The 54,751-nt window shown below is 43.8% G+C and carries 38 protein-coding genes; 3 read left to right on the top strand and 35 right to left on the bottom strand.

Annotated features, from left to right (window positions below; all coding sequences use genetic code 11):
* Together Q8R38_03335 and Q8R38_03330 are read right to left on the bottom strand one after the other, a co-directional pair.
* On the bottom strand, positions 1-9,871 hold a 9,871-nt coding region (locus tag Q8R38_03335; GenBank protein ID MDP3791060.1), incomplete at its 3' end, for a sigma-70 family RNA polymerase sigma factor.
* A 127-nt stretch (positions 9,872-9,998) separates the two neighbouring features.
* Positions 9,999-19,610, bottom strand: coding sequence for an ATP-binding protein (locus Q8R38_03330; GenBank protein MDP3791059.1), 9,612 nt, complete (start codon positions 19,608-19,610; stop codon positions 9,999-10,001).
* 349 nt (positions 19,611-19,959) lie between these two features.
* Between Q8R38_03330 and Q8R38_03325 the strand changes: the two genes are divergently transcribed.
* A complete protein-coding gene (locus Q8R38_03325) occupies positions 19,960-20,967 on the top strand; it encodes an integrase core domain-containing protein (GenBank protein MDP3791058.1) in 1,008 nt (335 codons plus the stop codon).
* A gap of 44 nt (positions 20,968-21,011) precedes the next feature.
* On the opposite strand, the gene plsY is transcribed toward Q8R38_03325, so the two are convergent.
* From plsY to Q8R38_03175, 30 genes are all read right to left on the bottom strand, one after another.
* Positions 21,012-21,668 (bottom strand): glycerol-3-phosphate 1-O-acyltransferase PlsY, encoded by a 657-nt coding sequence (gene plsY / locus Q8R38_03320; protein MDP3791057.1) that lies wholly within the window; start codon positions 21,666-21,668, stop codon positions 21,012-21,014.
* The gene (locus Q8R38_03315; GenBank protein MDP3791056.1) at positions 21,665-22,228 is read right to left on the bottom strand and encodes a CDP-alcohol phosphatidyltransferase family protein; all 564 of its coding nucleotides are present in this window, start codon (positions 22,226-22,228) and stop codon (positions 21,665-21,667) included. Before Q8R38_03315 ends, plsY begins: the two co-directional genes overlap by 4 nt.
* Positions 22,225-22,806: a signal peptidase I gene (gene lepB / locus Q8R38_03310; GenBank protein ID MDP3791055.1), complete on the bottom strand. Its 582-nt coding sequence runs from the start codon at positions 22,804-22,806 to the stop codon at positions 22,225-22,227. The genes Q8R38_03315 and lepB overlap by 4 nt, the downstream gene beginning before the upstream one ends.
* Positions 22,807-22,872: 66 nt before the next feature.
* Entirely contained in the window at positions 22,873-24,669 is a 1,797-nt protein-coding gene (lepA, locus tag Q8R38_03305; GenBank protein MDP3791054.1) for a translation elongation factor 4, read from the bottom strand.
* Between the two features lie 2 nt (positions 24,670-24,671).
* Positions 24,672-26,096 carry a phosphoglucomutase/phosphomannomutase family protein gene (locus Q8R38_03300; GenBank protein ID MDP3791053.1) on the bottom strand — a complete coding sequence of 475 codons (1,425 nt, stop codon included), beginning with the start codon at positions 26,094-26,096 and terminating at the stop codon, positions 24,672-24,674.
* Between the two features lie 9 nt (positions 26,097-26,105).
* The gene (gene rpe / locus Q8R38_03295; protein MDP3791052.1) at positions 26,106-26,741 is read right to left on the bottom strand and encodes a ribulose-phosphate 3-epimerase; all 636 of its coding nucleotides are present in this window, start codon (positions 26,739-26,741) and stop codon (positions 26,106-26,108) included.
* Positions 26,742-26,759: 18 nt separating this feature from the next.
* Entirely contained in the window at positions 26,760-27,818 is a 1,059-nt protein-coding gene (locus tag Q8R38_03290; protein MDP3791051.1) for a site-2 protease family protein, read from the bottom strand.
* Entirely contained in the window at positions 27,818-29,083 is a 1,266-nt protein-coding gene (locus tag Q8R38_03285) for a pitrilysin family protein (protein MDP3791050.1), read from the bottom strand. Before Q8R38_03285 ends, Q8R38_03290 begins: the two co-directional genes overlap by 1 nt.
* A gap of 5 nt (positions 29,084-29,088) precedes the next feature.
* On the bottom strand, positions 29,089-29,505 hold the full coding sequence (gene ruvX / locus Q8R38_03280; GenBank protein ID MDP3791049.1) for a Holliday junction resolvase RuvX: 417 nt from the start codon (positions 29,503-29,505) through the stop codon (positions 29,089-29,091).
* Complete coding sequence (locus tag Q8R38_03275; protein ID MDP3791048.1) at positions 29,502-30,416, bottom strand: mannose-1-phosphate guanylyltransferase; 915 nt, start codon at positions 30,414-30,416, stop codon at positions 29,502-29,504. Before Q8R38_03275 ends, ruvX begins: the two co-directional genes overlap by 4 nt.
* Positions 30,409-31,212 carry a tryptophan synthase subunit alpha gene (gene trpA, locus Q8R38_03270; protein MDP3791047.1) on the bottom strand — a complete coding sequence of 268 codons (804 nt, stop codon included), beginning with the start codon at positions 31,210-31,212 and terminating at the stop codon, positions 30,409-30,411. Before trpA ends, Q8R38_03275 begins: the two co-directional genes overlap by 8 nt.
* Positions 31,196-31,609: a hypothetical protein gene (locus Q8R38_03265; GenBank protein ID MDP3791046.1), complete on the bottom strand. Its 414-nt coding sequence runs from the start codon at positions 31,607-31,609 to the stop codon at positions 31,196-31,198. The genes trpA and Q8R38_03265 overlap by 17 nt, the downstream gene beginning before the upstream one ends.
* 27 nt (positions 31,610-31,636) lie before the next feature.
* Positions 31,637-32,470 (bottom strand): radical SAM protein, encoded by an 834-nt coding sequence (locus Q8R38_03260; GenBank protein ID MDP3791045.1) that lies wholly within the window; start codon positions 32,468-32,470, stop codon positions 31,637-31,639.
* Position 32,471: 1 nt separating this feature from the next.
* A complete protein-coding gene (gene tcmP, locus Q8R38_03255; GenBank protein MDP3791044.1) occupies positions 32,472-33,350 on the bottom strand; it encodes a three-Cys-motif partner protein TcmP in 879 nt (292 codons plus the stop codon).
* Between the two features lie 89 nt (positions 33,351-33,439).
* Complete coding sequence (gene trpB / locus Q8R38_03250) at positions 33,440-34,615, bottom strand: tryptophan synthase subunit beta (GenBank protein ID MDP3791043.1); 1,176 nt, start codon at positions 34,613-34,615, stop codon at positions 33,440-33,442.
* Positions 34,612-35,232: a phosphoribosylanthranilate isomerase gene (locus tag Q8R38_03245; GenBank protein ID MDP3791042.1), complete on the bottom strand. Its 621-nt coding sequence runs from the start codon at positions 35,230-35,232 to the stop codon at positions 34,612-34,614. The genes trpB and Q8R38_03245 overlap by 4 nt, the downstream gene beginning before the upstream one ends.
* Entirely contained in the window at positions 35,233-36,009 is a 777-nt protein-coding gene (gene trpC / locus Q8R38_03240; GenBank protein ID MDP3791041.1) for an indole-3-glycerol phosphate synthase TrpC, read from the bottom strand.
* A complete protein-coding gene (gene trpD / locus Q8R38_03235; protein MDP3791040.1) occupies positions 36,006-37,016 on the bottom strand; it encodes an anthranilate phosphoribosyltransferase in 1,011 nt (336 codons plus the stop codon). Before trpD ends, trpC begins: the two co-directional genes overlap by 4 nt.
* Positions 37,013-37,582 (bottom strand): aminodeoxychorismate/anthranilate synthase component II, encoded by a 570-nt coding sequence (locus tag Q8R38_03230; protein MDP3791039.1) that lies wholly within the window; start codon positions 37,580-37,582, stop codon positions 37,013-37,015. Before Q8R38_03230 ends, trpD begins: the two co-directional genes overlap by 4 nt.
* Positions 37,579-39,060: an anthranilate synthase component I gene (gene trpE / locus Q8R38_03225; protein MDP3791038.1), complete on the bottom strand. Its 1,482-nt coding sequence runs from the start codon at positions 39,058-39,060 to the stop codon at positions 37,579-37,581. The genes Q8R38_03230 and trpE overlap by 4 nt, the downstream gene beginning before the upstream one ends.
* Positions 39,061-39,065: 5 nt before the next feature.
* The gene (locus Q8R38_03220) at positions 39,066-39,458 is read right to left on the bottom strand and encodes a phosphoribosyl-AMP cyclohydrolase (GenBank protein MDP3791037.1); all 393 of its coding nucleotides are present in this window, start codon (positions 39,456-39,458) and stop codon (positions 39,066-39,068) included.
* Positions 39,455-40,225 (bottom strand): imidazole glycerol phosphate synthase subunit HisF, encoded by a 771-nt coding sequence (gene hisF, locus Q8R38_03215; protein MDP3791036.1) that lies wholly within the window; start codon positions 40,223-40,225, stop codon positions 39,455-39,457. Before hisF ends, Q8R38_03220 begins: the two co-directional genes overlap by 4 nt.
* Positions 40,207-40,938: a 1-(5-phosphoribosyl)-5-[(5-phosphoribosylamino)methylideneamino]imidazole-4-carboxamide isomerase gene (gene hisA, locus Q8R38_03210; GenBank protein ID MDP3791035.1), complete on the bottom strand. Its 732-nt coding sequence runs from the start codon at positions 40,936-40,938 to the stop codon at positions 40,207-40,209. Before hisA ends, hisF begins: the two co-directional genes overlap by 19 nt.
* Positions 40,935-41,534, bottom strand: a complete 600-nt coding sequence (gene hisH / locus Q8R38_03205; protein ID MDP3791034.1) for an imidazole glycerol phosphate synthase subunit HisH — start codon at positions 41,532-41,534, stop codon at positions 40,935-40,937. Before hisH ends, hisA begins: the two co-directional genes overlap by 4 nt.
* A 3-nt stretch (positions 41,535-41,537) precedes the next feature.
* Positions 41,538-42,146 (bottom strand): imidazoleglycerol-phosphate dehydratase HisB, encoded by a 609-nt coding sequence (gene hisB, locus Q8R38_03200; protein ID MDP3791033.1) that lies wholly within the window; start codon positions 42,144-42,146, stop codon positions 41,538-41,540.
* A gap of 45 nt (positions 42,147-42,191) precedes the next feature.
* The gene (gene hisD, locus Q8R38_03195; GenBank protein MDP3791032.1) at positions 42,192-43,412 is read right to left on the bottom strand and encodes a histidinol dehydrogenase; all 1,221 of its coding nucleotides are present in this window, start codon (positions 43,410-43,412) and stop codon (positions 42,192-42,194) included.
* Complete coding sequence (alaS, locus tag Q8R38_03190; GenBank protein MDP3791031.1) at positions 43,409-45,955, bottom strand: alanine--tRNA ligase; 2,547 nt, start codon at positions 45,953-45,955, stop codon at positions 43,409-43,411. The genes hisD and alaS overlap by 4 nt, the downstream gene beginning before the upstream one ends.
* Positions 45,952-46,416: a regulatory protein RecX gene (locus Q8R38_03185; GenBank protein ID MDP3791030.1), complete on the bottom strand. Its 465-nt coding sequence runs from the start codon at positions 46,414-46,416 to the stop codon at positions 45,952-45,954. The genes alaS and Q8R38_03185 overlap by 4 nt, the downstream gene beginning before the upstream one ends.
* A gap of 1 nt (position 46,417) precedes the next feature.
* Complete coding sequence (recA, locus tag Q8R38_03180; GenBank protein ID MDP3791029.1) at positions 46,418-47,470, bottom strand: recombinase RecA; 1,053 nt, start codon at positions 47,468-47,470, stop codon at positions 46,418-46,420.
* Positions 47,471-47,600: 130 nt separating this feature from the next.
* A complete protein-coding gene (locus Q8R38_03175; GenBank protein ID MDP3791028.1) occupies positions 47,601-47,969 on the bottom strand; it encodes a four helix bundle protein in 369 nt (122 codons plus the stop codon).
* Between the two features lie 123 nt (positions 47,970-48,092).
* On the opposite strand from Q8R38_03175, the gene Q8R38_03170 reads away from it, so the two are divergent.
* Both Q8R38_03170 and thpR read left to right on the top strand, forming a co-directional pair.
* On the top strand, positions 48,093-48,605 hold the full coding sequence (locus Q8R38_03170; protein ID MDP3791027.1) for a CinA family protein: 513 nt from the start codon (positions 48,093-48,095) through the stop codon (positions 48,603-48,605).
* On the top strand, positions 48,590-49,153 hold the full coding sequence (gene thpR, locus Q8R38_03165; GenBank protein ID MDP3791026.1) for an RNA 2',3'-cyclic phosphodiesterase: 564 nt from the start codon (positions 48,590-48,592) through the stop codon (positions 49,151-49,153). The genes Q8R38_03170 and thpR overlap by 16 nt, the downstream gene beginning before the upstream one ends.
* On the opposite strand, the gene Q8R38_03160 is transcribed toward thpR, so the two are convergent.
* The 3 genes from Q8R38_03160 to Q8R38_03150 all read right to left on the bottom strand — a co-directional run.
* On the bottom strand, positions 49,144-49,401 hold the full coding sequence (locus Q8R38_03160) for a type II toxin-antitoxin system RelE/ParE family toxin (protein ID MDP3791025.1): 258 nt from the start codon (positions 49,399-49,401) through the stop codon (positions 49,144-49,146). The two genes, thpR and Q8R38_03160, sit on opposite strands and share 10 nt — an antisense overlap.
* Positions 49,398-49,688 carry a type II toxin-antitoxin system Phd/YefM family antitoxin gene (locus tag Q8R38_03155; GenBank protein ID MDP3791024.1) on the bottom strand — a complete coding sequence of 97 codons (291 nt, stop codon included), beginning with the start codon at positions 49,686-49,688 and terminating at the stop codon, positions 49,398-49,400. The genes Q8R38_03160 and Q8R38_03155 overlap by 4 nt, the downstream gene beginning before the upstream one ends.
* A 54-nt stretch (positions 49,689-49,742) precedes the next feature.
* Positions 49,743-54,751, bottom strand: a 5,009-nt coding sequence (locus Q8R38_03150) for a GNAT family N-acetyltransferase (GenBank protein MDP3791023.1), incomplete at its 5' end; no start/stop codon positions are given.

The raw sequence follows: 54,751 nt of genomic DNA, 5'->3' as shown, positions 1-54,751 counted from the left end.
CTGAAGGCAGTAGGTCCTTAAACTCAGGTTCTTTCGATATCTCAGCTTGCGCTTTGATCAGGTTTCTTAAGAATGCGCGAGGGTCTTTGGGATTGTTTGTGCAAGCATGCAGAATGACTGAAGGCAGTAGGTCCTTAAACTCAAGCTCTTTCGATATCTCATCTTGCGTCTTGATCAGGTTTCTCAAGAATGCGCGAGGGTCTTTGGGATTGTGTGTGCAAGCATGCAGAATGATTGAAGGCTGTAGATCAGGAAAATCATGCTTCAATCTGTCGATCTCTTCTATTGTAAAGAAATGGGCAAGGAGCTTATCTTTGGCTCTATCAGTTAGGGATGCCTTTCTATAGGCGTCTATTATTGTTATAACCTTTTTGACCAGGCCGGCTGTATCAAAAGATACGCGCTCTGTTATCATATTTATTTCATCTGTGGTCAATATGTCTCTTTCCACAAGGCTTTGTAGCGACTCGGCATCATATCTTACAAGGGTATTTGATACAATATCCGAATATCTTTTTATATCTTTTTCCAATAGTTGTGCTCCGGCCTTTACAAAGGACCTATAGATAGACTCGCAAAGCTGATCTCGATATTTCTTATCTTTATCTGAAAGGATTCCGCGCTTTTTATGACGTATCTCAACCACACCGGCCCGGCGTGACTCCGAGACCTGCTCCTCCGTGTTATTTTGGGATGTGTCATTCTGAGATACTCCGCTTTTGGCTTGCGCTGAGGTCGGGCCACCGACGGGTGGCGATTCTTGGAAACGGCCGCTGTCTCTATTTTCACCAGCAATACGCCATAAACTTAGGGAAGTTTGATGAAACAATTCACTTCCAGATTTCTTCAGCAATCTTTCTAATGAACGCTTGATTCTAAACAGGCTCTTTCTAGATTCTTTGCTATTACTAAATCTGGAAAAAATTTTAAAAAAACTGGATTTAAAAGGACTGTTGAGAAGAGTATCGGCATATTCGATTTTATCCTGAACTCCTTTTTGAGCAATCTGTAAGTCTCTTTTTCCCATAAGACTTGCAAATCTTAGCTCACCTTCTAGCACCATCAGATTGTCGTCATTAAAATAGCGGAACATATCGGAAGTCAGTCCTGCTTTCAAACTTGCCTGCTCTAGTAATTCATGAACAAACAAAGGTTTACCAGCGGAAAAGCTTTCTCGTTCTAACCATTTTTCGATCCTTGCTTTATCATAATAAAATCCATGCCCATCAATTCTGAACTGAGAAAAAGAGATCTCTCTATCATCTTTCACTCTTCCCTGTTTGACATTCTTTCTCAATCTTTTAAATTCAATCCAGTCTTTCTCGGAAATGTAGGTTAGGAAACCTCTGAACGGCCGAGCACTCGTATCGCCAAGATTCTTAAATCCTAGCCGTTCAGCAAATTCAGAACGATCCATAGCACGTATTTCTTCCAACGTTCCAATTTGGTTAACGTTACGGAAAACTTCTAATAGCGCTTCTCTTGATTTTTTAATAGCCGGGGACAGAGGCGGTACATTCTGGGATGTCCTATCTTCATCACCAGGCTTTATCGGCCCGACGGCGCCGATACCATTGAGCGGCTGGTCCGGCCACGGCCCGGTCTGGCTAGAATCGATTTTTGCGCTTTTAGTAAGGATAATCCCGTATGCTTCCGGAACTTCGACATAACCATCTCCGTCATAATCTTTCGTTTCTTTCAATAATAAAACCTCGACTTCATAACCTTCTTCGGAAAAAAATCTTTTAACATCCCGCTTACTCGTGAACAGATTGGATAACAAGCGGTCCCCGGACATAATCTCGGCTTTGACAATATCGATGGTCTTCCTAATCTCGCCGATCAGCTTTGCCCTAGCCTGTTCATTCTCTTCTCCTCTCATATAATCGTCGATCTGGGATACGATTTGAGTGATGTGAGACTGGTAAATGTAAGTTGAATTTACAACCCTACCCAGCTCGAACCTTATGCTGTATATAGGTATCTCTCCTGTATTATTGGTCAAAAATTCTAATACTTGATTTAAATTTTTGTATGCATTCTTGATATCATTTAAATAGCTGCGGACATGTTCAATAGAATCCGACTCGGGATGATGAACAACTAAAAACGCACGTCCATCATCAGAAAGCATACGGTTAATCTGTTTTAATGATGCGGGCATGTCCGTGTAGTCCAGCGCAAAAGCTGAAACGGCGATATCCATAGAGTTTGGTTCTATCCCTGCGGGATTTTCCATTTGTCCGGAGTGATAAATTACACTTTGTAATGTTGATAACCGCTCTACATCTTCTTTCCTGGCAGGATCCAAAGCGTGGATTTCAGCGTCAAGACTTTCGCTTGTAAATTCCTCATGAATTTTTCTGGCAATGTAGAGATTCGCACCCGCCCCCAAGTCAATAATTCTGACTTTTCTTTTCTGTCTTTTTGCTTCCAGCTCGCTCTGTCCGATAATAAAATTGCGCACAACTAAAGGATACGCCGCAACGCCAAACCACCCATTTGAATCGACTAAATGTGACGAAACGCGGGACCATTGACCTTGCCAGAAATCCGGTACCTCATCCCCCGGCTTTATCGGCCCGACGGCGCCGAACCCGTTGAGCGGCTGGTCCGGCCACGGGCCTTCCTGGATTTCACTAATTTTATCCAGATCCTGAAACCAGCATCGGTTAGCCGAGCCCTGGTTTGCATGCCGGGCTAATAATGTCCTCAAGCCCGGGTCATTTATTTGGTCTTGTCCTATGGAATAGCATGCAAAGTCCAATTTCGTAAGAATATGCGTTAGCGCTTCCAATTTTGTATCATCACTTTTTCCTGTGTAGGTATAATAAACAAGCGCCCATTTAGGCTGTAACCTCCTATTGCGCGCTTCTCGCTTGGCCAGTTCCAAGCCCCTAAGTAATAGCTTTTCTCCCAGGCCATTGCCTTTTAAAATAACATTAAGGCCGGTGCAACTATACACACTGATGCCTTCTTTTTCAATTTGTAATGTTATGTAACCCAGCTCTTTTTCGCCTGAAGAAAAACTTAATTTTCCTATTATGGTACCTGTCCCGGATCCTTCTACGCTGGCTTCCCATTTCTCCTGCACAGGTGATTGCTTAAAATCCCCCTGATACGATACACCTTCGGGCTCGGGATGGAGTTTCGCATTCGGCGGCGGCAGCGCTCCTGGCAAAACCGGATCATCAGTCACGCGCATAGCAACTGCCTTTTTGGCAACCTTTTTTTCGATAGCTTTGTTTATTCGCTCACGCAATACCGCATCAAACCCTTCTGTTTCAATTTGCTCTTTAAGCGCGGCTAATATCTTAGCGTATTGGTTAGAAAAAACAGGTTGCGTTGGTCCCAGAACCTTTGAAAGCGCCAGCGGACCCGGCAAATTTATACACGTTGGATCATTTTTGAAACAACCAATAATATATTCAACTGTTCCAGCAAGATCAAGCCGATGGTACTTCTTACGCGGACTCGTTTCATTTTGAGGCGCTTTAACTGCATTATTTCCCTCTTCCCGCTTTACCGCGATCCGATTAATATCATTGGCGAGTCTTGATTCAAGCATCATTCTTCTTATCTTCCATAACGCCTTAGCCTCAATCCGACGGACCCATTCTCTCGTTACGCCTATAGCTTTCCCTATCTCTTCCAATGTATGAGAAACTCCCCTGTCCGGACCTACCCCTAAACCGTAACGCATTCGAATAACTTTTTCCTCAAGGGGAGCAAGCTTGCCTAAATAGTCTTCGAGATTCTCCAGCGATCCTTCTGTTAATATGGCTTCCTCCCTTGCCGGCACAAGGTTCCTGCGCATAGTTGCTCTTTTTTTCTGGCCGGTAGTGGAAATATTTAAAGATCTTATTCTTGGCAAGTCAGATTCAATCTCCTGCACTTTTTCTGTCGATATCCTCATCTCGCGCGCAATTTCATCCAATGTCGGATTACGCTCCAGTTCTTGCCATAATTTTTGCTTTGCATACCTATATCTCGTCATCTTCTCTTCTGCATATTCCGACGTAGGAATTAATTGTCTTAAGAGAGGGGATCTTTGGATTGCGTTACGTATCCAATTATCAGCGTAGCTGGAAAACCTATTGCCTCTTTCGGGCTCAAACGTGACCATTGCGCGCAAGATCCCTAAATCCCCTTCATCCCGGGCATCAGCGACTCTTTGCTCATCATAGAAGTGCATTCCATATTTCATGATAACTGTATCGATCAACCATCGGTATTTCTCAATAATAAAATAGCGAATTTCGTTCCTTTGATCCAGGGTAAGATTCTTAGCATGAAGGGCATGAAAAACGATTCTTTCCTGTTCCGGTGTAATATATTCCCCTGTTTCCTCCATGGTCCTTTTAATATCAGGCCATTGCACCTCGAAGTTCTCTATCCCGATCTCGGGAATACTGATATTATATTTTATCCCACCAGAACCATCGCCATCATTATTAAAATCTCCCTGATACGATGTACCTTCTGGCTCGGGATGGAGTTTCGCATTCGGCGGCGGCAGCGCTCCGGCGAAACTTTGCAGCGCGGGAACCTTAAGTTTTTCGTTTATAAGCCCGACATCAGCATAAGGAATGTTATGTCTGCGCAAGACCCCTGTTACGGTGCTATATCGCAGTTGCCCTCCGGATAATTTAATAATATTTCTTACAGTAGGTTTTTCACCTTCGGGTAGAAAATTTGCCATCTTTTTTAGTAATGTTATCCAATCATCGCGAGTTTTTTGCGGTTTTCGCAAAAGAGTCGGTATATCAGGCTGATTTCCTATGTCCGGACTTGGCGACTCCACCACCTCACCTTTTTCTCCTTTTTTAAGTCTTTTGTTTAAAACTATCTTCAAGTTTTCAAAATACTGTCTGGCCCTGCGCATTTTGACCATCGTTCCGCGTTTAACATTGGCAATCTCTATCTGCATTTTGGTCGGAAATATATTTTCTGCCTGGATAATCAGACTTAGTATCTTTGTAAGCTCATCCGAATATTTATCGCATAATTTAGAAGCTCCTTCAAGAAGGTCCAAACATATATCTCTATTATAGATAGGCAGCGGTATAATCAATTCGATAAGCTCTTCTATCTTTTCTTCCAGCTTTGTCGGGCTGGGGCCGGAGGCGAAACGGACCCAACGGTCCGGCGCATTTGCAAAACTCATATCTTCACGAGCCGGAATCCTGCCATCGGCTAAATCATCGAACCTTTGTTGCTGGCGCGCAAATCTTTGCTGTGCGGCTATCACCCCTGACTTTATAGCTGGCACAGCGCTTTCTGGATTTTGTCTTATTAATGCTGCCTTTACGACACTCATAAATCTTAACTCTAATATCAAACTAACTATTGCCATTGCCCATGCCCTAATTGCCTCATTGTATTTTCCTTGTTTATAGTAAACCTTTCCTAGATTATAGCAGGCTCCGGCATAGCCCGAATTAAGCTCAATGGTTTTTTGGAATTCTGCGATGGCCCCGGTATAGTTGCCTAATTTAGCATAGGCATCCCCCAGATTATTGTGAAACATTACCTCCCCTGGATTAATACTAATGGCATCTTTGTATGCTTTGACAGCCTTATCGTAGCTACCAAATGAATAATGAATATTCCCCAGGTTATTGCGGGCTTTGGCATGTTTTGGATTAAGATCAGCGGCTTTTTCGTATTCTACAGTTGCCTCATAGTAGTTACCTAATTTATAATAAACGATTCCCAGGTCATAGTGTATTTCTGCGTCCTTCGGATTAAGTTTAATGGCTTCTTTATATTTTTTAATAGCTTTGGCATATTTACCCAATTTATAATAAACACTTCCCAGATTCATTAATAAAGAAGGTATTAAGATATAACCATTGGTTATTTGAATAGAGAAATAGAACGAATGCAATAATTCGTTTTGCCTTATAGATATTCTTTGTTTAAGCCGTTCTTGAACATAAGCTTCATTCTCGGGAGAAATTCTAAACTCCGGTTTTAAGACTAAGTACGCGCCTTCTTCCTGGTAATGAGATAAATCCACCACGGTTACTATGCCAAGGGTAAAATCGGCAAATAAGGCATGATTTTTATCCAAAGGTATAAAAATAAATGCGTGGTCAGGCGCGATAGCGACTCTGGCATTAACTCCCGCTAAGCTTAGAATAATCAAAGCTAACTGAGATATTGAAACACAGGAGGAGAGGATCCTTTTTAGGCCTGCTTTTCGTCTTCCAAAAATCATTGAACGGTCTATTTCGGCAAAAATATCTCCCTTATTGATACCGTTTACCAATGCCTTAATGAGCGAATGCGGATTCCCGGGATCATAATAGCCTTCGCTCATAAATAGATTCATTAATTCGGTCAGCGCTGAAATGTGCCGAGTAATATCTTTTGCTGTTAATTTCTGCCGCAAATTGGCTTGAGCTATTTTATCCTGTAACTGAGTTAGCCCGCTGGCAATAGCAGGTATAGCTGCTTCAGGATAGCCTAATCGCCTGAGCAAAGAATAAACAGGGTGAAGATTATTTTCTGCCGCATTATTCGGCCGGTCAACTATTGCAGATGAAGAACTGGCGCCTGTCGTGTTCTCAGGAGATAATTCGTTTATCTTATTTCTGATAAGATATAACGCTGCCAGGATAGCCTCTTCGCACTTATCAAGTTCTTTCAGCGCGCGTAACTTTTGCGTTTCCTCACCATGCAACGGATATTCAAAATCTAAATTATTTAATCTTTGTATTTCTTTAGCAATCCCTGCCCGGGCCCATTTACAATATCCTATTTCTATACCAACACGCCTTCTTATATTGTTCAGGTCTTCCCGGTAAGCACTTCTACGATATAGTTTTTTCAAAGATGCAAGACGCCACTTAAGGTGTGATATGTAGGAGATATCCAATCTGTCCGCTTTGCGGATAGATTCTGCCAGATCTATTATCACCCGGCCTTTATTTCGTCTGGCATCCTGTTGCTTCGACTCAAGATCCGCTAAGCTTTCCTTGCTTGTGAGTCTATTTTCCTTGAGAAAGGCCGCGATCTGAGGCAGGGCTTCGACTGTAGTCTCACGAAAAACTAAGAAATCAATAAACCGACTATTGAGAATGTAGACCTTGTTAAAACAATCGATCGAATTCTGCAATTTTCTACAAACATCTATATCTAAATCAAAAAGCGCTTCAAACCATATCCTGATTTCCGCGAACAAAGCCTTCAACATCTTTGCTACCGGCGGCAGATACACAAAACCGTTCATCCTGGGATTCGAGACTGTCTTTGTTGCCTGTACCGGCTGTTCCAGGCTCACTTCAAGTACCTCTTTTAGCTCTTTTAAAATATCTATTGCCCCACGGATCAAGCCTTGATCTCCAATAAAAAGCTGGCGTTGAGAAGTAGACATCTTATTTTCGTTTACTATAAGTTTCGGCAATTCCTCCAAATCCTTTATGTGGTTTTCGATGAAATAGTGATATTTTCTTCTCATCATCTCATCAAGAGTCATAATGCCTGCAGGATTTACTGCAGCCTCTTTTTCGAGTTGTGCGATAAACTTATACGCGCGGGTCAGCCGATCTTCAATTGCTTCGGTAGCAGGGCCTTCTATATTTACAAGCCCCTTCCTGTCCTTGATCACGAGTATGGCAAGAATCTGGTTACCTACCACTTCAAATGCTTCTCTTGCAGCAAATGCATTTTCTTTTAACGACATACCCTTGACAATAACGCTCTTCTTCAGCCTTACCCCATGGTTCAAATCTATCTCTTTTATCAACTGCGTGAGGAGACCATCGTCCCTAGGCCACATCTCGCGCTGGAACAATCTTAACGCATAATGCTGCAGCATAGCCGGGTCTTGCCTGTATTTCTTATCGACACGATTTATATAAGCATCGAGATCGCCCCTTCTAAGGTATCCGGACACATCCAAATCAGCCGCTTCAGCTACTTCATGGAACAACGCTATATCGTCATTTTTAAGCGGATACGCTATGGCAATACAGTTACTTGTGCCTATACCGTTTATATGGTAACGATTGGGGCTTAAAAGAAAGGTTTGGCCGCGGAACTTATCCAGGAAATCTTCGAGAGGCCAGTCTATTCTCCTTAGTTTTGTCCTCCGGAAAAGCCTGAAGAGTCCCGGTGGCGCCCTCTGGGCATCAATACTAATAGAGATTTTCTGCCTTGTAGGATCTTCTATATTTATACCTGTAAACACAATCTGCCCATTGTCGACATCTTTTTCATTGTGCGGGATAAAGGAAATATCCGAAACAACCCGATACTTCCCGATTAGTCCTGCGCTTGTGGAATCAGGCGCTTCCAGCTCCGCGATAGCCTTTTCAATCAGTTCTTTTTCTTTTTTCCCTCTTGCTATTGCAGGGGGAAGTTTTATTCCTCCGGCCTGCGCCACAATGCTCTTCAATCCTTCAAAAGACCTGTTGATACGATTTATCGTTCTCACCATCTCCGGATTAGTATATACAGCGCCTACCTGACTCATTGTCGGAGAATTATGTTGTGCCTGAATAATCAAACTGAGTATCTGTGCATAGTTGGGTGATTTTATTTTAAATAACTTAATGGCCGCCGTAAGAAGATCCAGACATGCCTCACTCCTGATAGGCAAAGATATGATCGTATCGATTAAACGCCCTATCATGTTCTTTATATCCGGATCCGTGCCATTTTGGAGTGGTATAGGCAGGCTTATAGCTTTCCCTATCTCCTGGCGGAGAGCCGGGTCAAATCCTTCCTCTTCAATTTGCCTCGCAAGTTCAGCCAATATTTCTGGCATATGTTTAGAAAAAAGCGGCTGAGTAGGGCCAAGAGCTTTGGAAAGTTCTGTTTCGGCCGGTAACTTATTATGTTCTTTAAAATAAGGAATGATATAGCTGACCGTTGCCTTAAGATCGAAATTGTGGCGATTCCTGCGATTGGTAATAAGCCGCGGCAATGATAATTCACCCCGCTCATCGCGCCAGAAGCGCTTGAAGAAAGAAAGGGTTTTGTTAGGCACAGTTTTCAGAGATTTTATCCTGGAATCCCCTCCCTGTGCGGCTGCCTTTAACCGCTCTATGGTATCCGAATCGAAAATACCCTGGGATTCAAGGGCCCATAATAAGTGTTTTCGTAAGTTTTTTCTTACAAATATCCCTTTATGTTTGCGCAACTTGTCATCCAGAGGTTTGATAATAGCGTTAAAGTTTAATTTTTCGCCGTGCCTGTCTAAAACTACTTTTGTAAGGGCAACCGCATAAGAACTTACATACCCCGCCTTTGTTTCTCTGTTAAAATCCAGGATCATTTTATCGAGCGATCTCTGTGCCATTGCTTTACCGCCGATAAAATGAGTTCCGGCAAGAGCAATAATATTCATGGCTCTTTCATTTACGATGTCAAAAAACTCGGCTTTTGTAGGGATTTTCACAGAAGGTTCTGCGGGCTTTGGGGTTGGCAGCTCTTTAATTGGATTTACCGCGGCGCTAACTTTGCCTTTATCTGCAGCATTATCACTTCTGTCTTTTTTGGCTTGCCGCAACTCTTTGATCGAATTATCGGACCCTATAACCGCCTCATATAGACGGGTTGAGCGGTCGCTTGCGGCACCGCAGGGGATTATCGTGTCCTCATCCTCTCTGCGCGCCTTATCAAACTCGAAGTCCAGCATTACACCGGCAACTTTAGGCGTAAGGTGATATTTAAACTGCTCTGTATCGCCGACCGTCTTCAGTATATATTGCAATGTCATTTCGAGAACATTCTTATCGGTCCGCGCGTCCATGGGGCTGAAGAAAGACGGGATCTGCAGAGTAGTCGTCGAAGCCCGATGCTCAAAAACTTCCGGATTCGCCCACGCCACATCCTGCGCGGCAAACGCCGCTATCAGCATCACTGATATTATTTTTATTATAAAAGCCCGGGTTGGGATGAGGGTCACTACTCGGGGGGAAGTTTCCCCCACCCCATTTAGCCCGGGCCTTAAATTTTGCCTTCTGTCTCTTGTAATTTTTTGTTGATTATGCATTTATGAGAGCGCTTTCGATCGTTATTCTATAACTATTAAATTCTTCTTCACTCATCTTCTCTGTAGGCTTGAACTTCAATATGGCCCGCAATGCAAATGCCACAGTATTATCACGGCCATCGTCGAGAAGCTTTAATACCGCATCATCTATGGCCGCGCCTGACAATATCCGGTAATAAGCGCTTATCGCCCGTTTATTATTGGACATAAGGGCGTACGCGAGCCCTATCACCCCTTCTATATAGAGATAGTTGGCGCCGGTCAGCCTATCATCCAGGATAATAAGGCTCGCCTTAAGCGAAGTCTCTTTTTCAGAACCATTCCATATAGCTTTGTTTTCAAAATCTTCGCGGCTCAATACAATGGCTAATTTTGACTTGTCTTCTCTGCGGTTTATGGCATGTCTTCGTATCTCATCAGGCTTTAATATCGCCACCTTGCCGCTCCCCAGTAACGGCTTTAGGGCCAGCCTGGCTTCATCCAACTCATTAGTATTTCCGTCACTTATAAGTAAATTCTCTGATATTAATACTCGCGAGGCTTGAGATATATTAGCTTCCTGAAAAAGCTTGTGCAGGACCGCAATATTATTCGAGCGTTCTTCTGCGGGCTTTGTCTCTGCCTGCCGGTGCTTGGCATGATCTATGAACATTTTGAAAACAAATTCGCGCGCCTTCGCCAGGCCATTGCCTTCGAGTCCGCCGTTTGACTTGTAGACTATAGCCACCAATGACTCAAAAAGATTCTGCCCATGCTCAATGTCTTCCGCGGTTAATTCATCTTTCGTCTTACCCAATATCGTCATCATAATACTTCCGATAAAATCTCCTTTAACCAGATTACTGTGAGCATTTTGATAAAAAATAACCTTTTCTTTAAAACCGAACTTCTCCCACGTTTCAGTTGTCACAACAAAATCCAGGATAGCGTCACCCAGCGCGGCATTTGTATAGCTTGATGCAGAGCAGCCTATTCTGTCAGAATTTGTAGGAGATAACTCTGTCTCCAAAATCTCCTGTAACGGTTTGGATGTATCTATAAAAGGTCTTATGATGGGCGCGATCTTTGAGATATCCCTGCGATAAGCAAAAGGCCTGTTTTCATTTTTTCGTGCTTTTGCTACAGGGATACTTCTACCCACCTTAAAACTATCAAAATAATCCTTTGAAAAATGCCTGCCGATCAAAAAAGCATTTTTGGCATCACCGGTATCGGCTATAAGGCTACCGAGCAGTGCGGCAATAAAATTCCATTTTAAATAATGGACGGCGGGGCGCAACTTAATATATCTTTTATAAATTGATTCATGCTTCTTGAATATGGCGTCCCTCTCCGATATGGCCTGCGCTTTATTGATAAATTGGTGAAGGCGTGAATTATCCAGATTTGGATAGTTAGTAGCGATATAATCCAGAAGAAGCATTTTAAAGAAATAGTTACCCATGTGGATCAATATCTTACTTTGCCCCGGATGCTTTTCCGGCTCGATCAAAGCACTTAATAATTTTTTGTTTTTAATTTTATGCCCGTCAAATACCGCGGACATCTCCTCAATCATTGCCTTAATAGCCGCGCTTTGAGGATCCCAGTTCAAGTAAATAGCTAATGTTATGGAACTATTTACGAGACCCGCGGGGCTATGCAGCAATGCGGATGGGATGGCAAATTCACCTTTTGGATTCAATTTTTTAATAGCTAAAGAACGCGTTGTAAATAACTGTAAACGCGTATAATCATTCGATCCTTCGATTTCTTTGAGCCTCTCTCGATAGTCTTTTTCGGAATATACACTCATTGTATTCTTATCCTCTGCCACAACGTATCCACCTTGTATATTCCCCTCTGCCGCAACATGGAAGGACTCCGGTAAGTATTGTCGGTACTCCAGCGGCACAAAAATCCTGCATGTCCTGCCTTCCATTCCTTTCATTCGTACTTTCGCAGGGATAAGTAAAATATCATCCCCATTATTCGAAAATTCAGGGCTATCTGCATTAGCGGCGCCCGGCCCCATCGGTTGGATATTAGAAGTAGGAGCAAGGGGCAGGCGGATCGTAAATTTCGTTCCTTCGCCGGGCTTTGTCTTAATATCGATAGTCCCGCCCATATCCTCCACCAGGACATACCATGCCTCTGTCGTTCCTAAGCCTGTCCCGCGCTTTTTGGTAGTATTATTTAGATTATATAGCGTTAGCCTTCCGGTTCGTGAGTCGAACTTGAGTTTATCATCTGGAATCCCGTTTCCGTTATCTTCGATCTCTATCACCGCGAAGTTGCCATCCTGCCTCAAGGAAACTTTTACGCCGGCCTTTTGTGCGTCTTTCTCTCTTGCGGCCTGACACCCATTTATGACAATATTACTAAGCGCGGACCGGATAGAGAGATCCTCGCCTCTGACCTTTAGTACAGGAAGGCGCGTTTCATCCAGGTAAACATTATCGGCCGCGGTAATTCTTTTCAAGATCGAAACGATACTAACTTTTTTGGCGCGCGGTTCGCCTTTAGCAAATCTAAGCCTATTTTCTAATCTTAATATATCCGTAGTTAACATCGATATAAGACTGTCGATAAGTAACAGGTCGCCGTCTTTTTTCGATGTTTCTTTCCTATAAATGCCAACCATAGCATCTAACTGCTTTTGCACTTCTGCGCGTTCGGCTTGAATATGCCATTGAAGACCAATCAACTCTTCAATGAGCTTGTCCTCTTTTTTCGCTTTAGCAGATTCTTTTCTTTTCTCCAAATCTGACATATCTGCATCTAATTGCTTCGCCACGTCATCGAGCGTATTGAAGCGAACATTCATCTCGGATTCATACGTTTCAAAATACGAGCTTAGCTCATTTTGGATATATTTCAGCCTGGCCCTATTAATCTTGATGCGCTTCAAAATATTACTTAAGCTAAAAATCCACCGCTTTACCTTACTCATGCTCACCGGTCCATTATTCGAAACAGCAAGAACATCTTCCAGTAGGGCATCTAAGTCACCGAATAACTCTTTCGAGCATTCATGTTTGACTTTTTTGTATATATTGACAAACTTACAAGCATCATCACCTACCATCAATATCCTGTCCTTAAAACTAAATACGTCTTGCCTAACGTCAAATATTTCTTCTCCATGGCCCATGCTCCGGATGGCTATTACTGCGCGTTCTACTAATGTCCTGCTTGCACGGGAAGGCATAATCTTTCTTGCTGTTTTTACGGTCGGCCCTGGCAATAGAGCGGGCTCTTCTTTTTGCTGTAAAGGTTTAGGTGCTCCTGAAAATACCACTGATATGTCATCGGCTGCCTGCCCGATGAATGCGACCGGCTTGTCATTAAGATGTATTATACATTTATCTATACATATAGAATCTCCGACTGCCAGCTTTTCGCTCTCCGAATATAGCACCCCGTAGGATGGCCCCTGCCCTTTAACATGTTCGAGCTCTATCTTTCCAAGTCTCTGCCCTCTTTCAGTATCATAAGCTATCAATCTCCCGGCCGTTACTCTGTCAAATATGCCGGCTTGCTCGCATTCTTTTATATCGTAAACCCTGCCCCCGATCCTGACTGTATCCACAAAAGATCTTCTAAACGCGTGAAGATCGTACAACTCATATGTTTCAATAATAATTTTATTCACATTGTGGGCCAGCGCATAATCATTGACCCATTGCAGAAATGTCTGGCTAATACCTTTATTATGGTTTTTTATCCATGATTCCGAGCCTATTAAACCTATGGGATGATACGTAGGAAGCCATAGTGTATTATCCGCACGTATTGTAAAGTTGAAATCCCCGATAGCGGCTGTTCCGGGCCCATCCCTTACCGCTGTAATGCCCTCTACATACAAGTCGCCTCCACGCATTGCTTCAGAAAAACGCATAGTAAGCGGCTGCTGGCCACCATGTATATTTTCTATTTCTGCTTTATACTGATAGGCGCTTTTTACAGCAGAAAACGCGGGGTCATCCTTGCTTGCCGCTCCCGGCCCGAATTTTTTAGCACCGCGTAATTCTTCCGGGTCATCTTCCCCGTTGCTGATTGTGCTAAGATAGCGGCTGGCCAGGGACTCACCTTCAATCTTTACCTCTCCACCCTCACCTTCTGCTATATGAAGAGTTAAATTAAGGTGTTTATTGACTATCTCGTCTGCGGCATCCACCCGTGATTTTATATTATCAATTAACCTTTTATACTCATCCGCACCGGCTTTAAACTGATATTCTGTGAGGGCGTTACCTATGCGGTCAATTACTGTAATAGTAGCTGGCCCGGCACCGGAAGGCTGCACCTTGACACCAGAGGCATCAAACGGCCTTACTATAGTGGCAAGTATATATAATATTTCCGGCAGATCTTCCATCCCTACGTCAACTGTAAGATCTGTAAGTCCGGCATCTTCCCCAAGATATAGAATTTCAGAGACCTTGATCCTTTTGGCAAGAAGCGAAGGCTCTGATTGCTGGTTATATCTGAACGCCGCATCAAAAATATGTCCGGAATGCTGCATTGCTTCCTTTGCTTTGGGATATACTCTCCTCAACTTTTTTATCTTATCCTGCATGCCAATTTCATCCGTAACGATTTTCAGGGGCCTGTCCAAGCTCTGAATTATTTGTTCTTCTTCGGAGGGTTTATAATCGCCTGGAACCATATCAGGAAGGTTGCTATGCGCTAATTCATGCATAATCCTTTCTGCTCGGATATGATAAACAGCCGAACTAAATTCCGGGGAGGTCATGTAAATGTGTTCGTCCATATCAAAGAATCCGCGGTTTAAAACGATTATTGCTGTATTTGCATTGGCATCAAAGTATCTGGCGGAATTTATCGGAAGGGCATCCGATAGCGCGAATTTTATTTCTTTTAGATCAAGATTTGAAGATTGGAGTGATCGCAATAATAACTCTTTGAAGGCGGAATTACTTCTGGCAAGAATAAACATGTAGAAAAATGTATCCTTCATCTTTTTTACATATTCAGGCGGACCCTGCGTAAAAACGGAATCCAACAAGTGGGCAATCCCTTCATCAGTGGCAAACTCTATAGTCTTCAAAAATGCCAGCATGTCCGCGAGGCTCTCTCTGGAAACAGAAGCAATTTCATTAAAATCTTTTTGTTTCAAAACCCCAAGGGTCGGAATGGCTGTATTCTGGAAAGCACCCAGGAAAGGCTTGCCTGGTGAAGACAATGCTGGTCTTGGGCGCTGATTTGCCGCGCCAAAAAGTTCCTGCAATGTAATGGACTTCGCTAAAATTTGTATACCGTTCTTATTGAGGTAGTACCTTCCACCTTTTTGTTTAGCAAACTTCAAAACAACATCAAAACAGGAAATGTCGTCACTATACAATCTGAATGTTGTCCTAACGTTGATATTGGCCGGCAAGGGTATGGCGTCTTTCCTATATTGGTGAGATTCCTCTACAAGATTAACGATCCCCTGCGCCTTCGCCACAAAATCCCGTGTATATCCTTTTTTAATACGCGACCGTTCGAAACGCGATGTCTCTATCAACGTATTGACCGCGCTTTTCATAGCCGTATTCTGCTTGCCGTCAATTTTATAATCCACGGGATCTTCTCCATGAATTATTTCCTCCGAATAAAAGGTAGCGGTCTTAGGCATGCCACTACGAGCGCCCAAAATCTTCGGCCCTACCAGCTTTAACGCTCTCAAACCATTTAGCATCTTCCTGGCAGTCGATAAGACTGCATGCCTTCCGATCTCGATTATGACAATATCTTCGCTACCGGGATCGCATATAAGAAAATCCGGTAATGACGCACTTGACTTATGCATAGTAAAAACCCTTGGTTCGTATTTTTTCCCGGCAGGCAGGATAAAAGGTTTAGCTATCGCTTTCTTGTAATCTGCATCTGTAAAGTCGGGTTCAAGTGCCCAAACACTTTGCGATTTTTTATAAACATGCGCGCCATCAGTGCGGATTATTTTTTCGGCACCAACCGCGGATTTAACAAGTCCTATAACTTGCATCGCTGTAATGGGATTTTCTACAGATTCGGGGAAGGCAAGTCTCATAGGTACAGGCACAGAATTCCGATTTAAAAAGTAGAATATGTGCTCTTGCGCCAGGCCGAGCTTACCGACTTGCTTATCGATAAGCAATGACGATGACGATGTGTCCGGGCGTATAACAAAAAAATCTTCTTTGGCGTCCTCTGAGCCTTTTTCCAAATCCACATGAACCACTATCAGCTGGCCATATTCTTTATTGTACAAAGGCACCCATTTACCGGCAGAACTAATCATGGTAAATTCGGCGCGCCTATTGCCTTCCCCATTCTTAAATTCATACCATTCGCCGCCCCAGGGTAAATTTTTTATAGAGGTCGGAGCCGGTAATGGGCCGGACAGGCCCACCTGAAATGAATGGGATTTTTTAACATACCACAGGAAATTATTTTTTGAATCGAACAGCCTTATCACTACCTGAAATTTACCGGAATTATTAAGGATACCCTGACATTTCAAACTTCCATCGGGATTATATATACGATAATTCACACCCGCCTTTCGCAACGTGTCGACATAAATACCGTCCCATGACGTCGAATTAAAGAAATGCTTAATTGGATCAACGATGCTTCGATAGATCCAATTGACCGCGCCCAGTGGTATCATTATTTCAACCTGCTTATCGCTGCCTTTAACCGCTCTAATCAGTGCCTGCATTTTATTAAAAATATCCGTCTCGAGCAGGCCTTTCGCAAGAACCACTCTTAGCTGACTGTTTTTATCAAATTCGGCTTCCCGTTTATAGTCCATGAAGACCTTGCCGTTAAACGGAAATTCAAACGTGGGGGTATTTCTGATAGCTTTCAAAATATGGTCTGGTGATCCGGCAACACTATCGATGAATCCAAGGACGCCTATCACGACCAGCGCTGCGCCGGCTATCAAAGCGATCCGGTAATCGATCGCGCAAAGGGAGGTAAGAATGCAGACTCCCGCGCTGATATCCTTAAGCTCTTTACCCTTATTGCCTTTATATTGACCCCTGGCAGGCATCGGGCCAGGCGGCGTATCATAATCCGGGTCAATATCCTGCTCCTTTAGGGCGCTAAACCCGTTCTTAGAATAATCGCTTAACAGCTTTATCGCAAACTTTTCAGCATCTTCTACAATAGGCAACTTTTCCGGAGTAGCCGCGGCTTTTTGGGCGTGCAGCGCATGCATAAGCTTACTTATAAAGTCGGCGGTAATAATATCATTTTTTAATATTTCCAATTCTGCCACTCTCACATTTCTCGTATATCCTTTGCCCGTTAAAAGTGTCTTTAACTCATTCTTAACCTCATCCCATCGTTCAAAAGCGAGAGCGGTAAATATCAGTTCTTCCTGAAATTCAAAAGGCAGACGCCCATAATCATAAGCTTGAAGTGTGGATACGAGATAATCTAAATTTCTATACGCCCTGTCCGCTTCCGAATGCAGGCCCAGCCCTTCATACCTATATAGCAGATGACGGCACATCATTATCGCGTTTTCAGACTGTTTAACAAGTAGTACTCGAAGCAGACTTGCTGCAAATTCCATTTCTTCAATAGCCAGTCTGTCCCTGACATTGTGCGTGGCTTGCATGAGAACATCAACCTCTTTTTCCTCGTTTTCCGCTGCCACAAAGACATCTTTATACTTGATAAGGGTATCCTCCTCCATCAACGCGGCAAGCTTTTCCTTCAGTTTTTCCGGGGGCAGCAAATGAGTGTCTTCCAATTCGAAAAACCGCTCATTAAGCCCGGAGAGCTTCTTTTGAATATCCTGTGGACTGCCTTCTTCTTTCATCATCTGCTCATATGTATCAACGACCCCCTGGCTAAAATTAAGCAGGATCCAGAGTAATTTCATATCTTCGTCATCGTCTTTTTTAAGAGTATCTATAAGGCGCTTCGAAAGATAGTGGGCGCTCCTGGTTCTGCCCGCATGAATTGGCCTTACTATGTTAAGTCCCGGCTCAGAGAAAAGAAGAAATGTCTTCATATCTCTTAATTCAAGAACCGTGGCTTTCTTTTCGAAATTAGCTATCCTTTTTTCAAGCGCTTCCCTTTCTTCGGAGCTATAGCGCCTATATGTTGCGACATGTCTTCTCCCGATCTCTACCGCGCGTTTAATCTTCAGATCATTTGCGTCGGGCTTACCCCTCACATCATGAGGTTCTTTTTCTCCGACCATTGCATTCAATGACTTCCTGTAAACGGCGTCGGGCCCCTCATGCAAAAGATTCATAGGATAAAGATGAACTATACTGTCACCGCGTGTACGAAACGATATACCTTTCCTGCCCAAAGCAAGCTCTGTTATCGGCCGCGCCTTCATTATCTCTTTATAAAGATGACGGAAATAAGGTTTTGGATTGGCGGTCAGGTAGAATAATAGCAGGCCGTAAAGCCCTACGGGGATATCCTTATCTTTGCGCTTTAACTTTCTGAATTCGTTGAATAAAGCAGCATCTTCATTATTCAGCCTTGCCCGCAGGTCATAGGCGTCACTGTTCTTCAGCACTTGTTTACATAACGCCACAAAATCGCCAGAATCCTCAAAATCGCTTTCAAGTTTTTTAAATAATAGATCGAATAACGGCTTTAGGAATTCTTTCTCTTGCCGCGTTGCATCTAAAAGCTGCCCGTACCCGGACTTTTTCTCCAGCTTATCAATGTAATCTGACAATGAATCAGCGTCGTTAATTTCGCTGATATCGATCATTCCATATTTTTTCTTTCCCGATTTTTCTGCCGCCCTTTGAACACTCGAAACAATACCACTTATCAAAACTCTCAAAACCGGGTGTATTCTCTTCCTCCCGGATTGCGGTTTTCGAAGAATTAAAAATTTGCTATCAGTATAGGATTTTTTACCTTCAACATCAAAACCAGCATCGAAGCAGATACGCTCAAGGCTATATGCTCGAGCAGCCAGATAATGCACATTTGTATCTATGATACACACCCCGCCCGGACGGGTCATCTCATAGCAACCTTTGATGTAGTCCAATATATATTTCTGTCCCCATATTTCAAAGTAAGGCCATCGCACTACAACAGCATCAAATTGCTCATTTTTCAACTGCTCCGGAGCTTTGGTAATATCACCGGTTATTACGTTTAACTTGCCTTCATCCCTCGCGTATTTTGCCTTCGCCTCATCTTTCTCAAGGCCCGTCAATTCTAATCTCACTCCTGTCTCTTCGGAAAATTTCTTCATGGTGTGCATGAAAATACCGTATCCCGGACCCACCTCGAGTATCTTCTTATTATCAAAATCGCGTAATACGCCCTTCGCGGTATTAAAAACTTCCGCATAAGCAAAAGCCATCTCGTTACTTCCAAATTTAGCATTAACCTTTTCTTGATATTCTGCGCCTAACAATTCTAAGGCGCGCGAAATAGCCATCAGGTCTGTGCTTCTCAATAAACATTGCGAATAGAATGAAGGCTTGAAATTATCTTGTTTGGCGCGAAGCTGGATCTGAAGGCAATCCGGGTTTGCCCATACGATGTCCTGTGCAAAGAAAGCGGCAATCAGGATAGCAGCTATTACTCTGATAGCAAGAGGAAATTTTCTATGCGGTTTTATTTGTGTGTTCAATTGTGATAGTTAACTTTCTTTCATTTTGTTCTTTTAACCATTCGGCAATAAAAATACCAGATTGCCAAGCAAACTATTCTAGGCTATCTGGTCTTTGTGTAATAAATAATCTAACTGCTTTCTAAAGACCCTCGAACTCCCCCGAGTGTGTTTCAAAAATCGGAGGCCCTAGAAATTTATTGATGATAGTATATCACGCCTCATAGGCATGTCAATCCTATATTTCCATCTTTTTTGTTACTTAACAAACATGAATTATCCACGATATGTGTGCACAAAGTTTTTATTCTCTTTTTGTTTTTTGTTTGTTTTTAAGGTAAATTATGGAGGTGGAAAGATGAGGTATATTATGAGAGATAGAGAGAGGGTGTTTGAGTTGCGCAAGAATATGATTGATGATTGGAAGTACAGGGCTATTCCCTGGCGTGAGATATGTTATAAATATCGAGTCAGCAAAAGATGGTTCTATAAATTGAGAATGAGATTTATGCTTGAAGGATACGAAGGCTTGAGAGACCGCGTAAGGAAGGTTGATAACCGGCCTCATGCTATTGGATGGGAACAAAGATTAAGGATACTAAATTATGTCTATTATAATCCTACACACGGTCCTCAAATGATAGCGGCTGATCCAGCTATCGGGGTATCGCATGGTGCTATTTGGAACTTCTTAAAAAAAGAAGGTCTTAATACCAGGATGAAGCGCAGGCTCTGGGCTGAAGCTCAAGGTAGGCCTACTCTCACCAAAAAGGAGCATTCTCTTCTCCTTGCCAAGCATAGGCACGTAGAAAGCCATTCAGCGGGTGAACTGGTAAGCGTTGACACATTCACTGCTTCCGTCGCTAATCTAGGCAAAATATGGCAATATACGGCCTGTGACACGTATTCCAGCTACGGCTGGGCGAAGGTGTATGGCGAAAAGACGGCGGAGAACTCTATCGACTTTATGGTCAACCATGTAGTCAGATGCTCTCCTTCGGGTAAGATTAGACGAGTATTAACTGATCAGGGATCTGAGTTCTATAATGCGCGCTTCAAAGATACTGAAAGCTTCTTTACTCAAGCTCTTCGATTACAGAGTATAAGGCACTCTGTGACCAAAGTGGCACATCCCTGGACCAATGGCTATGCCGAACGCTTAAATCAAACCATATGGCAGGACTTCTACTTGTGCCGGCTTGATAAGCAATATACGTCCTTAGAAGAGCTTAACAAAGACCTGGAAGCTTTTATGAGATATTATAACTTCAGACGAGCGCATTCGGGGTACAAGCTTAAAGAGGGAGGCTATAAGCGCCCGGGGCACGCGTTCTTTGATATACGTGAACGGCAGAATGTCATAGAGATAAAATATTAGGCTCTTCGCGAAAAAATTGTCTTTTTGCTATGGCCGTGGTGTCTTTAGTCTAGTGCCCTCGACGGGGAAATTGGACATTTCTTAGAAAGGATGGTCTTATTCTCCGCCCCTTTTAACAATCTGGCTATATTCTCTCTGTGTTTATAAGTGTTGATAAGACAAATTATTACGCAAAATATAGATACATAAAATGGCTCGTTTAATAGAGCGGAAAATATCGGAAGGGATATTCCAAAAAGTATTGAGCCAAGCGACACATACTTTGTTGGAATAAATACCGCAAGCCATACCACCAGTGATAATAGAAGCGGGATCGGCGCAATTATTCCAGTGACTCCTATTGTGGTAGCAACTCCCTTGCCTCCTTTGAATTTCAAGAAGACGCTCCATATGTGGCCGAATATTGCTATCAATCCCAAGAGCGTTCTGAAAAATATATAATCCAGGTCCTGAAGAAGCACGTAATAAAACTGGGCCACTACCGTAACGACCAATATGCCTTTAGCTATATCTATAAAAAGTGTCAAGAAGCCTGGCAGCTTTCCCGCGGTACGATACACATTGGTGGCTCCGACATTTTTCGAACCTACGCCTCTTATATCCACACCCTTGAATATCTTGGTCATTAAGAACCCTGTCGGCATAGAACCTATCAGATAGGCCGATAAGATCGCCGCTAAAAAAACTAAAACCGATATCATCTTTTATGCTCCCCCTGCTTGTTTAAATTATTCTCACTTAAGACGCGGCTGCCTTTGATCATATAGTCCACTCCGGATATTACAGTGAGCACCGTAGCTATGTCCCACACTATTTCCGAATAGTTAAATCTTACCAGTATACTCACTATCGTCATCATCTGAAAAAAAGTTGTGAATTTGCCCCAAAAGCTCGGCTCGATTTTGATATTACCTTTAACGACATGTATCATTATCGAGCCCAATACTATTATAGCGTCGCGTGAGATCACTATTATGGGCACATAAGCGGGAAGCCTTAGATTGGCCGGGATATTACTTACTATCGCGAGGCATATGAACGCGCTTATCAATAGTACCTTGTCGGCTACGGGATCGAGTATCGTGCCCAGGATAGTTTTTTCATTGCGCGTCCTGGCTATGAAACCATCCAGTCCGTCGGAAATTACCGCCAGTATGAAGAAGACCAGCGCGATGTCCGTCCTGGAATAAACTATCGCTGTTATAAAAAGCGGTGTTAGTATTATCCTGCTTATCGTTATCTTATTCGCAAGATTCATCATTTTATAGCGCGGATCCTTTTTATGGGCCAATAAATACACATGGCTTTGCCGATAAGGTTATTTTTCGGCACAAATCCCCAGTAGCGTGAATCTCTTGAATTCGCGCTGTTATCACCCAATACAAAGAGAGAATCCTTTGGAACGGTTATCGCTTCACCCTCTTTCGCGTAATCTCCTCTGTTGTAATAATAGTTTGAGCGTATGGAAGCGGGAATATCGGTATCCTTGCCGTCTATATAAATATTGCCATTCTTTACCTCGACCTTTTCTCCTGCGGTAGCTATAAGCCTTTTTACAAAATCTCTTTTCGGCGCTTCAGGCGAAACAAAAACTATGATATCGCCTCTTTGCGGCCCCCTTACCGACGGAAGCCTTATATTCGTAAAAGGTATGCGCGCGCCATACAGAAATTTATTAACAAATATCCTGTCTCCTATCTCAAATGTAGGTATCATCGATCCTGATGGTATCTTAAAAGCCTGCACGACGAACGTCCTTATCAGAAGCGCCAATATCAGCGCGATTATTATCGATTCGGTCCATTCCCTTATTTCAGATTTGATCTTTTCTTTAACCATTATGCCTTTCCTTTTTCTGCTTCGCCCTTTGGCTCTAAATAGCCGGTAGGGCTTCGCAGGAATTAACTATGATGTTTTCAGCGCGGCCAAAAACGCTTCCTGCGGTATCTCTATCTTGCCAAACTGCTTCATGCGCTTTTTGCCTTCCTTCTGTTTTTCCCAAAGCTTTCTCTTTCTTGTTATATCACCGCCATAACATTTTGCGGTAACATTTTTCCCAACCGATTTTATAGTCTCCCTGGCTATAATCTGTCCGCCTATAGCGGCCTGCAGTATTATCTGAAATAAGTGGCGCGGAATATTTTCCTTCAACTTCTCTATGACCGCCTTGCCCTTGGCATAAGCTTTGTCCTTGAATACGATCGACGAGAGAGCGTCACACACTTCCCCATTTATAAGTATATCCAATTTCGCTATATTCGTGGGCCTGTAATCCAACAGCTCGTAATCAAGCGAGCCATAGCCCTTGGTAACAGATTTTATTTTGTCATAAAAATCTATTATTACTTCAGCTAATGGAATATCATATACTATCTGCGTCCTTGACTCATCCAGGTACTGCGTAGAGACATACACTCCGCGTTTCGACTCCGAAAGTTCAAGCACATTGCCCATATACTCTTTCGGTATTATCATGTATGCCTTTACATACGGCTCTTCTATAGATTGTATTTCGCCAGGATTGGGCAACTTCATAGGATTGTCTACTTCCACCACTTCACCGTTATTCTTTGTTATCTTATAGATAACGCTGGGCGTTGTTATAACAAGGTTCAGGTCGTATTCCCTTTCCAGTCTCTCCTGTATTATCTCCATGTGAAGAAGGCCTAAAAAGCCGCATCTAAAACCCATGCCAAGCGAGGCGGACTTCTCCGGTTCGTATACGAAAGATGCGTCGGAAAGCCGCATCTTCTCTATGGCGTCTTTAAGCGCGGGGAAATCCGCGCTATTCGCCGGATAGGTGCCGCTGAAGACCATCGGCCTTACTTTCTTATATCCAGGAAGAGCCGATAATGCCGGATTGTCCGCGTCTGTAATAGTATCTCCTACCGAAACCTCTTTGGCGTCTCTTATATTGCATGCGATATATCCTACTTCTCCACATTCCAGGTTACCAATCTGTTGGGCTCCGGGCTTAAAGACGCCTACTTCTAAAACGTCATACGAGTTACCGCTTGCCATCATCATCACGCGCGTGCCTTTTTTTAGAGCTCCATTCATTAACCTTACGAGTATGATAACGCCTTTATATGCGTCATATTTTGAATCGAAGACAAGCGCCTGCAACGGATTTGCCGCATCACCCCTGGGCGCGGGTATTCTCTCTACAACGGCTTCGAGAATTTCTGTTATGCCGGTCCCGACCTTAGCGCTTGCCAATAAAATATCGTTCTTATCCAATCCAAGTATGTCGGATATCTCATGTTTTACTTTTTCTATTTCGGCGTTGGCCAGGTCTATCTTGTTTATAACAGGGATTATCACAAGATTGTGCTCCATGGCCAGATAAAGATTGGCCACTGTCTGGGCTTCTATACCCTGGGCAGCGTCTACCACTAAAAGGGCGCCTTCACACGCGCCGATAGATTTAGAAACCTCATAGGTAAAATCGACATGGCCCGGAGTGTCTATAAGATTCAGTTCATACGAAACGCCGTCCCTTGCCTTGTAATTCAGGCGTACAGCGCTAGCTTTAATGGTAATGCCGCGCTCCCTCTCAAGATCCATATCATCAAGCATCTGATCGTGAAATTCGCGCTCGCTTATAGCGCCCGTCACCTGCAATATCCTGTCGGCAAGCGTGGACTTGCCATGGTCTATATGGGCTATTATAGAAAAATTTCTTATTAATGATTTATCCATTTTTATAGAGCGTTGACTAACTTTCTTCCAAATTCCAATATTGCCAATGCCGTCTTCTCATTCGGCGCTTCCGCGTATACTCTTACTATGGGTTCGGTGCCTGAAAGCCGCAGCATAAACCATGAGCGGTCTTTACAAATGAATTTATATCCATCGTAATTTTTAACCTCGACCACATCCATGTCGAGTACTTTTTTAAGGGTATTCTGTTTGAGGTAATCCATCAACATGTTCTTTTTGTCGTCGGGCACCCTCATATCAAGTCGCCTGTATTCATATGTGCCGTATTCTTTGTCGACGCTCTTTATGATATCTTCCAGCTTCTTGCGCCTTGTGGCCATCATCTCAAGTATGAGAAGGCCCGACAATATACCGTCGCGTTCAGGTATATATCCTTTGAACGCTACCCCGCCGGTCTCTTCGCCTCCGATCAGAACATCTTCCTTCTGCATTATGTCGCATATGTACTTGAACCCTACATGGGTCTCGTGCATCTTCAGGCCATATTTTTTACATATCTTTTCTATAAGCGCTGTCCCGCAGATGGTCTGAATCACATCGCCCTTAATCTTTTTATCCTCCAAGAGGTGCAGCAATAGAAGCGTCATAACCTTGTGGCCGGTAAGAAGTTTTCCATTGGGCAATGTTACCCCGAGCCTATCGGCATCCCCATCCGTAGCCAGACCTACGGAATATTTATATTTTTTGGTCATATCGGCAAGCTCTTTTAAGTTGGGCATTATCGGTTCAGGATTTATATTACCGAATCCGGGATTAGCATCTTCATGTATAGTATCCACTTTTATCTTGCCGCCCTTCAAAAGATCCGCTATGTAGTTATCCCCGACCCCATACATAGAATCAACTAAAACCTTCATGCGGCTCGCTTTGATAATTTTTAGATTAACATATTTTTTGATAAAAGCGAGGTGCCTCGAAACGATATCTTCAACGGTTAATATGCCTTCTTCTTTAAGCTCTTTCAGTGGCCTGAATTTAACATCATTTATGCCTATAAGGCTTTCTATCTTTTTGGTTATTTCAGGGCCTGCGGAACCGGAATAATGGGCCTTATACTTCATCCCATTATATCTTGCGGGGTTGTGGCTTGCCGTTATTACTATACCCCCGACAAGATTCTTGTCTTTTATGGCATAGCTTACAGAAGGTGTGGGGCTGGCCTTATCGGCGAGTATAACCGGTATGCCGTTAGATGCTATGATGCACGCCGAGATCTCCGCGTATTTATATGATAAAAATCTCGTATCATAGCCTACCACCGCTTTAAATTCACGCCCTTTAAGAACTTCTTTCTGGCTCAATATATAATCTGCCATTGCCTGGGCCACCTTCTTGACATTATCGAAAGTAAAATTCTCGCTTATTACCGCTCTCCAACCGTCAGTACCAAATTTTATTATAGACACAAAAGCTCCTTATCCTCTCAATTTCTTTATCGCCAGCGCGTAATCCTTTGCGCCGAAGATATAGCTGCCCGCGACCAGCGCGTTCGCACCGCTGGCCATACAATCGCGCGCGGTCATATCATTTATACCACCATCAACTTCTATATCCTTTTTGAAAATTTTGCGCAATTGGCTTATCTTATCAAGGCAGTCAAACATAAAATCCTGCCCGCCGAATCCGGGCTCAACTGTCATTATCAATACCATGTCGACCATGGAAAGAAGGTGCTCTATCTTTTTAATTTCAGTCTTTGGTTTTATCGATATACCGGCCTTCTTCTTGTAATACCTTATAAGTTTTATAATCTCTCTCGGATCTTCTTCCACCTCCGAATGAAACGTTATTATATCACTGCCGGCCTTCACAAAGCTTTCTATGTATTTTTCAGGATTTTTTATCATAAGATGCACATCAAGCGGAAGCTTTGTAACGGGTCTTATCGATTTTACGACCAGAGGGCCTATCGTTATATTGGGCACGAAGTGTCCGTCCATAACATCGACATGTATCCAGTCCGCGCCGCCGGCTTCGACTTTCTTTATCTCCTGGCCAAGAACGGAAAAATCGGCTGATAATATGCTTGGCGCTATAATGGTCTTAACCATCTTTAACCTTTCTTTTATTTATTTATTTCTTTGTGAAGCGATGCTGTAAACCCTGCCTATATCTTCGATAGTAACTATACCTATTATCTTGCCGCCCTTGGTTACGGGTATTGCCCGCAAACCGCTCTCCTCCATCATCTTCTGCGCCTGGACCAAAGAGTCTGTATCCGCGATCTTTGGAAAATCTTTTCTCATTATTTCCCCTACGGTAGCGTCCGCGCCCAGGCTGTGAATACCGGCCAGGACATCATTCCTGGTCACAAAACCCACTGTATCAGCCTTATGGGTTACAGGAAAGTCCTCCTGATGAGAATGGAGAACCAGTTCCATCACCTTGGCAAGTGTTGTATCGATATTCAATGTGAAAAAATCGGCAGATAGTATATCCTTAACCTTGAATCTTTTCAAGGTTTCTTTTAAATCAACCTGGAGTCCTTCATTGGAAGCCGCTATATAGATGAATATAGCTATCGCTATCAGTATTATGTTGAAGCCCACTATACCGAAGTAGGCAAATCCGAGCGCGAATATATGGCCCAGGTTGACCGCCAATTTCGTAGCTTTCTGATAGCCCATCTTTTGGGCAAGGAGTGATCTTAAGACCCTTCCGCCGTCCATAGGAAAGGCCGGTATCAGATTAAATAGCGCTAAGATGAGGTTTATCCAATACAGATAGGCCAAAGTAAGCGGCCATGTAGCTGTGGAAAAAGGCCGATAAAAGAGCACTTCCGCGCCCAAAAACTTTTTCAGCGGAATATAGAATACAGCTACAACCATCAGGTTGAAGAGCGGCCCGGCTATTGAAATAAAAAATTCCTGGCTGGGCTTTTCGGGCATCGACGACATTGAAGCGACGCCGCCTATGGGCAGCAGCGTTATCTCGCGCACCTCTATGCCGTAAGACTTTGCCACAAGCGAGTGGCATATCTCATGAAGAGTGACAAAACAGAATACTCCCAATAATAACACAAGCCATTTTATTCCGCCCGACAGAAAAAATACCAGAAGCAGTAAAAATGTTACGTGTATATTTATCGATATGCCGAATAATTTAAATAACTTAATAGAGCCCTTCATTATATATGCAGAGCCTCTTTCAATCTTTTTTCATCTTTTACCGGACCAATTACCGCCATATTAAGGCTGTCGTCCTTAAAGATATCCGATGCCACACGCATTAGATCATCCCGGGTAACAGATTCTATCTTTTTTATTATACTCTTTGGATCAAATTCCTTTTCTTTAGCTATAGCTTTTTCACCAAGCCATAACATCAGGCTCATTGTATCTTCCATAGTAAATAAAAGCTGTCCTTTATAAAACTCCTTGGCTCTTTCAAGCTCCTCACTCTTCACGGGCTCTTTCCTTATGCTATCCAGCTCCCTGAATATAACCTCGAGAGCCTTTATAAGCTTCTTCTCTTCGAGTCCGGCGCCTATGACAAAAGCGCCCGTATCTTCATATCTTCGCATGCTTGATGATATCTCGTAACACAGTGCCATCTCGTCCCTTACTATATGAAAGAGACGCGATGACATATTAGCTCCCATTATTATATTGAGTATGCTCGCCGCGTACTTATCGGGACTGAACCGGTCGGGCGCATGAAATCCTATGGCCACATGCGTCTGTTCTGTCTCCTTGAAATTAAGGCTTAGGAATGGCGCCTTCTGATCTTTTTTTGCTTTATCAAAATTTGGTATATTTTTTGGAGATACCCTTGATAGATATTTACTTGCAAGGGCCGATAGATCCGCCTCGTTGACCCTGCCCGTCCCTATCAGAAGCATGTTATTAGGATTATAGTAAGTCTCTTTATAGGAAACTATATCTTCTCTCTTTATAGAAGTCACAGATTCCGCGCTGCCGGCCAAAGGCAGCCCCAGCGGTTGCTTGGGCCATAACATTTCGGTGAGGATCTCATGTACGTGCTGGGCGGGAATGTCCTTATACATATTGATCTCTTCTATTACAACGCCCTTCTCTTTCTCAACCTCGTTTTCGTCTAAGCGTGGATTCAGCACCATATCGCTTAGTATATCCACACCAAGCTCGGCGTCCTTGGCGAGAAGCTTCACCAGGTAGCATGTAAATTCTTCGGAGGTAAATCCGTTAAAACTGCCGCCACGGCCCTCTATTTGCTCCTTTATCTCCTTCATGTCCCTGGTCTTGGTGCCTTTAAATAAAAGATGTTCCAATAAATGGCTTATGCCATTATTTACATTATTTTCGCACCTCACCCCTGTGCGTATCCATATGCCAAAAGATACACTCTCCATATGAGGCATCTCTTTGGCTGCCACGCTAAGCCCATTATCCATCTTTCTGATTAATTCCCGCATTAATTTTAACCTTTCCCTCTTGAGTCCAGATAACTTTGTAAAATTATCTGAGCCGCAAGCTTGTCGGTAACCTTTTTACGTTTCGCGCGACTGACATCAGCTTCAAGAAGCACTCTTTCGGCCTGCATGCTCGTCAATCTCTCATCCCACGTCCTGACAGGCACTGTAACGACTTTTGAAAGCTCGTCTATAAATTCCACAACCTCTTTGGTCTTCGCGCTGTAAGTACCGTTCATGTTAAGAGGCAACCCGGTCACTATCTCCTGCACATTATTTTCCCGCGCGATTTTTGATATCTCTTCCAGGTCGCTTTTTAATTCCTTGCGCTGAATGGTGTTGATCCCTTGCGCCGTCAAAAATAGTTCATCGCTCAACGCTACCCCTATGCGCTTCGTCCCGAAATCAAGGCCCATTATTCTCATAAAATCTTTGTCACTTTACCGTCTTTTTCGATAAAGCGCCTTCCTTCTATCTTAAGAATTTTTTTCAAACTGTCGAAGCTTCCTATGTCTTCCCAGAAATAAGACCCTTTTATGCAGTAAATTTCGTAAGCTTTTTCCATTACCGCGTAATCTACGGATATATTCGGCAATCTTTCATACCTCTGCTCTATCTTGCGGATATCCTTCAACCCGCCGTATATATCCGCGGCAAGCCTGCGTATAGCTCCCAGAAAAGTTGCCGCCTTAAATATGAATGTGCCGGTATTCCACAGGTAATTTTTATCTTTAATAAACGAGACGGCCGTATTAAGATCCGGTTTCTCCACAAATTTTTCCACCTTTAACACCCCGCCCCTGCTACCCGCCTTCTGCACCTTTATATATCCGTATCCGGTTGCCGGAAAATACGGTTTTAATCCTATGGTAACCATGGCCTTGGGGTTTTTTGCTACAAAATCTATGCCCTTCTTTATGGTATCGGAATATATTTTTTGGTTACCTATATAGTGATCCGCGGGCAAAATAACCATGATAGCGCCTGGGTCCCTTTTCTTAAGATTCAACGCGGCAAGGGCTATGGCGGGCGCTGTATTGCGCGACGCTTTTTCAAGGAAAAGATTTTCCCTGGCTATCCTGCGAAAATTCTTTTTTACCATTCCTGCCTGCGATCTATTGGCGACAACAGCTATATTTTCCACAGGTATTATCTTATTTATCCTGTCTACGGTTTTACGGAATATAGTCTTATTATCTTTTGTTATCGACAAAAACGGCTTTGGCCTGGAAGGCCTTGATAGCGGCTGAAGACGTTTGCCTATGCCGCCTACAAGAATCACCGCGTAAACTGAACTCGCAGACCGAGAACCGGGTATCGGGGTTCGCTTACGCATTATGGATCGCCTTTGCTAAAGTTTTTGCAAAACTTGATACTTTTGATAGCAGTGCCTTATTATTTTTTTGATTATTCTCGATTATCTTTACAATCGCGCTTCCTACAATAACGCCGTCGGAAAATTTCGAAACTTCGCGAGCCTGCCGGACAGTAGATACGCCAAATCCTACAGCAACCGGTTTTTTGGTGACAGATTTTATCAGCTTTACTTTTGAGGTAACTTCGGCAGGCAGCCTGCTCCTCGCGCCGGTAACGCCTGTCAGCGAGACATAATATACGAACCCGGATGAGTTCTTCGCGATACCGCCAATCCTTGCCCTGGTAGATGTAGGCGCTGCCAAAAATATAGTGGCTATTCCGGCTATTTTTGAAAATGCCGTTAAATCTCTCGCCTCTTCAAAAGGTAAGTCCGGTATTATAACCCCGTCGACACCCGCTTTTTTGCAGCTTTTGACAAAATGCTCAATACCATATCTCAATACGGGATTATAGTATGTCATAAATACTATCGGTATATCAGTGGCTTTTCTCAATATACCAACCAGCGAGAATATCTTTCTCAAGGTCGCGCCCTTAAGAAGCGCTCTGTGCGAAGCCGCCTGTATCGTCGGGCCATCCGCGAGCGGATCCGAAAACGGTATGCCAAGTTCGATTATATCCACACCCGCGCCCTCAAGCGCTAAAACTATGCTCTTTGTCGCCGAAAGATTCGGGTCGCCGGCTGTCACATAAGCTATGAAAGCTTTCTTCTTACCCTTTTTTAACTCTTTGAATTTTTTATCTATTCGATTCATTATTTTTTATCTCCATCTGCTTCAACATTATCGGATAGTTCAAAATAAGTTCGTTATTTAAAAATACCTCGACCCAATATTTACCCGGACTCGGAAATAACATGTTATTAAACTTTGAGATTATAGTGTGATGCGTATCTATATCAATCAATTGAAAAGGCTGATCTTCGGTTTGAAATACAAGGCCCTTGTCTTTTGCGCTGATAATACGTATCTTTTGTGTAAATGACCCCTCACCCTTGCACCATCTATTGGCAACAAACATCGTGTGGTGCCTGGCGGGGAACTCTTTAGCGTTTATCGCTTCGAATATCCCGAGAAGCATAAACTTCCCGTTATCTTCCCGCCTCACATCATCGCACACAACTGAAAACTGCAGATTTGGTCTTATATCCATATGGCTCCCTTAAAATCATTCGTGTTTCTAAGCAAAAACAGTTTTCTTGGAGTTATAGCCACTAAATACTTTATTATTTGCTGGTTTGTCCACCGTTGAAATAGTTCCGTGTTTAATATGGTACTTTATTCTATTTCTTTCACAAAATTCCATTACAGTTTTAGAAAGCTCATTATAAAACTCTTTAGTATACCTGAATTCGGACGATTTAACATTATAATTTAACCTGCCAAATATAATTTTATCCACAAAAATTATTTTTTCTAATATTTTTCTTAAATCTTGATTTATCAAATTAGGTGTAGGGTACGGCTCCATACTGACCCATGTTCTCATTCCTTTTTTACTTAAATATCTAAGAGACTCTATCCTACTTTCAAAATCGGATGAATTTGATTCGAACATTTTTCTAAATTTTTCATCCAACGATACCAGCGTAATGCCATATTCATTATTCCGACCAAATCTTCCAGTATTTTCAAGCTCTTTAGGAAATATCCCTTTGGTCAAGACAGTGCAACGAATATCATTTATATTGAGCTTCTCGATTATCTTTAAGCTCAAATCACATACTTCGCTCTGCTTATACATAAAAGGATCTGTTGAAAAACATAAATGCACATATTTGATTTTGTCTTTATAGCGCGGTATTTCTCTATCTAATAGCTCTAACGCGTTGGAAACTATTTTTGGTTGACACCATTCTTCATAGGTTTTCACGATACCACACCTTTTTTTCATCATATAAGCATAGCAAGGATATTTGCAACCATGGGAACAACCCTCAACATGATTTAAGCAAAAATCTGCGTATTCAACTTCGCTTTTATAAAGTAATGATTTTCGTTCTATTGTTTTCATATTAATAATTGAAATGCTTTTGACCGTCAGGATCTTTGTTAACAACGGTATTCCATATTTTTTGAGCAAGTGGATTCTTTGAAACAAGAATCAAATCATATAGTGGCGCATTTTTTGTATTCTTTATAGCTACTGGTTTTAAATCAAAAATGAAAACACACCCTATCGTTGATAATGCATCTTTGTACACATTTATTAGGGCACTGCATATCTTGTCTTCTGATAAAGATGATATTTTGTCACGCCACTCTTTTGTACCCAAAAATTCATCTAATATTGTATTGTCCTTTTTAACCCACATTTTCAAATTTCTTCTAATTGCCATTATTGGAAAATGGATTAGCATATCCAAACGACTTAGCTTCGTTAACTCTATTAGGGTAGAAAATTTTAACGCTTCTGGTCCAAAAGGATCTATAAAAATAAAGTGATACCTCTTAAAGCGATGCCCTGATAATTTTTTTACCAACTCACAAATCGATAAGTTTGAATCCCCTTGTTTTATACTACAATTTGCTATTGAGCTGAGTCTTTTTTCTAGTGCTATAACGTTGGCTTTGCTGATATCAAATAAAAAACTTTCATTAAATTGCGCTTCGTCTCTACGAAGAGCTCTTGATGCTCCACCATCAATTTCTCTCTTATCATCTTTTATTATACACTTTCCTGGGCCTGCAAACAGATCAACAAATACCGCATTTCCTCTTTCAGCATACTTTCTCCTAACTTCACGCGATGCATTCAAATATCGCTCTAAAAAATAATACTTATCCTCTACCCAAGGACCAACACACTGAACAACAAGTCCATCTGAGCCAATTGATAGACAATTACCTTCTTTATCTTTACAACTTTCATCTTTTTTACAATTTCTTATCATTATTTCGTTTTTGCTTTAGTTAAAATTTTCTCCTAATATCGCAGGCGGAACTTTTATGGTCCAGCCTGAAGCGACTATTACAAAAAATTTTATAGAACCCCTCGCACTATGTCTATATCCTTATCGCCCCTGCCGGACAGACAGATGACTATGATCTTGCTTTTCGGCAGCCGCTTCGCAAGGCGTGTCGCGTAATATACAGCGTGGGATGATTCGAGCGCCGGAATGATGCCTTCAAGCTCTGTAAGCATAGAAAAGCCTTCAAGCGCCTGAGCATCAGTAACGGCAACGTATTGGGCGCGGCCCGAATCTTTGAAATACGAATGTTCCGGCCCGACTCCCGGATAATCCAACCCGGCAGAAATAGAGTGGGCTATCTCTATCTGGCCGTCCGCATCCTGTAAAAGATAGCTTTTCGAACCATGCAATACACCGACGGAGCCTTTGCATAGAGTCGCGGCGTGTTTATCTGTATTTATGCCCAGCCCCGCGGCCTCAACGCCTATAAATTTAACCCTATCTTTCATAAAAGCGTAGAATAACCCCATCGCGTTGCTTCCGCCGCCAACGCATGCGACCAGATAATCAGGCAGCTTCCCAAAACTTTTCAGACTTTGCCGCTTCGCTTCCCGGCCTATGACAGCCTGAAAGTCTCTGACCATCTCCGGATATGGATGCGGGCCCGCGACAGAGCCGATAACGTAATACGTAGTGCCAACATTGGTCACCCAATCCCTTATGGCTTCGTTCATGGCGTCTTTAAGCGTCTTCGATCCGCTGGTGACAGGCGTGACCTTGGCGCCTAATAGTTTCATCTTGAATACATTTATCGCCTGACGCTTAATATCTTCCTCGCCCATGAAGATTTCGCATTTTAGCCCGAATAGCGCCGCGACAGTCGCGGTGGCGACTCCATGTTGTCCCGCGCCGGTCTCGGCGATTATACGCGACTTGCCCATCTTTACAGCCAATAATATCTGCCCCAGAGTATTATTTATCTTATGCGCGCCTGTATGCAAAAGATCTTCTCTCTTAAGGTAGATCTGCGCGCCTCCTATTTGCCTGGTCAATCTCTTGGCAAAATAGAGCGGCGTTGGACGCCCCGCGTAATCTTTGAGATAGCTATCCAGTTCTTTTTTAAACGGCTTATCCGCCTTTAACTTTCTATATTCCTTTTCCAGCTGGGCTAACGCCGCCATCAAAGTTTCCGGAACAAACTTTCCGCCGAATCTACCAAAATAACCTTTTTTATTTGGAATGTTCATTGGCTCTTCCTTACGTTTTCTACAAACTCCTTCATTAATTTTAAATCCTTCTTGCCGGGCGATTCTTCTATGCCGCTCGACACATCCACGCCGTATGGGAACACCTTGTCTATCGCCTGACCTACATTAGACGGATTGAGTCCGCCTGAGAGTATGACAGGCCTTAAAAACTCGAAATTTTCTATTATCTTCCAGTCAAAGCTCTTCCCTGTACCGCCCTTCAGTTTATCACTATGTGTATCGAGCATATAAAAATCAACGTCATAATCATTTATACCTTTTAAGCTGTCCTTATCCTTAATTTTGAACGCCTTGATAATCTTATATGCTCCCTTAAAACGCGCACAATATTCAGGACTCTCATCTCCATGGAATTGCAGTGTATCCAACAAACAGTTTTGCGCTATCTCAGAGACTTTCCCGGCCTCTTCATCCACGAAGACGCCGACTTTCGCTATTCTATCAGGCAGCTCGTTAGCGATATCCATTATCGTCTTCGGCTCAACATACCTTTTTGATTTTTTATAGCAAACGAACCCTAACATGTCCGCGCCTAATTCCGCAGCTTCTACAGCATCTTTTTTATTTGTAATACCGCATATCTTAATCTTGGTCATTTAATATCTCATCATCTCGCGCATCTTCGCCGCAATATCGTCGGCTTCCATAAAAGCCTCGCCTATCAATACCGCATTTACGCCTAAGGACCTTAAGAACATTATATCTTCATAACATTTTATGCCGCTCTCCGAAACGATAACTTTATTCTGCGGTATCATTCTTATGAGCCTTTGCGTAACGGCCAGGTCAACCTTGAATGTGTGAAGATCGCGGTTATTTATTCCTATAATGCCGGCATTCACCGCAAGCGCCTTCTCAATATCCTCTTCATTATGGACTTCTACAAGACAATCAAGCCCCAGCTCGGTAGCGATGTTATGAAATTTCGTCAACTCCCCCATAGATAATATATCACAGATAAGCAGTATAGCGTCGGCTCCGGAGGCTACAGTCTCGTATATTTGGTATTCGTCGATAAAAAAATCTTTCCTTAATATGGGAATAGACACATTCTCGCGCGCCTTTACGATATGCTCGAGCTTCCCCTCAAAAAATCTCTCATCCGTAAGAATGGATATAGCGCTTGCGCCGTTAGCCTGATATGTTATCGCTATCTTGACGGGATTAAAGTCGCCCCGCAATATACCTTTTGACGGCGAGGCCTTCTTTATCTCCGCTATCAAATTTATATGATTAGGGCGCGATATATTCTTTTTAAATGAGCTCTTTACCGAAAGGCTCTTTATCTGGCTCAAAAGCTCACCTTGAGGCTTGCGCCTCTTGGCCTCATCTACAACTTTCCGCTTTTCCTCTATTATTCTCGATAGTATCATTTTTTGTTGGTCAATTCTATTAACTGCTTTAACTTATCCAATGCGAGCCCCGATTCTATAGCGAGACCCGCCAGTTTTATGCCTTCTTTAAAATCCTTAGCCTTAGACGCTACTACAAGAGCCGCTGAAGCGTTTAGCAGCACCACATCTCTTTTCGGGCCGGGTTGGCCGCTTAACACTGATAATGTTGTCCGGGCATTCTCTTTTGAAGAGCCGCCCTCAATATCCGCGATATTACCTTTCTTCATGCCGAATTCTTCAGGGCTTATATAATACGTCTTTATCTGCCCGTCTTTCAGTTCGGCAATTTTAGTCTTACCCGTAATCGTTATTTCGTCAAGCCCATCCATGCCGCATACCACCAACGCCCTTTTAGAGCCCAGATTCTTTAATACCTGCGCTAATATCTCGGTAAGCTTAGCGTCATAAACGCCAACGACCTGTCCGGACGCTCGAGCCGGATTTGACAGCGGCCCGAGGATATTAAATATCGTCCTTCCGCCTATCTCTTTTCTCGGCTCGGCCGCGTATTTCATCGCGCTGTGAAACATCGGAGCATACATAAAACCAATGCCTATTTCGATAATGGAATTACGTACCATCTCCGGGGATATATCGAGCTTCACCCCGAGAGACTCCAGCACATCGGCGCTGCCGCATTGACTCGAGGCGCTCCTATTGCCATGCTTGGCGACTTTGACACCGCATCCTGCCGCAACAAACGCCGCGGTTGTTGATATATTAAAAGTATTGATCCCGGTGCCGCCTGTCCCGCAAGTATCGACAAGGTCCGCGCCCGCATCTATGCGTACAGACTTTTCGATCATAACCTTTGCCGCGCCGGTTATCTCTTCTACGGTTTCACCCTTTTCGCGCAATGCCTTTAAAAACCCGGCTATCTCTTCCGCGGATGCCTGGCCCGACATTATCTCTTCGAATACCTTGCGCGTCTCGGCTTCGCCAAGATCGACGCGCTTAGTAACCTTCCCTATCGCTTCTCTTATCATATCTTTAAAAAATTTCCCAAAATCTTCTTGCCTTCACCCGTAAGAATAGATTCCGGGTGAAACTGCACTCCCCATATTGGATAAGCCTTATGCCTAAGGCCCATTATCTCTCTGTCTTTATCTTTTGTTTCGGCTATAATGCTTAAAACTTTCGGCAGAGTCTTGCGCTCAACTACCAACGAATGATACCGTGTTGCCTCAAACGGATTTTTCACGCCCTTAAATATCTCTTTTTGATTGTGGTAGATCAAAGAGGTCTTGCCGTGCATTATACGTTTCGCCGATACTATTTTACCGCCAAAAGCCTCGCCTATCGATTGATGGCCAAGACATACTCCTAATATGGGTATATTTCCGCCAACGGCCCTTATGAGGTCTTCCGATATACCCGCGTCTTTAGGCTCGCCGGGCCCGGGAGATAATAGTATCTTTTCCGGCTTCATCTTCTTTACTCCGCTTACGGTAATCTTGTCATTACGAATAACCTTCGGGTTAGCGCCAAGCTCGCCTAAATACTGGACGAGATTATATGTAAATGAGTCGTAATTATCTATGACGAGTATCATTCTAATCCTCTCTCCGCCATTTCAATGGCGCGCAATAGCGCCTGTGCCTTATTAAGCGTCTCCTGGTACTCTTTTTCCGGTTTCGAATCCGCCACGATACCCGCCCCTGCCTGTATATAAGCGGTCTTACCCTTTATCACTATCGTACGAATCGTTATGCATGTATCAAGATTGCCGGAAAAACTGAAATATCCTATACTTCCGGCATAAGGGCCGCGCCTCAAATTTTCCAGCTCATCTATTATCTCCATAGCGCGCACCTTCGGAGCGCCCGTTACGGTGCCCGCCGGAAATGTCGCCCTGATAACATCAAATATATCCTTGCCCTTCTTAAGCCTTCCGGATACATCGCTTACGATATGCATAACGTGCGAATACTTCTCTACGGTCATCAATTCCGAAACTTTTACGGATTTGAATTCGCATACCCTTCCTATATCATTGCGGCCAAGATCAACCAGCATTATATGTTCGGCTCTTTCTTTCGGGTCCTGCAGCAGATCTTTTATCAGCGCCTCATCTTCTTTTTCCGAAGCTCCCCTGGGGCGCGTACCCGCTATCGGCCTTACCTCGACAAGGCCATTCTCGCTTCTTACCATGATCTCGGGAGACGAACCGACGATGAAAAAATCCCCAAGTTTCAGATAATACATATACGGCGAAGGATTTATCGACCTCAACGCCCTGTATATCTGGAAAGGGTGGCAGCTTATTTTCACATTAAGCCGCTGCGAAAGTACCGCCTGTATTATATCGCCCTTTCTAATATATTCTTTTGTTTTACGTACAATATCTTCGAACTCTTTTTTTGTAACATTAGATTTTACCGTATGGCTAAGCGTTTTATTTTTAATGGCGCTGCTCTCGTTTTTTGGCAACGAACCTTTAAGGTCGGCTATTATACTGTCTATCTTTTTTAAGGCTTCAGTGTATGCGTGAGCAGGCGAACCTGTTACATGCACATTGGAAACTACTTTGATCTTATGGTCGACATGATCAAATATGAGAAGCGTATCTGTGAGCATAAATAAAGAATCGGGCAATTTGAGATCATCGGCATTTTTTGACGGCAGGTCTTCTATAAACCTTACCATGTCATAACCAAAAAACCCTACGAGCCCGCCGCAAAAACGGGGCAATCCTTTAACATCGACAAACTTATACCTGGTAAGAATGCTCTTCAGTTCCGCTATGGGATCATCTTTGGCAGAAAAGCTCTTTGAGCGATTTCCCTCCTTAAGAACAATATTATCGCCCTTACTTGAAAACACCAGCGATGGATTGCTTCCCAATATAGAATACCGCGCCAGCCTCTGGCCGCCCTCTACGGATTCCAGTAAAAATGAATAGTCGCTTTTATCTATCTTTCTAAAAGCCGATAGAGGCGTCTCGAAATCAGTCAATATCTCCCTATAAACCGGTATAAGATTACCTTTTTTAGACAACCTTATAAATTCTTCTTTGCCCGGATAATACATATTCATTAACCTTGCCCCTTGTAAACTTTCTTGGGATCGAATATACGTTCCGCGGTTATCGTAACATTGCCGTCCTTATCGAATTCGCGGTAATAACAGCTAAAATATCCCTCGTGGCAACCCGCCCTTATCTGCTCTACTTCGAATAAAAGCGAATTACCTTCGCAGTCCATATACGCCCTCCTGAGATTCTGGATACATCCGCTCGTCTCTCCCTTCATCATCAACTTGCCCTTAGAGCGCCTGTAAACATATATCTTGCCTTCGCTAAACGTCTTCTCAATAGCCTCTTTATCCATGTAGCAAAGCGTCAGAACCTCTCCGGACAGCTCGTCTTGTATTACAGCCGGTATAAGCCCCTTTTCATCAAACTTCAAATCTTTGGGTATCTTGATCATAATCTTATATTCGCTCCTTTTTTCTTTAAATAATCCTTCGCTTCCCGCACCGAATACGCCCTATAATGAAATATCGACGCGGCAAGCACAGCGTCTGCCTTGCCTTGCGTCAGCGCCTGATAAAGGTGCTCCAGGTTTCCCGCGCCCCCGGAAGCGATCACCGGGATCCTGACGGATTCGCTTATTTTTCTGGTCAATTCTATATCGTAGCCTTCTTTTGTGCCGTCATAATCCATGCTCGTCAATAAAATTTCTCCGGCGCCCAATTTCTCGACTTTCTTCACCCATTCAACAGCATCAAGTCCGGTCGGAGTGCGGCCACCATTTATATATACTTCCCAGAGCTGCTTTTGTCTGGTCTTAACCTTGCATCTGGCGTCCACAGCGACTACTATACACTGGCTTCCAAACCTATCGGAAGACTCCTTCACAAATTCCGGCCTCTTGACTGCGGCTGTATTTATAGAAACTTTGTCACAACCGGCTTTCAATAGGTTGCGGATATCGTCCACCGTGCTTATGCCGCCGCCCACGGTAAACGGAAGAAATATAGATTCGGCAACCTTGTTAACAAGCTCTATGGTCGTCTTGCGCTTTTCGTGGCTTGCGGTAATATCAAGGAATACGAGCTCGTCGGCGCCCTCCTTGTCATAGAACCTGGCGTTTTCGACAGCATCGCCCGCGTCCTGTAAATTCAAAAAATTTACGCCTTTTACAACGCGCCCGTCCTTAACATCAAGACAGGGGATTATTCTTTTTGTGAGCATATCTTTATCGCTTCTTTAAGGTCCAGGGTCTTTTCATAGAGAGCCTTCCCTATTATCATGCCGCTTAGTCCATAGGTTTCCAGCTCTTTTAGCTTCCTAACATCATCCATGGTCGAAACGCCGCCCGACGCTACTACATTAGCGCGTGAAACTTCCAATATATCTTTTAGGCTTTTTATGTTTGGCCCTTTCAACATACCGTCGCGGGAGATATCGGTGTAATTTATCGTTCTGATTCCGTTATCGGCCATCTTCTTTACCAGATCGACCGCTTTTATTTTTGTCTTCAATACCCAGCCCTTCGTGTAAACTATGCCGTCTCTGGCATCTATACCTACAACAATCCTGTCGCCGAATTTAGCCGCGGCATCTTTAAGAAAATCGTCTTCAAGGGCCCTCGTCCCTATGACCGCTTTTTCTACGCCGTAGTCCAGGACTTCCTTTATCGTCTCTATGTCTCTTATCCCGCCTCCAAGCTCAAGTTTTGCGCTTACTTTTCTGGCTATCTCCTTTACAATAGCCAGATTCTTCAAGCTTCCCTCCAAGGCGCCATCCAGATCTACTACGTGAATAAGCTCGGCGCCCATATCGGCCCACATCCTGGCAACTTCCATAGCTGAATCATTGTAAACGGTCACATCGCCGAATTTGCCCTGCTTTAGACGGACAACCTTACCGCCTTTTATATCTATAGCCGGAATAACTTTAATCATAATCGGACAAAATTCCCCAAAATTTTTAAGCCAACCGCCTGGCTTTTCTCCGGATGAAATTGCAGCGCATAAACATTATCTTTGCGCACGCCTGATGTAAAATCTATACCATAGTCGGTTGTCGTAAGAATATCCTTTTTATTCTTCGGCGCCGCATAATAAGAATGGACAAAGTACATGTATGAGCCGCTTGGCACCCCCTTCAGGATACCGGCCCCATGCCCCTTGATAACATTCCAACCCATATGAGGAATTTTTAAACTCTTCAGTTTAAATCTCTTTACTTCCCCGCGCAATATACCGAGGCCTTTAACGCCTGGCGCTTCTTCACTCTTTTCAAATAACAGCTGCAGCCCGAGACACAGCCCGAGAAATGGCTTACCTTGGGCAATAGCGTCTTTTATAGGCGTTATCAGCTTACGGAGTTTTAATTCCTTCATAGCCTCACCGAATGACCCAACTCCGGGGAATACTATCTTTTCCGCTTTTTTTATATCTTCCGGGTTAGAGGAAACTTTTACGCGGGCGCCCATAACTTCAAGCGCTTTGCGCACGCTGTGAAGATTCCCCATGCCATAGTCTATAACTACTATCATAATTTAGTCTATCGTTCCCTTAGTCGAGGGGACGCCTTTTCGTCTTGTGTCTATCTGCGCGGCCTCGTCCAAAGCGATACCAAGCGCTTTGAATACGGCTTCTAATACATGGTGAACATCCTCTCCGGAATATATATCGACATGCAAATTTATATTAGCGTTCTTCGCGAATGTATCGAGAAAATCCTTGCCGTCATCCAGCGAATAGTTTTCGCGCGCGGCTATGGTAGTCGCATAATTCGGCATTCTCCATACAAAAGCGTATCTTCCGCCTATATCTACCATAACCTTCGCGGCCGCCATGTCCATAGGGACCTCTTTTGAGCCATACCGCCTTATCCCTTTGTAATCACCGAGGGCTTCTTTAAAAGCCTTGCCAAGACAGATCGCGACATCCTCATTCGTGTGATGTATATCGACTTTCAAGTCTCCTTTTGCCTTTAATGTCAGGTTGAATAGTCCGTGAAAAGTAAAAAGCGTAAGCATGTGGTCCAGAAAACCCACACCTGTATTTATATCTGTTTTACCTGCCCCGTCTATCACAAGGCTACCCGATATGTCCGTCTCGGTGGTTTTGCGTTTTATCTTCGCTATTCTTAATTTTTTCGCCATCTTTTTCTCCCTAACCGTTATACCCTCCGGGAGGGTATTTGGTTTCTATTTAAATCTCACCTTTACCGAATCCAAATGTTTCTTTAATCCCTCTATCTGCGCTATCTTTTCAAGCGGCCCTCTCACTTCTTCAAGAGCGCTCTTGGTGTATGACAAAACATGCGAGCACTTATAAAAATCCTGCGCTCCTAATCCAGAGAAGAAACGCGCGCTCCCGCCTGTGGGAAGCACATGGCTCGGACCCGCGACATAATCGCCTATCGCAACCGGTGTATACGGCCCTAAAAATATCGCGCCTGCGTGTTTTATATCCTTTAATATCTTTTTAGGGTTGTTGGTAAGGATCTGTAAGTGTTCTGGCGCCAGCATATTTGATACTTCGGCCGCCTCTTTCATATTCTTTACCAAAACTATGTAGCCTTTGAAAGTTTCTTTCTTCAGAGCTTTTACTATCTTCTTAGAATTCGTAATAAGTATGGAAAGCCCCATGAAGTGCTCGGATTGCGCCTCCATATCAGCCTTTATATAATCGATATTGGACAACTGATTCGCTATTATCACGACCTCGGAGGGGCCTGCCAGCATATCTATATCGCAATATCCAAAGACCTGCCGCTTAGCCTCGGTCACGTAGGCATTACCCGGGCCGACTATCTTGTCGACCTTCGGCACTGTCTTAGTTCCAAAAGCCAGCGCGGCAATGCCTTGAGCTCCGCCTATCTTGTATATCTCGTCAACCTTAAGAAGGTTGGCTACAACCAATATGTGAGGGTCTACCGACTTATATTTATTAGGCGGCGTTACGAGCACTATCTTCTTTACCCCGGCCATCTTTGCCGGTATGACGGTCATATAAACACTTGATACCAGAGGGACTGTGCCGCTTGGAACATACACGCCTACCTTTTCTATGGCCATTACCTTCTCGCCCAATAGAACGCCATTGGTATCCTTTATGTTCCATGATTTCTTAAGGTGCTTTTTGTAAAATTTTGTCACATTATCTATAACGACTTTCAGGTCCGAAACAAAGTCCGGCTTTATATCCTGATAAGCGCCCGATGTCTCGCATTCAGAGACTCTTAGGTCTCTGGGAGTAAGCTTTACCCTGTCGAATTTTCTTGTATATTTTATAACAGCGTCATCGCCGTACATCTTTACGTTCTCGACAATATTCCTCACGCTTTCGGTAACGCGTTTATTGCGTCCTGAACCGCGCTCACAAAGCTTCTGAAATTGCTTACTGCCAACCCTCACGAGTCTCATGATAGCTTCTCCTTAATGATTGCCCTGACTTTTTCCAGTGCGCCTACAAGAGCTTGGGGATCTTTACCGCCGCCCTGGGCAAAATCAGGCTTACCGCCGCCTGAGCCATTCAAAAGCCTGGAAAGCTCTTTTGCCGTATCGCCCGCTTTAAGGCCCTTTTTGACGATGTCTTCTGTAAAAAATATCATAAATGACGCCTTTTCTTCATCAGATATCGCGAGTATAATAGCGCAAGAAGGTGCTTTAGCGCGTATCCTATCGCTAAGCATCCTCAAACCGTCCATATTCACGCCTTCAATGATTTCAGTTATAATTTTCGTACTTGCCGCGGCAGCTGATCTGGCAATAACGTCATCTAATTTAGCTATCTCATCATCAAGCCGCGCGCTTAAGGCCTTCTTCCGGGTTTCCTTATCACTTTCGCTTTTTCGCCTCTGGTCTTCAGCCTTCTTTTGCTCTTCGACCCATTCCAGCGCTTTCCGGCCCGTCAACGCTTCTATGCGGCGAACGCCCGAGGCAATAGAGCTTTCACTTATTATTTTGAAAAATCCTATATCCCTCGTATTGTCGACATGTGTGCCGCCGCACAACTCTTTCGATACAGTCCCCACTGAAACAACACGTACTTTATCACCGTATTTTTCTCCAAATAACGCGACCGCGCCGTCGGCCTTGGCAGCGGATAAGCTCTTTATCTCTTTTTTAACCGCTATCTCGTCTTTTATTGCTTCATTGACCACATCTTCTACCCTCGCGACTTCTCTGGGATCCATCTTCTTCATATGTGTAAAGTCAAACCTCAGCCTATCCTGGTCCACTAAAGAGCCCGTCTGGCGGACATGTTCACCCAGCACTTTTCTTAATGCTGCCTGCAAGAGGTGCGTTGCGGTATGATTGTTCATTATCCTCTCGCGCACATCTTCATTTATCGAAACTTTTGCCGTTTCGCCTTTTTCTATTTTGCCGCGCAGCATCTTTCCTATATGGACTATGGCGTCGCCTATCTTTTTAGCGTCTTCGACTTCCATCGCGCCCGATTTAGTCTCCAGTTTTCCCCAATCGCCAACCTGGCCGCCCGATTCACCGTAAAAGGGCGTTTTGTCTAATATAACTTCGCCGCCCTCGAGGACTGCGAGGACTTTTGCCTCGGCATGCGAGTTCTCATATCCTAAAAATTCTGTCCTTAAGCCCAGCGCCTCGACTTTCTTCGCGAACGTCTCGGTAAATATTTCACTCTTTATCTTTGTCCTGGAGCGCGACTGCTCTCTCTGTTTTTCAAGAAGCCCCTCAAAGGCGTCTTTGTCTATCTTCAAACGAAACTTCTGAGCCACTTCTTCAAGCATGTCATATGGCATGCCATATGTATCGTAAAAGTTAAACGCCGCCTCGGGTAGATTCTGTCCGGTTTTTTCTTTCGAAATCTTTTCAAATACCTCTTCAGCCTTCGGCAGCTGCGTCTGAATCACAAGGAGAAAACTCTCTTCTTCCCTTTTTATTATTTGGGCTATATCGTCACGTCTTTCCTTTATCTCCGGGTACTGCGCTTTCATAACATCCGACACAACGCTGACTAACTTATATAAAAACGGTTCATGTATTCCTATGTCTTTGGCGTGTGTCATCGACCGTCGTATCAGTTTTCTCGCGACATATCCGCGCTCTTCATTCGAAGGCATGACGCCATCGGCTATCATAAATGTAACCGCGCGGATATGGTCGGCAATGGCATTGACAGATAACATTTTGACGCTTTGACGCTTTGACGCTTTCTTGATCGCCTCAACTATCGGCACGAAAATATCGATCTCGAAATTCGTCTTTACCCCCTGCATTACCGAGGCTATCCTCTCCAGCCCCATGCCTGTATCGATATTTTTATTCGGAAGCGGCTTTAAACTGCCGTCGGACTGCCTGTCAAACTGCGTAAAGACAAGATTCCATACCTCGATAAACCTTCCGCAATCACATGAGGGATTGCATCCGGTTTCGCCGCACCCGACACCTTTGCCATAATCATAAAAGATCTCAGAACATGGCCCGCATGGACCATTAGGCCCCTTGCTTGGAGCCTCGGATGGCCAGAAGTTCTCTTTTTCACCGAACTTTATTATCTTCGCGGCCGGGACCACCATATCATTTTTCCAGATACCATACGCCTCATTGTCATCTTTATAAACCGATACCCACAATCTTTCGGGATTGATCTTCAAAACTTTAGTAAAAAATTCCCACGCCCACTGGATAGCCTCTTTCTTAAAATAGTCCCCGAATGAAAAATTGCCCAGCATCTCAAAGAATGTGTGATGGCCGCTCGTCCTGCCGACATTCTCCAGATCGCCCGTCCTTAAACACTTTTGCGATGATGTGGCACGTTTATAGGTAATATTACGCCCTAAAAACTTTTCTTTAAATTGGTTCATGCCCGCGCCTGTAAATAGAAGCGTCGGGTCATCCTTAGGCACAAGAGAGTCGCTTGATACAATCTCGTGACCTTTGGACTTAAAAAATTCCAGGTATGAGCTTCGTATATCGTCTGTATTCATCGTAAATCTTCTATAATTCTTCTGATAACATCGTACTTAAAACCGCGTCGCACAAGAAAATCATATACGCGCTTAGCGGCCTTCTGTCTGTCGAGCTTTTTAAACCGCTCGAACCGCTCTTTTGCCATGTCAAAAGCCACCTCGTATTCATCATACTTTTCGCGCCTTTGAGCTAAGGTGGCTTCTATAATAGAATCGCTTACGCCTTTTTCTTTCAACTCATACTTAAGGACGACTTCGCCCATAGGATTCATCCGCATGCGCGACTCCATCCATATATGAGCGAACTTATTGTCGTCTATATCGCCTATGCGCTTAAGAAGGCTGACGACATCTTCTATCACATCCTTGTCATAGCCCTTTAGCTTAAGGCGGCTACGTATTTCGTATTCACTGCGCGGTCTCTGCCGCAATAGCGCATAAGCGTTATTCTTGGCCCTGGCAAGTATCTTTTCGTCCAATTTACTTCAACGCCTTTTCGAGTATCTCTTTCTCTATCTTCGCTAAAACCTTCGGATTCTCTTTTAGGAACACCCTGGCATTTTCCTTGCCCTGGCCCAATTTATCTTCTCCGTAAAGCACCCATGCGCCGCTTTTCTTCGTCACCTCAAGAGTTTCGGCCATATCGAGTATGCTGCCGGCCTTTGAGATACCTTCATCGAACATTATATCAAACTCGGCTTTTCTGAAGGGGGCCGCGACTTTATTCTTCACAATGGATGCTCTCACGCGATTGCCGACAGCTTCCTCGCCTTTTTTAAGCGAGGCGATGCGCCTTAGATCTATCCTGACGGAAGAATAGAACTTCAAGGCTCTTCCGCCCGGTGTGGTCTCAGGGTTACCGAACATAACCCCTATCTTCTCCCTTATCTGGTTTATGAATATTACACAGGTCTTGGACTTTGATATTGAACCGGATAATTTTCTCAAAGCGTGGCTCATCAAACGCGCCTGCAAACCTACATGAGAATCACCTATATCACCTTCTATCTCGGCTCTCGGCGTAAGCGCCGCGACAGAATCTATGACTACCACATCCACAGCATTCGACTTTACGAGAGTCTCCGCTATGTCGAGGGCCTGTTCACCTGTATCCGGCTGAGACATCAGAAGATTGTCCAAATTGACGCCTATCTTTTTCGCATAAGTAGCGTCAAAAGCATGCTCCGCGTCAATAAATGCGGCCTGCCCGCCCATCTTCTGGGCATTCGCGATTATACTTAAGGTTAACGTGGTCTTGCCGCTCGATTCCGGCCCGAATATCTCTATTACGCGGCCGCGCGGAACCCCTCCCACACCGAGCGCCAGGTCAATAGCTATAGAGCCGGTCGGTATAACAGGTACGTCGATCTTAAAATTTGGATCCAGCTTCATTATCGCGCCCTTGCCGTACTGCTTTTCTATGTGGTCCAGGGCCATCTCCAACGCCTTCGACTTCTGTTCTTGCGTAATGCTTTTATACTCCCTGATCTCGGTTCTTACCTCTTCCTTTACCTTTTCCTTAGCCTTTACCATCTCAAAATCTCCTTTATTTTGCGATTATATCCATTGAATCATATGTCATAATTACACTATTTGGAACAATGTATTATACATTTATCACCTCCCTCGTGTAAAGAGTTTTTCAGCTATTTTAAGCTTTCGGCTATCGGCTCTCAGCCATCAGCTTTTTCTTTAACCCGCCAATCATAGCGGAAATCTCATCACATTTTTTACTTAGATCGTCCGCTTCTCCACCGCTGACATAGCCAAGCTTCTTCACTATCTCAATCCCACACATAACTTCATAAGATGACCGCAGAGACATATTAAGAAACCTGTTAAATTCATTATCTGACCCAGACCCACTACCCTCCGCTATATTAAGAGCTAAAGAGGTTGCAGCCCTCCTCAATTGACTTGTCAGTCCATACAGTTCAGACACAGGGAAACTATTAGTAAATTTATAAATATTTTCTACAAAATCCATTGCTTTCTTCCAAACTTCTAATTTTCTAAATTTTTGTTCTTTCATATTTAACTGAAAGCTGATAGCTGACGACTAACGGCTAACGCCTAGTTTTCACCCCCTACTATATAAGACGTAAAAAGTGCCAATTTTGTTGCAATTTTTTTTAAAATAATTTAAAATAGCGTCATGAGTTCCGAAATTGATGTCGGGAAAATCCTGCGAAAAAAGAAGCTGACTCTCGCCATAGCCGAATCCTGCACCGGCGGTTTGATATCCGACCGGATAACAAATGTAGCCGGAAGCTCCGCTTACTTTTTGTGCGGTGTGGTTGCATATTCTAATGGTATAAAGGAGAACCTTCTCGGCGTTTCTTTCCGTCATTGCGAGCGACCGAAGGGAGCGAAGCCTGCCTGTCCGGCAGGCAGGCAATCTCAAAAATGCGATGCTGTCTCTAAGGATGTAGCGATCGAGATGGCCCGGGGCGTGCGTCTTTTGGCCGGCACGGATATCGGCATTGGCGTGACTGGTATTGCAGGGCCGGGAGGCGGTACAAGATCAAAGCCTGTAGGTTTGGTTTATATAGCTTTGGTAATGGATAAAAAACAGGTTGTGAAAAAGTTTCGTTTCAAGGGGTCGAGGCAGAATGTTAAATTCCAGGCATCGGAAGCAGCATTGGATCTGATATGCGAGCATTCATAGCTATAGAGCTATCCGAAGAAATCCGCTCATCCCTCTCCCAAATACAATCACACCTGAAATATTCCGGAGCCGATGTAAAGTGGGTCGAAAAGGACAATATCCATCTTACCTTGAAGTTCCTTGGAGAGATAACGGAAGAAAAGTGCGAAAAGATCAAGTCCATCCTCGACGAAATAGGCAGATCCTTAAGACCCTTTGAGATAAATATTAAAAACATCGGCGCATTCCCAAAAATAGATCATCCTCGCGTAATATGGGTGGGCCTTGATAAAGGCGCGAAAGAATCAGTGGAAGTTGCCGGAAAGATTGATGAAGAACTATATAAGATAGGCTTCGAGAAAGAATCCCGCCCCTTCACCGCGCACTTAACAATCGGAAGAGTCCGTTCTTCGAAGAACAAAGATGCGTTGAAACAAAAGCTTACAGCTTACAGCCTACAGCTTACGGCTGAAACACAGCTAATTTCATCTGTTATATTCTTCCAAAGCAAACTCTCGCCAAAGGGTTCGATCTATACAAAACTTTACGAGGCAAAATTTCAGCGATAGACTTCTCGACGATGCATTACCTTGAGAACTTGAATAATAAGCGAACGGCGGATAATGTCATAAATTATCCTGTAATCTCCTACTCTATATGAATAGAGCCCTTCCAGATCCGCTTTAAGGGCTTTGCCTATAAAGGGATCTCCAGCCAATAACAATAATGCGTTACCTATACGCTCTTTAATATTCGGCTGAAGCCTCTCGATTTCTTTCTTAGCGCGCGGAGCTATTATTATAGTATACCGACTCACGAATGTCGCCTTTTAGCATTATGGCGCACCCTGCTAAATACCTCGTCAAAGCTATAACCTTTGCCCTGGCGCAACTCTCTTTTTGCGGCTTCAATATCCTTAAGCACTTTTTTTGAAGACATTATTTCTATAGTCTCGAGCCACCCTTCGTAATCATCGACGCACATCAATATGGCTTCCGGCTTGCCGCGCTTCGATATTACATACCTGTCAAAGCGTTTCACCACATCATTAAGCACGTCTGCCAGATGCGTCCTGAATTCCCTTGTCGTAATTGTTCTTACCATGGTTCACCTCCATCACAAGTGTACCATAATGTGTACGCATAGTCAAGCCGGACTTTAGGCTGAGCGGATGAATTGCAGGAGGCGTGTGTAGCGGTCGATGCGGCTGTTGTTATCGTATCGCTCCATCTTAGGCAGGACCTTGAATATCAGAATGCCGGTCTTTTCATCTATAACCGGGTCTATACCGAAAAATTCCGTATCGATATTTGATGCGGCCAATGCGGCGCGAAGTTCTGCGTCGTTCCACTGCAGCAACTCTTTTGCCACAGAAATAGTCACCATTTCCAATAACGGATAATAATAATTTTCCGCGAAACTTTCTTCCTGTTCAATAATATATACGGGCCGTATGGCAGAGCCGGGGCTATCTAACGGCTCATTTTCAGGTTTTGGCGCATAATTGAAAATAAGGCTATTTTCGGCATTAGCATCTATGCCGCGTTTGTTGAGCTCTGTTTTGAGGTCATCATATTCAAAAGCTCTAAACCTGGATAATAGTTCCCTCATTTTAGGATTTTTTCGTGCTGTCGCTTCCTTCCATTTGTTTAATTGTGCCATCATCGCCCTTAACTCGGCGGACTCTAATCCTTTAAGTTTTTTGTTAAAAGCAAGTGTAACTTCCTTGTTCGAGAAGAGCGCGGACAATATTCCTTCGATCATGTTCTGTGTCAACTCTTTTGTATCGACAATATTGCGCAAAAAGTGAATAGTGGGAACCCCCCTTCTTTTTCCATTAACTATAGTTATAGAGTCACCTGCTTTCAGTAATGAAAAATATCCAAGCACTCTACCGTCTATTCCTGTGTTTTGCATAAAATATTCTTCCCCACCCCTGACTATCTTAATCGTGCTATTCCGTTGAAGCAGCCTGCCAGTCTCATGACCAAATTCTTCGGCTATCGCATCCAACAAGTCGATATAATTGGCCTTATGGCCCTTTGTTATTGCTGCCATAGCGTAAGGTTTGCCATTAATTTCCATTTCCAGCATCTTCGTTGACCGCGGGGACGTGTCACCTTGGGACACTCCAGCCATATTTTGTGGACCATTTCCCCTCCCGGAGGGTAAAATGGTATCCGCTGCTTTTGGCGTCACCCCATCAGCACTCTCGTCTTCCGGTTTTATCGGCCCGACTGCGCCGATGCCGTTGAGCGGCTGGTCAGCCCGCGGGCCTCTATGCAATTTCTCCGGTTGGGTGGCGCTATGCTTGTCCTTTGATCCAAGCCAATCTTCCGGAGTGACGGCGAACCTTGCGCCCAGCGGCATATCAGAGGGCGCCTTGTCTTTTGTCATGCGTGGTCTGAGTTTTTCATTTCCATTATTCCCATTTCCATTGTTATCCGGATTCGCTACCAGACTCATCGCCTTTGCCTGTTTCTGCATCTTCCACAATGCTTTTATTTCAATCTGACGGACGCGCTCCTCTGTCACCCCTAAGGCACGCCCGATCTCTTTCCGGGTATAAGAAATATCTCTTTTCGCTCCCACACGATAACGCTTTTCGATAACCTCTCTTTCGCGGGAATCCAGGCAGCTTAAAAGGCCGGGAATATCTTCCGGTGAAATATCCTTTAAATCTTCCTCTTTTGCCGGCACAATATTTCTGCGCATCTCGAATCTTGCTTTTGGATTGCGCGTAAAAACATCGAGAGATTTCATCCTGGATGCAGCAGCCTGAATCTTCTTTGCTATTTTTAATGGCACCCTTAGTTTGGACGCAATTTCCTTTAATGTCGGATCGCGCCTCAACTCTTGCCATAATTTTCTCCGCACATCTTTATATCTCTTTATTAATTCTTCTAAATATGCGGGCTTATGGATTGTTTCTTCCAGGAGAGGCGATCTCTGAAGCGCACTGCGTATCCAAAAGCTGGCGTAGCTGGAAAACCTATTGCCTCTTTTGGGATCAAACGTAACTATAGCGCGCAATATGCCCAGCTCTCCCTCCTCGCGGGCATCTCTCTTTTCCTGCTTGCCGTGTATATGCATCTTCTTCTTGATGACCACATCGATCAGCCACTTATATTTCTCAATGATAAAATAACGGATCTCATTCCTTTGATCCAGAGTAAGATTCTTCGCATGAAGGGCATGGAAAACGATTCTTTCCTGCTCCGGTGTAATATATTGCCCTGTTTCATCCATGGTACTTTTAATATCGGGCCATTGCACTTCGAAATTCCCTATCTTAATTTCAGGGATACTGATATTATATTTTATGCCCCAACGCAGTGGGACCATACTGGTAACCAGTCTTCCGTTTTTATCAAGAGATCGGGATCTTCCCGGAATGCGAGCCTTCCAAAATTTCTGCGCTTCGTCGGTATCCTCCGGAGTAACCATATATGCTGTTATGCCTTTCTTAAGTAAATGATCCTCCGCCGCGGCTACTAATCCCTTCCCCACCCCATCTCCCCTATAGTCTTTACCTACATACAAATCCACGAGTGTAGTTTCAACAACTTCTCCCTCGCGATCCAAATCCATAGAAGTTTTAACACAACCTGCGACTTTATTTCCTTTAAGCGCAGCAAAAACAGTATCTCTTCTTTCCTGCGCATTCAGCAGGCCCGGATGCAGTTGAGCCATCGCTGCCGTGACGAGACTTTCTCTGGGAGCGTTTTTATCTCCAACTTCTATCAATCCCTCATCCACCATAAATTCCGCCACTTCTGCTGTTTGACCCTCGTCCCATCCGTCACTACAGATTACACGCACGGCCGTGTCCGGAGCCACCTCATCGTTCTTAGGTTGTTGGGGTTGTTTCAGAAAATGGCGGCTGGGCCCACCCGGCTCCAGGTCGCCCCGTTCCGGTGTTTCATCAGGTCCCGCTTTACGCAAATGGCCGTCGCCTTTTTCATCAACTAAAGGAAGCGGCCCGGTCTGGGTGGTACCTTTGTCCACATTTACATCTTTAATAGTAATAACCCCTAAATATTCGTGAAGATCCACAGGTATGCCGAGTTCTTTAAATATATGGCCGCTTATATCTTTTTTAAATATCCATTCCGCCGAATATCCCGCTGAAACAAGAGAAAATAGAATATTTTGTGTTGCGGCGCCTCCGTCAAGATATATAAATAATTCTCTCGCACGCGCCTCTGTACTCGTATTATTCGAGTTAGTTTTACCTATTAACTTGAGTCTTTCTATGTTTCCTATAGGTATCATCATAGCTTTTATGGTGGAATGGTCTATTGCAAGAGCCTTGCAAATATTTTTTATCCGATCCCTTTCTTTTATTATAATAAAATCCGTAGATTGGAGATTCCGTGCTGACGGCGCCCACTGCGCTGCCTCTATTGCTCCCTTTAAAGCACTATCAATGCCATTGTTTGAAAGTTCCGGTGGCGGCGCATTGCCATATCTGTGAGATAATATATTTATTGCTTTAGGATATACCGGATTATCCGATAAAACAGCCGTTAATTCACCATTCCCGCTATTACCAATCTCTGCCGCAGCAACAGCACCATTTATTTTATTTACTTTTCTCGCCTCCCTCAGCAATGCTTCTTCATCAAAACCTGAGCTGTGAGAATATGTTTCATTTTTTATCCTGATTTCGGCAGGCAGCCGCCTGGGAGGCCTCGGGTCTTGTGACCTATATCCAAGAGGAATTATTGCAATCGGTATGAACGGTGAAGACATATCACCGCATATCTCTTTTGCTTTTAACTCATCGAAGCTGCTGATCCATAGCGAGTCAACTCCTGCAGATGTAGCGGACAACAATATAGTCTCAATGAGCATGCCAGCAACGGATAGCGTTTTGCCCCTATCGGCTTTTAGAGCATTTTCTCTTACGGAAACTACGATAGAAAAAGGAGCATCTTTAGGCTGCGGCTGGACATCTTTTTTTAATTCTCCTTCTTGTCGCAAGCCTTTAATCTCGGTGCCAAGTCTTTGCCGAATAATTGGGTCGTCATATATAGATACCTCAATATCCTCCATATCATAGCGCTGCGACAAAGTCGCCACCGAATTATCCACTAATACTTTTATGGTCCTTTTATCCGGTATCTTGCCTTGATCAAAATGCCGAGTTGACCTTCTGGCAAGAATAATGGATCGAATTGCCTGGGGCAAAACAGGAGCACTCGCAAATTCTTTATATTCCTGCTCATATTTGGCCTCTATATAACTGGTAAAATCGGCTTTATAATAAGCCGGCCCGTCCAGACCTTCATGCCCAGCATATTTAAATCCAAATTCTTCGATCAGATGCGTGATTACTTTATTACTCTCATCAAGCGGCCAAGTATCGAATTTTGTAGCTGAAAAAACGTTCTCCATGTATTCCATAGCTACAAACATAAGCGCCTTTGCAATATGCCGCCCCTGCATTCTTTTGGAAACTGCAATTTCCCAAATAGACGCCGATTTAATGCCCGGGAAAAACGTTGCATATATGTATCCCCGCACCTTGCCGGCGTCATCACAATATACCCAAATATTCTTTCTGACATCAGCTCTCTTATTTTCTATCTCTTCTTCGTAGAATTTCGCGCGGCTAGGCCCGTCAGCATGCCAAATCAGTTTGGAGAGAACATCAATATCACTCGCATCTTCAGTCCGTGCCAGGCGTACATTGTCATATACTCTTTTCGGCAACTCATATGTTTTCCCATAAACGGTCTTTTTAATTGTGTGTGCTTCCGGGGATGGTCCTTTTGGTGCCACCTCATCGTTCTTAGGTTGTTGGGGTTGTTTCAGAAAACGGCGGCTGGGCCCACCCGGCTCCAGGTCGCCCCGTTCCGGTGTTTCATCAGGTCCCGCTTTACGCAAATGGCCAACAGCGTCCGTCTCTCCCGGGCTTGATGCAAAATTCTGCCGCGCGACAGCACCATCTTGCGTCTTGATCAGGTTTCTCAAGAATGTGCGGGGATCTTTGGGATTACTTGTGCAAGCATGCAGAATGGCTGAAGGCAGTAGGTCCTTAAACTCAGGTTCTTTCGATATCTCAGCTTGCGCTTTGATCAGGTTTCTTAAGAATGCGCGAGGGTCTTTGGGATTGTTTGTGCAAGCATGCAGAATGACTGAAGGCAGTAGGTCCTTAAACT

It is taken from the genome of Candidatus Omnitrophota bacterium (assembly GCA_030695905.1).
Lineage (GTDB): Bacteria > Omnitrophota > Gorgyraeia > 2-01-FULL-45-10 > 2-01-FULL-45-10 > CAZHPY01.
This window is presented reverse-complemented; position numbering and strand designations above follow the sequence as displayed.

Bases quoted from the DNA above. Each gene is read 5' to 3' on its own strand.
- hisB (MDP3791033.1), bottom strand. From the start codon at position 42,146: ATGGCGAAAAAATTAAGAATAGCGAAGATAAAACGCAAAACCACCGAG.
- plsY (MDP3791057.1), bottom strand. From the start codon at position 21,668: ATGATATCGGTTTTAGTTTTTTTAGCGGCGATCTTATCGGCCTATCTG.
- Q8R38_03275 (MDP3791048.1), bottom strand. From the start codon at position 30,416: ATGCGTAAGCGAACCCCGATACCCGGTTCTCGGTCTGCGAGTTCAGTT.
- trpE (MDP3791038.1), bottom strand. From the start codon at position 39,060: ATGTATTATCCGGGCAAAGAAGAATTTATAAGGTTGTCTAAAAAAGGT.
- Q8R38_03265 (MDP3791046.1), bottom strand. From the start codon at position 31,609: ATGGATATAAGACCAAATCTGCAGTTTTCAGTTGTGTGCGATGATGTG.
- Q8R38_03315 (MDP3791056.1), bottom strand. From the start codon at position 22,228: ATGATGAATCTTGCGAATAAGATAACGATAAGCAGGATAATACTAACA.
- Q8R38_03155 (MDP3791024.1), bottom strand. From the start codon at position 49,688: ATGGTAAGAACAATTACGACAAGGGAATTCAGGACGCATCTGGCAGAC.
- trpA (MDP3791047.1), bottom strand. From the start codon at position 31,212: ATGAATCGAATAGATAAAAAATTCAAAGAGTTAAAAAAGGGTAAGAAG.
- Q8R38_03245 (MDP3791042.1), bottom strand. From the start codon at position 35,232: ATGACCAAGATTAAGATATGCGGTATTACAAATAAAAAAGATGCTGTA.
- Q8R38_03175 (MDP3791028.1), bottom strand. From the start codon at position 47,969: ATGAAAGAACAAAAATTTAGAAAATTAGAAGTTTGGAAGAAAGCAATG.
- Q8R38_03220 (MDP3791037.1), bottom strand. From the start codon at position 39,458: ATGATCAAGATACCCAAAGATTTGAAGTTTGATGAAAAGGGGCTTATA.
- rpe (MDP3791052.1), bottom strand. From the start codon at position 26,741: ATGGTTAAGACCATTATAGCGCCAAGCATATTATCAGCCGATTTTTCC.
- Q8R38_03170 (MDP3791027.1), top strand. From the start codon at position 48,093: ATGAGTTCCGAAATTGATGTCGGGAAAATCCTGCGAAAAAAGAAGCTG.
- Q8R38_03325 (MDP3791058.1), top strand. From the start codon at position 19,960: ATGAGAGATAGAGAGAGGGTGTTTGAGTTGCGCAAGAATATGATTGAT.
- trpD (MDP3791040.1), bottom strand. From the start codon at position 37,016: ATGATAAGAGAAGCGATAGGGAAGGTTACTAAGCGCGTCGATCTTGGC.
- hisA (MDP3791035.1), bottom strand. From the start codon at position 40,938: ATGATTAAAGTTATTCCGGCTATAGATATAAAAGGCGGTAAGGTTGTC.
- Q8R38_03260 (MDP3791045.1), bottom strand. From the start codon at position 32,470: ATGAAAACAATAGAACGAAAATCATTACTTTATAAAAGCGAAGTTGAA.
- trpB (MDP3791043.1), bottom strand. From the start codon at position 34,615: ATGAACATTCCAAATAAAAAAGGTTATTTTGGTAGATTCGGCGGAAAG.
- hisH (MDP3791034.1), bottom strand. From the start codon at position 41,534: ATGATAGTAGTTATAGACTATGGCATGGGGAATCTTCACAGCGTGCGC.
- trpC (MDP3791041.1), bottom strand. From the start codon at position 36,009: ATGATACTATCGAGAATAATAGAGGAAAAGCGGAAAGTTGTAGATGAG.
- lepB (MDP3791055.1), bottom strand. From the start codon at position 22,806: ATGGTTAAAGAAAAGATCAAATCTGAAATAAGGGAATGGACCGAATCG.
- alaS (MDP3791031.1), bottom strand. From the start codon at position 45,955: ATGAATACAGACGATATACGAAGCTCATACCTGGAATTTTTTAAGTCC.
- tcmP (MDP3791044.1), bottom strand. From the start codon at position 33,350: ATGATAAGAAATTGTAAAAAAGATGAAAGTTGTAAAGATAAAGAAGGT.
- Q8R38_03285 (MDP3791050.1), bottom strand. From the start codon at position 29,083: ATGCGGGAATTAATCAGAAAGATGGATAATGGGCTTAGCGTGGCAGCC.
- Q8R38_03230 (MDP3791039.1), bottom strand. From the start codon at position 37,582: ATGATACTCGTCATAGATAATTACGACTCATTTACATATAATCTCGTC.
- hisD (MDP3791032.1), bottom strand. From the start codon at position 43,412: ATGAGACTCGTGAGGGTTGGCAGTAAGCAATTTCAGAAGCTTTGTGAG.
- Q8R38_03290 (MDP3791051.1), bottom strand. From the start codon at position 27,818: ATGAAGGGCTCTATTAAGTTATTTAAATTATTCGGCATATCGATAAAT.
- ruvX (MDP3791049.1), bottom strand. From the start codon at position 29,505: ATGAGAATAATGGGCCTTGATTTCGGGACGAAGCGCATAGGGGTAGCG.
- recA (MDP3791029.1), bottom strand. From the start codon at position 47,470: ATGGTAAAGGCTAAGGAAAAGGTAAAGGAAGAGGTAAGAACCGAGATC.
- hisF (MDP3791036.1), bottom strand. From the start codon at position 40,225: ATGCTCACAAAAAGAATAATCCCCTGTCTTGATGTTAAGGACGGGCGC.
- thpR (MDP3791026.1), top strand. From the start codon at position 48,590: ATGCGAGCATTCATAGCTATAGAGCTATCCGAAGAAATCCGCTCATCC.
- lepA (MDP3791054.1), bottom strand. From the start codon at position 24,669: ATGGATAAATCATTAATAAGAAATTTTTCTATAATAGCCCATATAGAC.